The sequence below is a fragment of the Candidatus Rickettsia mendelii genome, from assembly GCF_057543435.1.
The window spans coordinates 27,965-85,635 of sequence record NZ_BTGX01000023.1 but is presented as its reverse complement, the minus strand read 5'-3'; the positions used below and the strand labels follow the sequence as shown (position 1 = coordinate 85,635).

The window sequence follows — 57,671 nt, the reverse complement described above, 5'->3', positions numbered from 1 at the left end:
TTGGTGAAAAATTATTTGAGCGTATTGAAGTAAAACTTGAGGAGCTTGCTAAAATTGATCAGAAAGCTAAAATGGAAGGCAAGCAGATGATAATGGTAGTCAGCCCTGATAATAAAGTACATTAGTCATTTATCTTGATGTTGCTCTCATGGCCATTATTAGCAACGACTAGAACCCAGAGTAAATGGCCTTAATTTTAATATAAAAATACAAAAAGTTATTTTTTTATATTTTTTAGTTGGTCTTTCATTTTATGGGATAACAAGCTAATTTTCTGAAATAACAATAAAATATAAAACTTAAACCGATTATGCCAATTAAAATTTTAATGCCTGCTTTATCTCCAACCATGACAGAAGGAAATATAGCAAGGTGGTTAAAAAAAGAAGGGGATAAAGTAAATCCCGGAGAAGTGATTGCTGAAATTGAAACTGACAAAGCAACAATGGAAGTTGAAGCAATAGATGAGGGAATACTTACTAAAATAATTGTTTTGCAAGGCAGCAAAAACGTAGCTGTAAACTCTTTAATTGCTGTATTAAGTGAAGAAGGAGAATCAGAAGAAGATATTCAAGAGTTTATTAAAAAGAATAGTAATACATTAGCCAAAAATGATGTTGATTTCTCAAAACTTTCTGAAGCTTCCGCTATACAAAGTCTTAGTGAAGAGAAACAAATAGAGATTCCAAATCGAAATGATGGTAAGATCTTTATCTCACCTCTAGCAAAAAGGCTTGCAAAAATTCAAAATATTAGGTTTGAGGATGTAAAAGGTAGCGGGCCACACGGTAGAATCATCAAACAAGATATATTATCATACTTTTCGAATTCAAAAATAATTAATGATAAGATAGTGGATAGAAATCCTGAGGAATATTGTTTAGTACCAAATAATAATATCCGTAAAATTATAGCTAAACGTCTGCTTGAGTCGAAACAAACGGTACCACATTTCTATTTATCAATAGAGTGTAATGTTGATAAGTTACTAGATATAAGAGAGAGCATTAATAAATCTTTTTCTGAAGGTAAATCTACTTCTGGAGATCAATCTACAAGGATATCAGTTAATGATTTTATTATTTTAGCTGTCGCAAAAGCATTGCAAGAAGTACCGAATGCTAATGCAAGCTGGCAGGAAAATGCAATTAGATATTATAATAATATTGATATTTCAGTAGCAGTTGCAATTGAAGGTGGATTAATTACACCAGTGGTTAAAAATGCTAATCAAAAAAATATTGTTCAATTATCAAATAAAATGAAAGAGTTGATAAAAAGAGCAAGAACTAATAAGTTGACTCCTGAAGAATTTCAAGGTGGAGGATTTACTATTTCTAATCTTGGTATGTATGGTATTAAAAATTTTAATGCTATAATCAATCCACCGCAAAGTTGTATAATGGGTGTCGGTAGCAGTTCAAAACGTGTAATAGTCAAAAATGATCAGATAACAATAGCAACAATTATGGATGTAACTCTTTCTGCCGATCATAGAGTAGTGGATGGTGCTATCGGGGCTGAATTTTTAGCATCATTTAAGAAGTTTATAGAAAGTCCTGCTTTGATGTTATTGTAGTATTTTAATAATTCCTATGCGAATCACAAAAGTGATTAAATTGATATAATACCGTAAATTGATCACGGTATCTGCAAAAATATAAAAATACTTCTTGAGATACTGCGATCAAGTCGTGGTGTGACAAAAGAGTGTAAATTATTAATCTCGTCATAGATAAATCACAAATAATATGAGTTTATCAGATAATTTAACAAAGATTTTAGATAAATATAAAGATCTAAGTAATAAGCTGTCTTCTGGTCTAATCGGAGATGAATTTGTCAAAGCATCTAAAGAATATGCTGAACTTGAAGATGTTGTAGAAAAGATCAAAAAATATAATAAAGCTAAAATAGAGCTAGAAGAAGTAAATAATTTAAAACACGAAATAAGATTAGATATTGCAACTTTAGCAATGATCAATGATGAAATACATCGCTTAGAAAATTTATTACCTGAACTTGAAAAAGCTGTAAAAATTTCTCTGCTACCAAAAGATGCGGCTGATAGCAAAAGTGCAATTATTGAAGTTAGAGCAGGAAGTGGTGGTGAAGAAGCTGCACTTTTTAGTGCTATACTTTTTAATATGTATCAAAGATATGCTGAGTTAAAAGGTTGGCGTTTTGAGATACTTTCTATTTCTAATACCGGTATAGGAGGTTATAAAGAGGCATCAGCATTAATAAAAGGTACAAATGTATTCTCTAAGCTTAAATTTGAGTCTGGAGTTCATAGAGTACAACGTGTACCAGAAACTGAATCAAATGGACGTATCCATACTTCTGCTGCTACTGTTGCAGTACTTCCTGAAGTAGAGGATGTTGACATTAAGATTGAAGAAAAAGATTTAAGAATTGATACTTATAGAGCATCTGGTGCAGGTGGACAACATGTTAATACTACCGATTCTGCTGTACGAATAACTCACATACCAACAGGTATTACCGTTGCATTACAAGATGAGAAATCACAACATAAAAATAAAGCTAAAGCATTAAAGATTTTACGTGCTAGAATATATGAAGAAAAACATCGAAAAAAAGAACAAGAAAGAGCTGATAGTAGACGTGGACAGGTAGGTTCAGGAGATCGTTCCGAGCGTATTCGTACTTATAATTTCCCGCAAGGACGGGTATCAGACCATCGTATAAACATGACACTTTATAAAATAGATGAAGTAGTTAAAGATGGACAATTAGATGAATTTGTTGAAGCTTTAATTGCAGATGACGAAGCTAAGAAACTTTCAAGAATGTAACAAAATAATAATGGAACAAAGAATATCAATAAATGGTAAAATATGGAAGCAAAAGCTGATTAATGAAGATATAGTTACAGAATTATGTCGAAATTTTAAAATTAGTGATTTGCTTGCTAGAATAATAGCATCAAGAATAAATAATCTAGAAGAAGTAGAAAATTTTCTGGTACCGAAAATCAAAAATTTACTACCTGATCCTTTTCATTTACTTGATATGAAAGCCGCAGTAGATAGAACTGTTAAGACTATTTTAAATAAACAAAAAATATGTATATTTGCTGATTATGATGTAGATGGTGCCACTTCAGCTGCTTTACTTAAAAATATCTTTAGAGATTTGAATATAATATGTGATATTTATATTCCAGATCGTATAGCTGAAGGGTACGGTCCTACCACTTTTGCAATACAAAAAATTAAAGACAATGGCAGTAAGTTGTTGATCACAGTTGATTGCGGTGCTATGGCACATGAAGCTTTAACATATGCAAAAGCTCTCCAGCTTGATGTTATAGTTATCGATCATCATATAGCTACAGATGTATTAACCGATGCAGTAGCTATAGTAAACCCAAATCGCATTGATGAAAAGAGTGAGTATAAATATCTAGCAGCAGTAGGGGTCGCTTTTTTATTTGCCACTGCCGTATTATTAAGTTTAAAAAAGCAAAATTATTTTGCAAAAAATCTTCAGCCTAACCTAATGAAATATCTAGATTTAGTAGCTCTTGGCACTGTTTGTGATATGGTAAAATTAATAGGACTAAATCGTGCGTTTGTAGCTAGCGGCTTAAGAGTAATGCAACAAAGGCAAAATATTGGTATTAAAGCATTATATGACATAGTAGGACTTGATGAAGCACCCAAATGTTATCATTTAGGTTTTGTTTTAGGTCCACGTATCAATGCAGGCGGTAGAGTAGGGAAGTCAAGTTTAGGTGCGAATTTATTGTCTACCAACTGCTCTATCCATGCAAAAAAACTAGCTGAAGAACTTGAAAAACATAATAATGAGCGTAAAGTACTTGAGCTATTAATGATAGAAGAAGCAATAGAAATTGCTATGACGCAACAAGATTATAGCTTATTATTTATTGTTAAAGAAGGATGGCATCCTGGGGTTATAGGGATTGTTGCAGGAAGACTAAAAGAAAAATTTGATAAACCAGTAGCAGTTATAGCTCTAAGTAACGGAATTGGTAAAGCATCATGTCGATCTATTTCTGGTATTGATTTTGGTGCTGAAATTATTAATGCTAAAAGTAAAAATTTACTAATAGCTGGTGGTGGTCATCCTATGGCAGCAGGTTTTACTGTAACTGCTGAAAAATTACAAGAATTACAACAGTTTTTAAATAATGCTTTTAAAATTAGTATAAAAAAACTAAAAAATTATAAGCATACAGAATATGATTTTGATCTAACAGCAAATAGCGTGAATTTACCTTTAATGGAAGAATTAAGTGCTTTAGAACCTTTTGGACAAGGTAATCATGAACCAATATTTAAATTTGATAATTTATTTGTATTAAAAGCAGATGTTGTAGGAAGTAAACATATTAGATGTTTGCTTTCTCCAAATAAACAGGCATTTGGTAATAAAGCCTTATCTGCTATTGCTTTTAATTCAGTAGGTACTTCATTTGAGGATGTCTTATTGAACCCTAAGGCAAAAAATATTTCAGCAATAGGAACATTAAAAACAAATAATTGGCAAGATAATTATACTATTCAGTTAATTATAAAAGATATAATAATAACTTAAAAATAATGTTTATGAGTAATTAAAAAAAATTTCTACAGATTTAACTGAAATACAAGAACATTATTAATGTTATTCTTATCAGGATAGAGGCCCTGAACAAGAAAAGGAACGCTTACTTGCTACTTTCTCAAATGAAGTACCTACCAAATTAAAAGCAATAGCGGATAAGGCTTTATTGCCAAGTGCCTGTTTATTTGGAGAAAGCAACTAATAAACTTAAGGTAATTAAAGTTTTGATAACTCACTCATTTCAATTATAATCTATTAATAATAAAATAATGAACACAACTAATAAAGAATCCACAGAAGAACTAAATAATTTTAAATTTAATAAAAATTATAATAATTTTGTAGAGAATGGTAACATTATTAATTTAAAGCAATTAAAGCGTAAATTACCCGAAGAACTACAAGCCCAAGCAGAGGAGTTGAAAATTGAAAATGTTAATTCGTTACTTAAACAAGAATTAGTTTTTGCAATTTTAAAGAAATCTGTAGAGCAGGGAGGTTTAATAGTTGGGGAAGGAGTACTTGAGGTATTACCTGACGGGTTTGGTTTTTTACGTTCGCCAGAGGTAAATTATTTAGCAGGTCCTGATGACATTTATATTTCACCTAGTCAAATTCGTCGCTTTGGTTTGCGTACTGGTGATACAGTGGAAGGCCAAATTAGAGCACCAAAAACTGGAGAGCGTTATTTTGCTTTACTGAAAGTAAATAAGGTAAATTTTGAAGATCCTTCTAAAGCTTATCATCGTGTTCATTTTGATAATTTAACGCCATTATATCCTGATGAGAAATTAGGATTAGAACTTGAAGATAATAGTAAAGACTTCAGTACACGTGTTATTGAACTAGTTTCCCCTATGGGTAAAGGGCAGCGTGCATTAATAGTAGCACCACCACGTACAGGTAAAACTGTATTATTACAAAATATAGCACACGCTATTACTACTAATAATCCAGAAGTATTTTTAATAGTGTTATTAATAGATGAAAGACCTGAAGAAGTAACAGATATGCAGCGTTCTGTACGTGGTGAGGTTGTTAGCTCAACTTTTGATGAACCAGCAATTAGACATGTACAACTCGCAGAAATGGTTATTGAAAAAGCTAAACGTCTAGTAGAACATAAGAAAGATGTAGTGATTTTAGTAGATGCGATAACACGTCTTGCTCGTGCTTATAATACTGTAGTACCATCATCCGGTAAAGTATTAACAGGCGGTGTTGATGCTAATGCATTACAAAGGCCAAAAAGATTTTTCGGAGCAGCAAGAAATATTGAAGGTGGTGGTTCTCTTACTATAATTGGTACAGCTTTAATTGAGACTGGTTCCCGTATGGATGAGGTAATTTTTGAAGAATTCAAAGGTACTGGTAACTCTGAAATAGTTTTAGATCGTAAAATTGCTGATAAGCGTATTTATCCTGCAATTGATATAACTAGATCAGGAACTAGAAAAGAAGAGCTATTGGTTGATAAAATAATATTAAATAAAATGTGGGTTCTACGGCGTATTATTAATCCAATGAATAGCGGTGAGGCAATAGAATTTTTACTAAAAAAACTTGAAAATACTAAAACTAATGGTGAGTTTTTTGAGATGATGAAAAGCACTGATAGATCAAAAAACGGTTCAAATTAAAATATTTAGATTTATGAATATACCATCTGATTATTTAATTGAAAGAAAGCAAACAAAATCTCAACTAATAATTTGGAAGCTTATTGCTATTTTTTTAGTCATGGTTTTACTTTTAGTTATCTTTAAAGATTTGATTCCAAAAGAAGTCTTACCTATTAATAATAATAAAGATTATATAGCTTCAATATTAATAGACGGAATAATTCTTGAAGATGAAAAAAGAGACATAAAACTAAAAAAAATAATTGATAATCCACATATTAAAGCATTAATAGTTAATGTAAATTCTGTTGGTGGTACGGTAGTAGGATCAGAAAAAATATATAATATTTTGCGTAAAATATCTAAAAAAAAACCGGTAGTAATAGTTATGGGAACAATAGCAGCAAGTGGTGGTTATTTAATTTCTCTTGCTGGTGACTATATTGTTAGCCATAATGGGACTATTACAGGTTCAATTGGTGTGATATTGCAAACAGCTGAAATAACGGAGTTAGCTCAGAAATTAGGCATTAAATTTAATAATTTTAAATCTGGAGAATTAAAAGCTGCTCCAAACCATACAGAAAAACTCACAGAAGCAGTACGAATAGCTATTATGGAAAATATTGAGGATACATATAATTTTTTCCTTGAACTTGTTTCTGAGAGGCGTAATCTTCCTATAGAAGATGTCAAAAAACTAGCAGATGGGAGAGTATATTCAGGTCGTCAAGCTTTGAAATTGAAGCTTGTAGATAGTGTAGGATCAGAAGACACAGCATTAAAATGGCTTCAGGAAGTTAAGAGAATTGATACTAATTTGACAGTTGAAGATTATCAGTTAAAACCAAAATCTAAATTAATGGAAGTGATATTTGAAGATTTTGATAGTATCACCTCTAATTTTTTTAAAAAAAGTGCTAATGGAATTAAAGCAATTTTTCAATAATGGTTACTAAGAATTATTTAATAAATAAAATACATAAGAAACTAAATTATCTTTCCAAAGAAGATATTATGGAGTCGGTAGATCTAATTTTAGATTATTTAAGCGAATCTCTTAAAAAACAGAATCGTATTGAAATTAGAAATTTTGGCAACTTTTCTATTAGAAAACGTAAATTTCCTAACAATGAAAAGTTCTATAATACTATTTATTATAGAATGCCCAAAAAGTTGTTTAAAGAGTAATTAATTATAGAATAGTCTAAGTATAGCACTATAGAAATAATGAAAAGATATCTTATATTAAAGAATCTAAATATAGTTACGAAGAAACTTTAGAATATTGTTTAAAGCCTAAAATAGTTAAAGAAATTATTAGATACGATTAATTGATAATATAGATTGTAGTGACCAAACACATCTGCAATAGAAAAAAAGATGATCCTAATAGGATATTTTATAATTTTATTTGTTTTTATAACTTTAATGAATTGTGCTAACAAAAAACTACAAAATCAAGTGGATCTATACTATTCAATTATGAAAACAATTGATACTATTAATAGAAATGTTGGTAATATTGCTTCATATATTCCAAGTACTCAGGTTAAATAGAAATGCTTGTTATTATTTCCTCTGCTAAAACTCTTAATTTTGAATTTTCAATTTATTCAAACGGCATGGTAAACCCTTTATTTCCAAAACTAACAAATAAGCTACTTGCTATACTTAAAAATTACTCTGAAGATCAATTATCAGAAATAATGAATATAAGCGCAAAACTTGCGCGTATAAATAAAGAAAGATTTACAGATTTTGATAATCAAGACAGTAAAGCAGCTATTTTTGCTTATGCAGGAGATGTCTTTAATAATATACATGCAGAAAAACTAACTAGTCATGAGCTAAATTTCTTACAATCACATTTGCTTATTATATCAGGACTTTATGGAGTTATAAAGCCGTTAGATGCTATTAAGCCATATAGATTAGATATGGCAACAAAATTAGATGAAATAAATGATTTAACTAGCTTTTGGCAAGAAGAAATCACCAATTATATTAATAATACTCTTGCTAAACAAAACAATAAGTATTTACTCAATCTAGCATCTTTAGAATATTCATCTGTAGTAAATCTAAATAAACTTAAATATCCGTTAGTTAATATTCATTTTAAAGAAAATAAAAATGGTAAATTATCAACGATTGGAATAAATGCTAAAAAGGCTCGTGGGAATATGGTTAATGTTATAGCCAATAATTTAATTGATTCTCCTGAACTACTTAAAAATTTCTCATATTTAGGGTATGAATTTAGTACTCAATATTCTTCAGATAGTGAATTAACTTTTATTAAGCATTAATAAATTTACTAAAAAATCTGCAATAGTGAGCTGGTAGTAACTCAGATTATCAACCTTTAAAATGATGCCTTTTTCAATAAAACACTACTGATTTGTAAAAAATATGACTACATTTAGGTAGGAAAAAATTACTAATAAAATTATAGAGAAGCATATATTGGCAATATTTTTTCTTCTCTTATGAGACAGGAGCTTATTACTTACTAAACAGCAGATATAGAAGAGGTTTTAAAGCAAATATAGCTCTTACAATTTAATCTGAAAGGATACACACACATGGGGATATAGTATATAAATTTTTGACAATAATGTTGGCTTTTGTAGCACTAAAATTAATATGGTGAGCGGTAGTGGACTTGAACCACCGGCCTTTACGATGTCAACGTAATGCTCTAACCACACTGAGCTAACCGCCCTTTCTAGAACCTAAATTTATTATATAATGTTCTAGATTTCAAGTTTTATTTACATTATTTATAATATTTATTTATAATATTTTAATTTAATTAATAATTAGGAATGGTTAATTTAAAAATTAAAGCCTTTGATTTTTCTAAAGATTTTATAATTTCTCTTGATGGTCCTGCTGCTTCAGGCAAAAGTACTATAGGTTTAATGCTAGCGAAAAAACTGTCTCTTAAATATTTTCAGTCAAGCATTATTTATAGACAACTTGCTTTTAACTGCATTAATCAAAAAATAGATATCACTAACATAAATGCGGTAATTGCTTTATCTAAGCGATTAAAAATTGAAGATAATCTTGATCTAGAAAATGAGCAAATAGGAGATATTGCCTCACAAATTGCTACAATAAGTAAAGTTAGAGATAATTTAAATAAATACCTAATTAATCTAATTAAAATAATACCAAGAATTATTATGGAAGGAAGAGATATAGGAACAGTAGTTGCACCTAAGGCCGACTTAAAGATTTTTATAACTGCAAATCCTGAAGTAAGAGCTGAAAGGCGATATAAGCAGTTGCAAGCAAAAGGAAAACCATGTATACTTAGCGAGATTTTACAGCAAATAATTTTGCGAGATAAAAGAGATACAGAGAGAAAAGCTGCACCGTTATTACCGGCTTCAGATGCTCTAATTATTGATACTTCAAAGCTTTCTGCTATAAAAGTTGTAGGGGAAGTGATACAATTTATATTAGGCTCTGCTTCAGATTCAGATGTAGAATCTCAAAGAATAAAATAGCTTGAAAATACAACTTTCAAAGTGCTAGGTTATTTTATTTAATTTTATTAACCTTTTTAAAAATTTTTTATTAGTTTAGCACCTTACTAATATTACGAGAAAAATATGCCAATAAAACTAAAACAACGATTCGTCCCACAACTTGCAGCAATTAATCGCGATTTTGAAGAAGATTTTTCTAAAATGCTTAAAACTGTTGATACAAGTCATATAAAAGAAAAAACAGTAGTTAAAGGTCAAGTAATCGAAATAAAGGATGATATGGTTATTGTTGACGTTGGATTAAAAAATGAAGGTAGAATACCTAAGTCTGAATTTTTATTCTCACCTAAAATTGGTGACGTAGTCGAAGTTTACATCGAAAAGATTGAGGGACGTAACGGTAGAACAATATTAAGCCGTGAGAAAGCAATTAAAGAAGAATTATGGGGACAACTAGAAATTATGTGTTCTAAGGGTGAATTTGTCGATGGTATAATTTTTGGTCGTGTTAAAGGAGGATTTACCGTAGATTTATCAGGTGTAGTAGCATTTTTACCTGGAAGCCAAGTTGATGTTAGACCAATTAAAGATCCTACTTCCTTAATGAATATCAAACAACCATTTAAAATTTTAAGCATGGATAAAAAGCTTGGTAATATAGTAGTTTCAAGAAGAGCTATCTTAGAAGAATCACGTTCTGAAGCTAGAGATGAAATGTTATCTAAAATTAAAGAAGGAATGATTTTAGAAGGGATTGTCAAAAATATTACTGATTATGGTGCATTTATTGATCTTGGAAGTGTTGACGGCTTATTACATTTAACTGACATTTCCTGGGGAAGAGTTAATCACCCTTCAGAAGTGCTAGAATTTAACCAAAAAGTTAGAGTAATGGTTATTAAGTTTGATGAAAAGACTAAAAGAATATCTCTCGGTATAAAACAACTTGACTCTAACCCATGGGAAGCAATTAAAGAAGAATTTCCTGTCGGTAAAAAAATGGTCGGTAAAGTTACAAATTTTGCTGATTATGGCGTATTTATAGAATTAAAAGATGGATTAGAGGGGCTTGTTCATTCAAGCGAAATTAGTTGGTTAAAATCTAATCAGAATTATAGAAAAACACTAACTATAGGTCAAGAAGTAGAATTCATAGTTTTAGAAGTTGATACTGAGAAGCATCGTGTTTCTTTAAGTATTAAACAATGCCAAGAAAATCCTTTAATAAAATTTATTGAAAATCATCCTGTCGGTACAGTAATTAAAGCACCAATTAGGAATATTACGGATTTTGGTATTTTTGTTGCGCTTGGTGATAATATGGATGGTATGATTCATGAAGGTGATATTAGCTGGGAAGATAAGGGTACTGAACTGCTAAAATCATATAAAAAAGGAGATAAAATAGAATGCAAAGTTTTAGCTATTAATATTGAAAAAGAACAAGTTAGCTTAGGGATAAAACAGTTGTTGCCAAATCCATATCAAGAAATTAATGAAGGATATAAGAAAGATACAATAGTTAAAGCCCTTATAACAGAAATTAAAGATGATGGGTTAGAAGTACTATTAAATAATAAAGTATCAGGTTTTATTAAAAGATCTGAGTTATCAGATGAAAAAGATGAACAAAAGCCTGAAATGTTTAAAGTAGATGAAGAAATAGAAGCAAAAGTTACTTCTATTGAAAAATCAACCGGTAGAGTTTTTTTATCGATAAAAGCTCATAAAATAGCAGAATGTAAAAAGGCTCTCAAAGAATATGGTTCCAGTGATAATACAACCAATATGGGAGATATACTTGCTAATGCTTTAGAAGATAAGAAATAAACCACAATAAAGTTATATCATTGCAAAAAAATTCATTGTTATTGCGTAGATATACTAAACTTTATCATGCTGTGCTATAGGTTATTTCTGAAATAGCACGCTCAAGCACATTGTTAAGGTTAATTGGTATCATTCCAGCAAAAGCAGAAATACAGCAAAAATAAACTTTTTATGTTTTTATTTTATTAAAATTTATAGTATTTTGCTACATTAAACTATGTACTACAAGTTCATACACTACTTGGTCAAGTCACAGTATGATGGTTTAGTCTTTTGTCAAGACATGTAATAATGTCTATAGTCACTGGCAATTACATTTTCTAAGGTAACAAAAGAATCAATTTTAGGAGAAAATATTAATGTCATATGTACCAATAGTAATTGAACAAACAGCACGCAGTGAGCGTGCTTATGATATATATTCAAGACTGTTAAAAGAGCGTATAATCTTTGTATGTAGTACTATTGAAGATCATATGGCAAACTTAATTGTTGCACAGTTGCTATTTCTTGAAGCAGAAAATCCAAAAAAAGATATATATATGTATATAAACTCTCCTGGAGGGATTGTAACATCAGGTCTTGCTATTTATGATACCATGCAATATATAAAACCTAAAGTAGCTACGCTTTGCATAGGTCAAGCTTGCTCTATGGGTTCACTTTTACTTTGCGGAGGAGAAAAAGAAATGCGTTATAGTTTACCTCATAGCCGCATTATGATACATCAACCGTCAGGAGGTTATCAAGGACAAGCTACTGATATAGAAATTCATGCTCAGGAAACACTAAAAATCAAAATGTTACTTAATAGGTTATACAGTAAACATACTGGACAAGATTTAAAATATATTGAAAAAAGCATGGAACGTGATAATTTTATGTCACCAGAAGAAGCAAAAAAATTTGGAATAATAGATAATATAATTTCTTCTAGGGATATTATATTAAAAGATAAAGATTAAGTTTATAAAAAAACTTATATATTTAGTTTTTTATTGTAAGGAAAAATTTATTTTGGGGTCATAGCTCAGTTGGTAGAGTGTTTGAATGGCATTCAAAAGGTCGAGGGTTCGATTCCCTCTGGCTCCACCAAACTACTATAAGGTTATTTTAGCATATTTATAAGTTTTTTATATATAGTAATATCTAAATCTAGCATATGTTATGTGCGTTTTTGGCAAGTTTCAAAAAGCTGGTAAAACACTCACTTTTTACCTAGTACAAATTAATAAAATAATATCTATACTTCATTTATTTTATAGCCAATAACTCCTTTAGAATTATTACTAGCCACTGCCTACTATTTTGTAATATATTTTTATGATACAAATAGCTTGGCAATAAAATCTAAGATTCAGGATTTTAAAAGAGCGGATCTATAAAGCTCTTTCTTTCTGCTTTAGAAAGCTAATCTAGAGCATAAAGAAATTATTTTAATGTCTTAAAAAAGCTTATAAGAGCTTTGGAATAATAGTGGGCAGAATTATTTTTTACTTAATTCTGATATAATTTATAGTTTTTTAAAGAAAGTATATGTCTAAATTATGGTATATTATAACGCTTAATTTTTATATAGTAATAAAAAACTTTTAGGTAAAGGATTGCTGCAACCAATATGCAAAAGATGATAATTTACTCCATATATTTGTCATTCTTGTAATACTAAATATTTAAGTGCTATTAAACTTTGATCTACTAACTCTATATTATTAACTATTAGTATGTTAGTTATGTATTAATAAGTAATAATAAAACTATAGAAATATATTTTGCAAAGCTAGAAATATTGATATAGATTATCCATAAAGAAAAATTAGTAGCTAAAATGCCTAAGTATAATATTATAGTAAGTTTAGATGAATTAGTTTCAAAGAATCATCAATATCGTAAGTTTAAGTCACTATTTGATTTTAACGCTATTAAAGCTGAATTAGTTGATATAGAAGATGATAATAATTACAAAAGTTATGGGATTTTACGTCTACTGAAGTGTTTATTACTGCAATTTATAGAGGATCTATCAGATCATGAGCTAGAGTACTATATTACCGACAGCAATGCAGCGAAGTGGTTCTGTGGTTTTAATTTATATGAGAATCTACCTGATTATACAGTATTTTCAAAGCTAAGACAGACGATAGGAGCTGATTTGCTTTCAAAGATATTCTCAGTTTTTAGGAACCAGTTACACTCTAAGGGTTATATAGAAGAAGTGTTTACTTTTATCGATGCACCTTACTTAATCTCTAGAGCAAGTCTTTGGGAAGAAAGAGATAAAGCACACAAGAAAAAATATGGGGACTTCAATAATAAAGTTCTACCTAAAGCTAAAATTAGCACTCAAGAATCGCATATAAATTTAGACATAGAGAGAAAAAAAGATCATATTGAAATTAATCTTACAAAAAATGTTGAATCAGATATTGAAAGTGGTTTTAAATCTATTCAATTTATTCATAACGCATTACCAGAAATTAATTACTATAATATAGATATCACTACTAATTTCTTAGGAAAATCTTTGCAAGCACCTATTCTAATTTCTAGCATGACAGGAGGTACAAACCGGGCTAAGGATATTAACTATAGACTGGCAAGAGCTGCTCAAAAAGCAGGGATTGCTATGGGGCTTGGCTCTATGCGTGTTCTATTAACAGAACCAGATACGATAAAAACATTTACAGTAAGGCATATCGCTCCTGACATAGTATTATTAGCTAATATTGGTGCAGTACAGCTTAACTATGGACTAACTCCAAAAAAATGTCAGTATTTAGTAGATGCTGTTAAAGCTGATGCCTTAATTTTACATCTGAATGTGTTGCAAGAGCTAACTCAGCCAGAAGGTAATAAAAATTGGGAAAATCTTCTACCTAAGATAAGAGAGGTAGTTAATTATCTATCTGTTCCTGTAATTGTTAAAGAAGTAGGATATGGTTTATCTAAAAAAGTTGCTATGGACCTTATCAATACAGGAGTTAAGGTTCTTGATATTGCAGGGAGTGGAGGAACATCTTGGAGTCAGGTGGAAGCATACCGTGCCACAAATTCATTACAGAATCTTATAGCTAGTAGCTTTATTAACTGGGGAATCCCAACTTTAGATTCTCTCAAAATGGTACGAGAAGTTTCATCAGATATTCCAGTTATTGCTAGTGGTGGTTTAAAATCTGGCATTGACGGTGCAAAAACAATTCGTATGGGGGCTAACATTTTTGGTGTGGCTCGTCAATTTTTAAGAGCAGCAGACACTTCAGAAAGCTTAGTATCTAATAAGATAAAATTAATAATAGAACAGCTTAAGATTACCATGCTATGTACAGGATCACGTACTCTAAAAGATCTAACAGCAGCAGAAATAAAATTTAATCTATTTTAAAAATGTTTATAAAACTTAACATGTTCTAAAATTTTCTCAGCTGCAACAATAGTAGATAAATTACTTACATATAATTTCTAATAAACAATGATTTATAATGTAAAGCTTTTTCCAGATTCGCTGTGATGGATTTATTATTTTCTTTAGTATAACACTTATTTAGCATCCATTTTTTCTACAACGCTAATATAAGTAAAATGCCAAAAATAAAAAACCTAAATGCATTGCTACCATAAATTGGCGGAGAGAAGGGGATTTGAACCCCTGACACGTTACCGTGAACACGCTTTCCAGGTGTGCGCCTTAAACCGCTCGGCCACCTCTCCAATAGACTTTAACAATATACTTTAGAAAAAACATTATTAGCTTCTACAAGCTCTTCCTTATTATTAATACCAACAATTAAATCATAATCATGAGATAATAAATATGAAACTTTTTCACCATGGTCTTTACATATTTTTACTATTTCAGTTAAATAAACCTCCTTATTACCGTGAGTATTAGTAGCAAATAAAGGTAAGTATTTATTTAAAATTCTAGGATTAAAAATCATAATACCTGAATTACAAAGTTTTATCTTTTTCTCTTCATCGTTTGCATTTTTATATTCTATTATTTCTAAAAATTCCCCTTGTTGATTAGTTACTATTCTACCATATTGAGTAGGATTATCTCTTTTAAAACTTAAAGTCACTAATGCAGCATTAGTAATACTTAAATAATCTATTAATTCATACATAAGTTTTGGAGTGATAAGAGGATGATCAGCGTATAAAACTAATATTGTTTTGTTTTCATCAATTAAATTTATTGCTGCATAAGTAGCATGAGCTGTACCTTTAGGTTCTTTTTGTAATGCAAAGCGACACTTATTTTTATAAGGTATTAAGTGTTTTTTGAGTTCTTCTGAATAAACTATAACTACATCTTTTGTTACTTTAAGAGAGTTCTTTAATACTGTTTCAAGCATTGGGACCCCGCCAACTTTATGCATTACTTTTGGTAAATCAGATTGCATCCTGCTACCTTTACCAGCTGCTAAAATAATTATTTGATAACTTGTTAAGTCTGAAGTCATAATTCACTTTGCAATAGCTCATAAACATTATCTGATAATTCATAGTTACCAAAGACTCTCTGAATATCATCACTTTCTTCTAAAACTTCAACAAGCTTTAGTAATTTTTCGGCTTTTTCCTTATCATCTATAACGATCGTATTTAACGGGACCCAACCTATATAAGAATCTTCAGGCATACTGTATTTGTCAATTAAAAATTCTAGAACTTTAGAAAAGCTTTCAATATCAGTATATATAGTATGGGATATTTCATCAGATACAACATCATCTACACCTACTTCTATAGCTGTTTCTAAAATATTTTCAGCAGAAGTAATACTGCTAGGATATTGAATAACTCCACAATGCTTAAATAAATAATTAACACTACCAGTTTCTCCTAAGTTGCCACCATATTTAGTAAAAGTAGAGCGTACTTCAGCAGCAGTACGATTTTTATTATCAGTTAAAGCTTCAATTATTATGGCAATACCACCAGGTGCATAACCTTCATATCTAATTTCTGTATAACTTCCAATATTAGCAGAGCCATCTGCACTATTAATAGCTTTATCTATTTTTTCCTTAGGAAGATTTTGACTGCGTGCGGCGGTTAAAGCGTTTCTAAGACGTGGATTATTTTCAGGATTGTTAGAAGAACCAGTTTTGATAGCATTAACTATCTCTAGAATTAACTTAGTGAAAATTTTTGCCCTTTTTTTATCTTGAGCACCTTTACGATGCTGAATATTTTTAAATTTTGAGTGACCTGCCATTTTACTTTAAATTATTACTAGAAATAACTAACCTTGTTTTGCTTTAAATCTTTTATTTTTTTTATTTATTACAAAAATTTTGCCTCTCCTTTTAACGATTTGACAATCTTTATCACGTTTTTTTAACGATTTTAATGAACTAACGACTTTCATAAGAGTGATTATATTTTTATACTTAAGCTTTAATAATAATAAACATTTTTATTTAATCAGTCAATTACCAATTTAATTACAAAATACTATATTTAGTGCTCTTTGAGTTTAAACTTAAGTAATCTTAAAGAAGGAGATAATTATAACAAAATATTCATTTCAATATTTTTATCAAACATATTTATTCTATCTAATACCTACGGGTGAATTTTCAATTACCACCATTAGTTAAGATAAAGTAAAACATAATAATTCAACCATATTTAACTTAAATGCACCATAAATGGACTGAAAATGCTATTAAAATGAGGAATAGCCAAGGTAAAAGAGAGGTTCACTAGTATAAAATGCAACACAAGGTGATTAGATATTAAAACTACTTGTACAGAAAACAAAAAATCATAAATATCGTATTAGAAGACATAAACATTAAATTAGAGAGTGGTTTATATGCTATTCCTAATGATTACAAAAATAATTAAGAATAATAAAATGGGGTTACAAAGCATCAGGAATTTATAAGTGATGAGCTGCTGATATTAAGTGTGCGATAAAGTCTGAAGAAAAAAAGATAAACAATTATCAGAGAGATGTTTTGATAGTAATCTAAATCTAGATTACTTCCACAGAGTTATATCATAACTTCCATTGCCTCCTAAGGAAAGTTATGATATGTTAGTTTATTCAAGTTGTAACTAAAAACGTGTTTAGGACAAATGCTTATTAGGATAGTTTTCGTTACATTTTCCTTGATTTTCTTTTCCAACAGCACTATTGCTGATCATGAAATTGCTGAATCTTTCAAATGCTCAAAGCTTTTCCCTCACTTTGAAAAAAAATTTAATATCCCGTCTAATACACTGCATTCAATAGCTTTAAAAGAATCAGGTAAAAAACATAAAATTCGTAATATTATGATAGTGTGGCCTTGGACTGTAAATGTCAAAGGTAAAGGCTATTATTTTAATAATAAAATAGAAGCAATGAATTTTGTCAAAGAGCAAATTGTCAAAGGACATGAGAATATTGATGTTGGATGCATGCAGATTAATTTAAGACATCATTTAGAAGCTTTTAACTCTCTTGAACAGGCATTCGATCCAAAGGATAATATTCGTTATGGTGCAGAATTTTTACGTTCAAAATATGATCAGCTTGGAAGTTGGCACAAAGCTATAGCACATTATCATTCAGCTACACATTCATTAGGATATAAATATAAGCATGATGTAGCGAAAATAGCAAGCAATATGGTGCTTTATAAGGCATTATTACATAGCTATCTAAGTAATAGTAGAAAAATTTTAGAAGATACAGTTACAGTAAATAGCAAAAATATTCAAAAAAAATTACTTTTTAGTAGCAATAAAAGATACAAAAGTAATATTATGGTACCAGTCCCTATTAAAATTAATTAAATTTATGATTATTAAATTAATAATATGTTTTTTAATATTAGTACATATAGTAACAAGCAGTGCTGCTTCTAGAAGTACTAAAGATGAACAAAAAATTTTATAAAGAGCAGGTAGTAATAAAATCACCATGTCGCGACTGTAATGATAAGTTATCGTCTTCAGAAAAACAAATAAAAAAAGAAAGGAAAATTTATGAGAAACATAAACAGTTTTATTTAAAACATAATAACTCTATTAATTTTTCTATGTATCAAGCACAAAGTGAACTTACTAGAACTAGCATGTTGATTCCGAGTTACTTTACTTTATACGGAAATAATCCCAAAATTACTTCCTAGATTATTCATTTTAAAAGACAACAACAATTATTTAATAAAATGAAGGATTTAGATTATAATATATATTATAGAATGAAGGGTTTAAATTATAATAGTGGTATACATTATAGGAAGAAATATGAAAATGATATTTTACTACCTGCATCTATAAAGTAGTTAGCTTTGTTAATGCTTGAATTTCATATTATTTAATTTACATTGACACCATAATAATATAAAGTTTACATGTTGTTTAAAACTTATATTATTATTGCTAATCTACAAAATCTAATAAGATAGAAAGAAAAATAATATATTAAAGGTTCTCAAAGTAGGTTAGTAGTTTAATTTATAGGTAATTCATCTGCAGAAAAACAAAAAATTCTTATTAAGGAGAAACAATTAAAATATGTTTATTCAAGGCATAAAACCTTAGCTTGTTTTTATCCTTTGGAGAAATGCTGCTAGCGTTTAGAAGCTTTTATTATGCAATAACCAAAATTAAGGTAGTTGCTTTGACTAGAGAGTGAAAAATAAATTGAGAGAGTTATATATTTAACAAATTAAAACTACAAACTAATCGCAATAATGCAGTAGCTGGAATAAGTAAAAGTATCTTTATCAAGCAAGCAGCTGATGATATAATCAGTCGGTTAGAATTAATTAATAAAGATTTTTCTGCAATTCTAGAGGTATCTGCTAAATGTGGGTATCTTACCGAATTACTAAAAAGTACCTACAAAAATGCTGAAATTACTGCAACAGATATGTCACATTTGTTACTTAATTCGTTTAAGCATGATCACAAATTATTAATTGATGAAGAAGAGTTAGAATTTCCAGAAAATTCTTTTGATTTAATTATTTATTCATTAGGATTACACTGGATAAACGACATACAGCGTTTTTTATTTAATATTAGAAAATTTTTAAAAGCTGATGGTATTTTTATCGGCAATTTTATTGGTGGCGATAGTCTAAAGAATTTACGTAAATGTTTAGTAGAAACAGAAATAGCAAGCAATTTTAAACATTCTCCTCATATTTCACCTTTTATTCATTTTGATCATGTCCCAGTTTTATTTTCTCAGGTAGGATTTGCTGAAATAATTGTTGATTATGAAAATATTAGCCTTAAGTTTGATAATCCCTTATCTTTAATGCAAGAAATAAAAAAGATTGGTGAATCAAACTCGTTAATTCTTCATCACAATTACACTATTTCAAAGAAAATGTTTTCTTTGTTACAAAATTATAAAGATAGGTTTGAAGATAAAATTACCTTAATTAGTTTTATTGCAGCACCAAGTAAGAATAGTATAAAATTAAAGTTGTTATAGAGTTTATAATATTGTATTTTCTTGATTAAAGTAACTTAAAATATAAGGTTAGAGGATTGTATGCAGGAATTTGATTTAATAGTAATAGGTAGCGGTCCCGCTGGTTATACAGGTAGTATTAGAGCTGCACAACTTGGTATGAAGGTAGCATGTATTGAAAAGAATAGCACACTTGGCGGCACTTGTTTAAATATTGGCTGCATTCCATCTAAGACACTCTTACATTCTTCTGAGAAATACGAAGAAGCATTAAAACATTTTGAAAATATAGGTATTACTGCAGAAGTAAAATTAGATTTACAAAAAATGCTAGCAAATAAAGATAAAGTAGTTTTAGATCTTACAAAAGGTATAGAAAGTTTATTTGTTAAGAATAAGATTACTAAAATACAAGGAGAAGCTAAAATTATTGCTACTAACATTGTTGAAGTAAATAATGAACAAATTAAAGCTAAAAATATTTTAATTGCTACAGGTTCTAGCATAATAGAAATACCTAATATCAAGATTGATGAAGAGTTTATAGTTTCATCTACCGGTGCTTTAAAGCTTTCTAAAGTGCCTGAAAATTTAATAGTAGTTGGTGGCGGGTATATAGGTTTAGAGCTTGGTTCAGTTTGGAGACGTTTAGGATCTAAAGTAGTAGTTATTGAATATGCACCAAGTATTATGCCGATACTCGATAAAGAAATCGCTGCACAGTTTATGAAGCTGCAACAAAAGCAAGGTATAGAGTTTAAGCTAAGTACTAAGGTAATATCTGCTGAGGTTAAGTCTAATAAAGTGAATCTAACAATTGAAGAAGGATGTAAAACTTCAGTAGTAACTAGTGACATTGTGTTAATAGCTGTAGGTAGAAAAGCATATACACAAAATTTAGGGCTTGAGACAGTAGGAATTATTACTGATAAGCAAGGTAGAATTGAAATTAATGAGCATTTTCAAACTACTATTCCAAGTATTTATGCTGTTGGTGATACTGTAAAAGGCGCAATGCTTGCACATAAGGCAGAGGAAGAAGCAATAGCTGCTGTTGAAATTATGGTAGGGCAGGCTGGGCATGTGAACTATAATTTGATTCCAAGCGTGATGTATACTTATCCTGAAGTGGCAAGTGTTGGTGAAACAGAAGAACAACTAAAAGAAAAAGGTGTTAGTTATAAAATAGGTAAATTTCCATTTTTAGCAAATAGTAGAGCTAGAGCAATTGGTAGTACAGAAGGGATGGTTAAGATTCTTGCTGATAGTAAAACAGATGAAGTTTTAGGAGCACATATTATAGGAGCTGATGCAGGTACGTTAATTGCTGAGCTTACAGCTTATATGGCATTTAGAGCAGCTGCTGAAGATATAGCAAGAACTTGTCATGCTCACCCAACATTAAGTGAGATTATAAAGGAAGCAGCACTTGCCGTGGATAAAAGAACTATTAACATTTAGATCTATAATTTTCATTACAAGCGACTAGGAAGGGTCTAGCAAAAAATTCTAATTTATAGAATTTTCTACTTGATTACCTTGTTAAAACTTGTAGTTTTCCTCGCATGATAATTAAATCCCAAATAAGAGCTATAAATGGATAAGCAGGATTTAAGTGTCTATTAACAAAAAATTAATTTTGATTTAGTAAGAACTTCTTTTATAAGTAAAAGAAATAAATTAATAGTATTAAGTAATTTTAAAAATTTTTAGCCTATAAATAATGGTTTTTATATTCCTAAATTATAATTATTATATTGTGATTAGTTTATAAGGTTGGATACAGCGAATGGAATTTTAGTTGATTATATAAATGTTAATGTGTGTTTAAAAGAGCAATTAATCTGCAAATTCATGATGCAAGGCTTAATTTTATGATCTCAATATGAGATAGTTTTATAGTATCATTAGATAGTCTCTATAGTCTTACTTATAAGTTTTATAGAAAAAAATATGAGGGGCTTTTTTATTTTTTATCGTTTTCTATTGGATTCTCTCCTGTATACGAAGTCGTTGTTGTATGAAAATGGCGTGAAAGCCTGCAGTAATAATACTAGTAGATATTATTTTTCATATAAATACCCATTAAATAAATTTATTATTGCATCTTTATATTTTTGTTTATGTAAATATTTACTTTTTAAATTTAGATTTTTAAAATCTCTATCTGTTAATGGTAGATATTTACAAATTTTTATTAAGTCTTCATTGAGAATAAAATGTTTTCGAGGAATATTTAGAGCTTGTGCATTTTTTTCACGGTAAGCTGCAAGCATTTGGATTTTACTAACTAAATCTCTACTTTTGCTCCTAAACTTTATTTTTTTCCAAGCATCTTCTGGTCTTACTGTATAATTTTTAGCGTCAAGTAAATGTTGAAGAGCAGCCTCATATTTACCAGTTAAATTATTTTTTAGAATTATATTAGTTAGTTCTTTATATATTTTTTCTAGATACTCAACATCTAACATTGCGTAATTTAACATATCACGTGTAATAGGACGTTTTAACCAATTAGCTTTTTGGTAAGTTTTATCAATTGTAACGCCAAAGATTTTGTAACAAATATCATCATAGCTTAGCTGTTTACCAAAGCCACAAATATTAGCAGCAATTTGTACATCAAAAATATTAGAAGGGAGTGCTTTAAATAAATTGTAGAAAATTTCTAAGTCTTCACGAGGAGCATGAAATAGTTTAATGATATTGTTATTTATAAGTAGTCGGTTAAAAACTCTTAAATCAAGATTACTTAGTACATCAATTATTCTACACTCACTTTCTGCTTTAATCTGAATTATGCTAAGTTTGGCGTGGTAAGTATAACGACGTTCAAATTCCGTATCTATACTTAAGCATGTCTTATTAGACAACTGCTCACAAAATTCTTCTAATGTTCTTTGATTATCAATAATTTGCATAGAGAAGCTATTTATAAAGCTCCGATAATTTTTAAAAAAAGATTAGTATGAGATAAAGATAAAACTACTTCAAGACCAATTAAAATAATAATAATCCATTCAAGTTTAGTAGAATGTTTATAGTTAAGATCATTTGAAAGAATATTGAGTAACTCATGAATCATATTAAGACGATTATTCATTATATTTTGTCGTATTTCAATATCTTGAAACTCTGCAGTCATAAGATATAGAGGCTCATAACTTGGACGACGCCAAAAAAATTCTGGAGTATCAAATATATCGCTATGCAAGCTAATTGAATAACGTTCGTTAAATAATATACCTATTTGCTGTAATATTTCTTTTTTAGAAAGTGATACACTACCAGTTCTAGCAAGTTCCTGTTGTATAGGAGTTGTTTGCACTATCAAGTTACTAACAGATTGCTCAAGAACGCTCAGTTTAATTGATTGTGCAAGTGCATGAGAAATAGAGAGTTTAACAAAAACTGATTTATCAGCTAAGACTATCTTATTTTTTTCTTCATCGATGAAAGTTTTAGGAGATTTCATATTATATTCAAAGTAAATATAATCAGATACTGGTGTATTAAGTTTATTGCTAGACACTAAATCAGTATCGTTTAAGACTATCTTTTCTTGAATTGCATCACCACCCCAAATAGTTACACAACCAAAAGGGAAGAAAAATACATCTATAAAATCTGAATCTTTATTTATTTCTTTCCGAATATATAAAACATCGTCAAAATGCTGAGGTTCAAGACCAATCTTTTTTAAATTAGTAATTAGATCACTCATCTTATATTCAGAGGAAGTACAGTAAGATGAACATCTCATGATTATTAGGTTTAATTTATATTAATTTAAATTATAGTAGTGAAAAGAGTATAAAGTCAATAGTATTATAGTTATGTACGAAATATTAAGTAATAGAAATGTTATTAAAATAATAGGTTTAGATTCAATAAAATTCTTACAAAATTTTCTAACTAACGATATTCAGAAGAATAGTTACTGCTATACCTACTTACTTAATAATCAAGGAAGATATTTATTTGATTTTTTTGTATATGTTTATCTCCCTGAAGAAATTTATATTGATCTTGATAAAAATCATAAATCTGCTTTAATAGAGCACCTTAGTTTTTACAAACTACGTTCTAAAATAGAAATAATAGATTGTAGTAAGCAATATAAAGTTGTTTATTCACATCAAAAATTAAATATTAACACATTAATTACGGTTCGTGATCCTAGATGGTTCTCACTTGGTTTTCGTTCGATAGTAAATGAACCGATAAAAGATAGTAAATATAACAAAAAATTATATTTAGAAGATAAATATAATTTTTCAATAATAGATGGCACTGAAGATTTAATTAGCAATAAATCAATCCCAAGTTTATATGGTGCTGAAGAGCTTAATGCAGTTAGTTATGATAAAGGTTGTTATGTAGGACAAGAAGTTATTTCAAGAACTAAATATCAAGGTGTTATAAGAAAAAAGATATACAAAGTTATAGCAGAAGAAAATTTACCATTATTAGCTAAGAATGAAGAGATATTTGGAGATGGCGATAAAATTGGCCTAATATGCTCAAGCTATCAAAGTAAAGCTATTGCTTTAATTAGAGAAGAAAAATATCTTGCTAATAAAGAAGCAAATATTACCGTTAAAGGGATTAAAGTAAAGTTATTGCGAGCACCATGGTATTCATATCATTCTCATGTATAGGAAGCATTGTTGTATAGCTCTTTAAAAGCAATAGATATTAAAGCAAAAATCCAGTAAAAAGTTATAAAAAACTTGTGTTTTATATTTTTATTCTATAAAATTTATAAATTTTGTATTACATCAAGCCTATTTTTTCTAGATTCTTGCTTTTGTGACAAGGTATTGTTTGTTGTATGGTTTTAGTAAAACATATTAAAACTGTAGCTATACTGCAGCGAGCATAGTATCAAAAAAATAACTAATATTACTAGGTTATTTTATATTTTAATGGATTCAGTGATTTAATCACAAAATGATAGAGATACATTACTAATCCATGCAACTACATCCAGTAGAGATAATATCATAGGTGTTTATGCAGAAACGCTTTAAATAACTAAAAACCTAAAGCTATATGTTTTTATATTCAAATTATGTTTTTATATTCAAATATAGATATTATCATTTTTGCTAGCTTTTTAGTCATAAATTTGATAATTGGGTTTGTAAATATTAAGGGTATAAAGAATGTTCATGAATATGCGATAGGGAAAAGAAATTTTTCTACAGGTACGATAGTTGCAACTCTTATCTCTACTTGGTTTGTTACTAGTACTTTTTTAATTGATAATTCAAGAATATATACGGACTGGTTATTTTACTTATTACCTAGTATATTTGGTAGTATTATTAGTTGGCTGCTTATTAGTTACCTTATAGCTCCACGTCTTGAAAAATTTTTAGGATCTTTATCGGTAGCAGAGATAATAGGCAGTGCATACGGCAATAAAGTTTGCATTCTTACATCTATAGTCAGCATATTAATGGCTATAGGTAGAATTGCTATGCACTTTCATGTAATTAACCTAATACTTCAATTATTTTTTAACATTTCAAATTTTTACATAGACATATTTATAGCTACCGTAATAATAAGCTATTCAGCTTTTAGCGGTATAAAATCAGTTACTTTTGCAGAAGCCATACAGTTTTTTGCTTATAATACTATTATTCTAGTAATAGGGATTATTATATGGAATGCTTTTAGTGATTCACATATAGCTATCAATTTAAACGTGCAAACTCATTTTAATGATATAAAAGAGTTGTTTAACTATACTAGTACTAAATTTTGGATTTCTTTAAATATTTTTATATATTTTGCTATTACATCGATTTGTCCTTCAGTTTTTCAAAGAATATTAATAGCACAAGATACAAAGCAAATATCAAAAATATTTTTTATTGCAGCAATTATTTGTCTTTGTTTGTCTATATTATTCACTTGGATTACAATATTATTATCACAAAATCCTAATGTAGATACTAATAAATTACTTTTACAAATAATTAAAAGCTATCTAGGATTCAAGGGATTAATTGTTGGTATTATTATGGCAACGATAATCTCAAGTATTAATTCTTACATTAATGTTGCAGCAGTAACTTTTACTAATGATATAACTAAGAAAAATTTTCTAAATTATAATTACATAATAGCAATGACTATAGGTTTAGTAGGGTTTATCATATCGCTCTATACTAAAAATCTAATAAATTTATTCTTATTATTAACTAGCATTTATTTGCCGCTTATCACCTTACCATTAATTTTATTAATATACGGCTTTAAATCAACTGCTAAAACTTTTTTTATCAGTACAATTGCTACAATATTAGCCATTATATTATGGCAGTTATTTTCTTTAAGACAAATTCTAGGAATTTATCCTATACTACCTGCAACTATCATAAATTTGATCTTTTTCCTTGGAAGTCATTATGTTTTAAAGCAGCCTGGAGGCTTTGGTTCTTTAAAGGAACCGCTAACAGTTAGAATAATTCATCAAAAAAGAAGAGAGAGTCTTAGAGCATTCTTCCATTTAATTAAGAATTTTAATATTTTAAAATATTGGGAAAGTACTTTGCCACGTAAAGAAATTACCTATAGCTATGTTGGTATATTTATACTAATAAATATTTTCTTATCTTTATATACAATGCCTAATAGTAAAATAATGAACCATCTAAAGATATATAACATTATTTACCACTGTGTTCTTATCACTTCTGCAATATTAATCACCTATCCTTTATGGCTATTAAAATTCAAAAAAAAATATATTATTTCACTGTTTTGGTTTATCGCCACTTTCGTGATATTAATATTTATTGGTAGTTTGCTTGTTATATCAAGTAATTTCTATCAACTACAATTAATAAGTTCTATTATTAACTTGTTTATAATTGTAAACTTATTTAAATGGCATACCACTTTGTTTATGACTGTTAGCGGTTTGTTTGCCAGTATAGAATTTTATAAATATTTTATAGATGAGAAGCTGTTAGTGAATCTAGAAAGTTTTCAGTTAAAAGTAATATATTTCCTCACCTTATTTAGTAGCATTTTAATAGTGTTCTTAAAGCCAAGACAAGAACAAGAGCAATTAATTAAAATACAAAATGCTCATTTAAGGAATAGAGTTAAATATAGAGAACAAGAGTTAGAAAAATTACTTGATTTAAAATATGAGTTTTTGCGTAATATAAAACATGAAATAAACACACCACTAACCGGTATTATTAGCCTTGGTGAAACATTATGGAGTAATTACGATAAATTTAATGAAGATCAGCGCCGTAATGCTGTAGAAATAATAGCTAAAAGTTCTATTAGATTAAATAGTTTGATAAAAAATATTTTAGATTTTTCAAAATTATCTAGTCTTAATTATGAATTAAATAAAAAAGAGATAAATTTAAGCGAGTTATTACATGAAAGAATTAAAATATGTAAGAAATTATATCTAAACGGTAAAAAGCTAAATTTTATATCCTATATTGAAGAAAAGATAATATTTAACTGTGATACTCATCATATTAAGCATACATTTGATAATTTAATAATTAATGCTATTAGCTATAGTAATGATGGTATAATAACAATTCACTTACAAAAACAGAAAGATAATATTTTATTCAGTATCAAAGATGACGGAATAGGGGTGCCAAAAGAGGAATTACAAACTATATTTGGTGTATTTGTTGTAAGTACCAAAACACGTACTACATCAGGAGGAAGAGGAATAGGGCTTGCCTTATGTAAAAAAGTAATCGAGCTACATGACGGAAAAATTTGGGCAGAAAACGATAAACAGGGGAAAACTATATTTATTTTTACAATGCCTTATGATAAAAAATAGTCACAATGTTATACTATAGAGCAGTGTTATATGGCTCCAAAAATTCATTATCATCCTGCGACCTAACCAGTATTGTGGTTACACATGAATCCAGAGTAAAAATATTTAATGTAGTATAAAAAACTATAAATTTTATAGACTAAAAATATAAAAAACTTGTTTTTCATAACTTTCTACTAAATTACTGCCTACACAGGATAATAACTCTTAAAGAAATTATAAAATGAAGAAAATTACTTTTAATAAACAGAAAGATTTTATATCAATTATAGCACCAGCATCAGGTTGCCTTGATGCTAAAGAAAAATTAAATAAAGCAGTTGAGATGCTAACTTTACAAGGATTTAAAGTTTTAGTAGATGATAAAATCTTTACTGGTGATGAATTACCATTTTTTGCTGCCCCTAAGAATGAAAGATTCAGAATATTTAAAGAAACTATGGAAAATGAACAGGTTAAAATAATTTGGGTCTTTTGCGGAGGGTATGGTTGTAGTGAGTTTGTAGAAAATTGTTTTAATATAGCAAAAAAAGGTGATAAAATTTTAATAGGTTATAGCGATATTACAGTTTTACATTTACTACTAAATCGATATTATAATATATCAACTATTCATGGTCCTGTATTAACTTCTTTACTACCACCTCACAATCAAGGTATTAAATCTATACTAGATATTTTGAATGGTAATAACACTAAAATATCCCTTACACCTATAAATAAAATTAGAGATAGCATTATAGAAGGTAAAATACTAGGTGGAAATTTAACAGTTTTTACCAAATTAATCGGTACTTCTATTAATCTTAAAAATGGTAATATATTACTATTTGAGGATGTTAATGAAAAAGGCTATGATGTGCATCGTAATCTAGTGCAATTAAAAAATGCCAGTATATTTGATAATGTAGCAGCAATAATTTTCGGTGATTTTACTAATGGGGATGAATATATAGAACAGAGTATAAAAAATTTTTGTTTAAATTATATTCCAAACATCTACACTTATAAAGCAACAGGAATAGGACACGGTCAGATAAATCAGCCAGTTATTATGAATCATAAAGTAGTTATAAGCAGTAATAATTTAAGTTTTACTAGTCCTTTTGAAATTATAGAATGTTAAATTAGATGATTAAATCTATCAAGATAGGGACAAGAAAAAGCCAGCTTGCTTTAATTCAAACTAATTTAGTGATTAGCAAAATCAAGCAATACTTTCCTCATGTTAATTGTGAGATAGTACCTATTACTACTAGCGGTGACTTGATTCAAAATAAGCCACTATACGATATAGGTGGTAAAGCTTTATTTTTACAAGAAATAGAGCAAGCCCTACTTAATAAAAAAATTGATTTAGCAGTTCATTCTTTGAAAGATGTGCCGGGTAGAATACCTGAAAATTTAGTAATTGCTGCTGTTTTAGAACATGAAGATCCAAGAGATGTTTTTGTTTGCTTTAAATATAAATCTATAGACACACTACCACAAAATGCTGTAATAGGTAGTTCAGCCGTACGTAGAAAAGCATTTATACAGAAAATAAGGCCAGATTTACAAATAGTAGTTTTTAGAGGTAATGTTGATTCACGGATAAAAAAACTAATAAATGGTGAAGTTGATGCAATAATTTTAGCATATGCTGGGCTTAAAAGAATTGGTGCTTTTAATTCACAATTTTGTCACTTAATTGAGCTAAATCAAATGCTGCCTTGTATAGGGCAGGGTATTATTGCAGTAGAAGCTAGAAAAGACAATCATGATATGCTTAAAATATGCACGCAGATTAATCATCTTTCTACTTCTGAATTAATAAAAGCTGAAAGAACTTTCTTAGAGTATTTAGGTGCAAATTGCCGCACACCAATAGCTGCTTATTCTAGATATTTAGATAATGGGAATATAAAAACCGATTTTATGCTTGGTAAGCTTGATTGTAGTAAAATAATTTTCCATACTGAAATTACAAATACAAAAATTTCAAAAGAAACAGGAATAAAAGCTGCTAAGATAATGTTAGATCAAATAGACAAGTAGATATATTGTAATTAATTTATTTGGAGTTAGAGCTTCACGATATGTGTTTCTACCATTATGTTATCCTAAAATAGTGGGATAAAAGCTGTTAGAACATTAAAACTAAATAATAAAATCTTGATTTATTTAGTTTTTTTCAAGATATAATTTTATTTCTTCTAAAGCTATACATTCTATCTATTGAAGCCTAATAAAAGCTATACTAGCTTTATTGTTGATAATTTCTTTATTCATGAAACTCAAAATTAGCAAGCTTTCTAGGAGGTGGCGGATAGGGTGGGATTCGAACCCACGGTACGGATGACCCGCACGCTAGTTTTCAAGACTAGTGCCTTAAACCTCTCGGCCACCTATCCAAGAATGATTCATAACAAAAAATGTTGTGTAATTCAAGAAAAATTGAATAAAATATAAATTTATATTACAAATCCGAATTGCTTTTTCACTTCGTTTACTGTTTCAGATGCTCTAATTCTTGCTTTTTCTGCTCCTTTATACAGTATTTTCAATAAATATTCTCTATCATTCATTAATTTTAAATATTTATCACGTATAGGCTGTAAATTTATAATAATAATTTCTGCCAAATCTTTCTTAAACTTTGCAAAACCTTGATTTTGATAATTCTTAATTATATTTTCCAATTTATTTCCAGATAAACTTCTATAAATATCTAACAAATTACTAATTTCTGGTCTTGCTTCTTTATCATAACTTATTATACTTAAATAGTCTGTTTTAGCTTTTTTTATTTTTTGATAAATAAGATCATTGTCATCTTTTAAATTGATACGAGCAAAATCAGATAGATCAGATTTACTCATTTTTTTGCTTCCATCCCGTAAACTCATGATTCTTGTACCGGAATCACTAACTAAAATATTTGGAACCTTTAGAATTTCTTTATTAAATTTTCTATTTATTACGCCTGCAATATTTCTTGTCAGCTCTAAATGTTGTGTTTGATCTTCACCAACAGGTACTATATCAGCTTTGTATATTAATATGTCTGCTGCCATAAGTACTGGATATGAAAATAACCCAAGGTAGGCTTTTTCCTGATCACTACCTGCTTTATCTTTAAATTGAGTCATGCGTTTAAGCCATCCAAGCGGTGTAATACAATTAAGTATCCAAGCAAATTCAGCATGCTCTTTTATCATACTTTGAGCAAACATTGTTACTTTATTAGGGTCAAGACCTGCTGCTAGGTAAAATGCAATAGTTTCTATAATTGAATTATTAAGATCTAAAGGTTTAATATCAATTGTTATAGCATGTAAGTCCGCTAAGAAGAAAAAACAATTATATTCTTCTTGCATTTTAATCCAGTTTTTAATTGAACCAAGGTAATTACCAAGGTGTAAAGAACCAGTTGCTTGCACACCTGAAAGAACGGTCTTTTTCATTTAGTACCTTTTTATTTTACTCATTGCAAAATTATGTTATAAATACCACTTTATCAATATAATTATATTTAGTAATTATGCTTTGGCGTTTAAGAATTTTATCATTTTATGGTTTATTATCATTATTTACTTTTATTTTCTTTCTTATATGTTACATACCTGTAACATTTTTCAATGTCAACTATCAAATAAGATATAAAATCGCTGTTATCTTTTCTTATGCTTTTGTTTTGCTTGCAAAAATTTGTTGTGGTTTAAAATATCAAGTAGAAGGGCTAGAAAAGCTACCAAAAACAATTTCAATAGTCGTATCTAATCATCAATCCTTTTGGGATCAAATGTTTATGCAATTAATTATCCCTAAACATTCTTGGGTATTAAAACGTGAATTATTTAATATACCACTACTTGGATGGGGACTTAGAATCGTTAAACCGATCGCTGTAGATCGTGGAAGCAATAGCTCAGTTGCTCAAATTTTAAGAGAAGGTGCAGAAAAAATAAAAGAAGGATTATGGTTAATAATATTTCCTGAATCCACTAAAGTTCCGCCTGATAAAACAGTAAAATTTAAACCGAGTGCTGTAAAACTGGCTTCAATTACTAAAGTTCCAATTGTAATGATGGTTCATAATGCTGGTTTATTTTGGCCTAGAGGTTTTTGGTTTAGGAGATCAGGAACAATAAAAGTAAAAATTATTGGAGTCATAGAAAAAGAAGAGGTGGAGCAAAGCGAAGTACGCTTACTTAATGACAAGATTGAACAAATAATTAATAGCGAAAAACAAAAATTATTAAATTAATGTTGGTTTAAGTAATAATTAGTATTATCATAAAATAACCAATTATTCTTATGGAGGTATTATGAAAAGTACAGCACCATTAAAATTAATTGCAGTTATTGATAGCAAACAAATGATGCTTTACGATGCACAAGGGTTTAAGATTACTAGTACTAAGCCATTAAAATTATCTTTAGATTTAGAGGCACATCACGAAAAAGGACAAAGCTTTCATCAAAATAAGTCTAACCCTAGATCATTATTTGAATCACATACTTCTCTAAGAGAAATAGAGCATAAGGACGCTGCAAAAAGTGTTATTAAGTACTTAGAAAAAATATCAGGGGCAGCTGATCGAGCTAAATATAAAGAGTTGATTATTGTAGCAGAACCACAAATGCTTGGGTACATCAGGCAAGAACTTAAAAACAGTCTTAAAAAAATGATTACTAAAGAAATTGCTAAAGACTTAGTACAACATAGTGTAAATGCTATAGAGCGAGCAGTATTTTCATAAAATAGTTAACATAACAGGTGAAAATTTATATAATGCAGAAAGGGTATAGAGATATAATATCGAGAAATTACACTAAAACCAATATATATTCTTAACAAATGTAAGTAATAAGTAATTATGCCGCAAATTTATTTTAACGGTCCGGAAGGACGAATTGAAGGAAGATATGCAAAAGCCACATCACTTAATGCTCCTATTGCATTAGTTCTTCATCCTCATCCTTTATATGAAGGTAATATGAATAATAAAGTAGTTTATAACGCCTATAAGATTTTAGCAGATAACGGTTATACCGTATTACGTATTAATTTTAGGGGAGTAGGTGGATCACAAGGTAAATTTGACAATGGGATCGGTGAAGTTGTAGATGCTGGTGCAGCTTTGGATTGGTTACAGCAGAATAATCCAAATGCTCATTCTAATCTAATATTAGGATTTTCATTTGGTGCATGGATAGCTATGCAGCTTGTAATGCGACGTCCTGAAATAAACCATTTTATTGCTATTTCACCACCAGTTAACACAGTTCATAAATATGATTTTTCATTTCTTTCACCTTGTCCTATTCCAGGATTTATATTACAAGGAGATAATGACAGTATAGTATCAGCAGATGACGTAAAAGATCTAGCAAATATGTTATCTAAACAACAATCACATATTAAAGTTGATTGTAAAATTATTAATGGTGCTGATCATTTCTTTCGTTATAAAACTGAAGAGTTTGCTAAAGCAATAAATGATTATTTAACAACAATACAATCTAGTGGTCATCAGAATAATAATTTGAATAAAGAAGCTAGTAGGAGTCAAAAGAGGCTATTTTTATATTAGTTTATTACCTTAGCGTAAAAAAAAAAGTTATTTTTCTAGAATATTGTAAGTCGTAGCTGTAGTATGGTAGTATGATATAGTTTTAGCATATTGTAACACAATAATACCGCTACAAAATATAGGGGATGATATAAGAATCACAAAACACAAAGCTTACTTAGCAGAAATAACATAGGATATGAAGTTTATAACTCTAAATATGCTCCTATTGCTAAAATCAATATCTCATCTTTTTTAATATCTAACTCTTTTGTTAGTTCTTCATAAATTTGTTGATTTGATAAAGATGTGAATTTTTTAAATAGCTGTACTAACTCTAAAGATGGTACAATACGAAAAGCATTCTTTAATATTGTGATCTTCTTATTAATATTAAGCTTATCATTTAAATTAAAGTAAAATTCTAGTAGTTCTATACTGAGAAAATTTAAATCTAAGGCTGTTTCTAAATAAAGATTAGCATTAACAACATTATTATTTTCTACTTCTTGCTTTGCTACTAGTAAATAATACTCAGCAATTTCTTGAGCTTGCAGCAGCACAGAACCATGTTTATGAAGTTTTGCAAGTTTATTTGTTATAAAAGTAAATTTTGTCCACAAAGAAAGTTTTTTATAACAACGTATTAAGGTAATTAAATTATCGCTGTCAAATTCATTTAAATTGTAAGCCTTTATTGCATAATTTTCTGCTTCATTATACAAAGATTTATCATAATAAAGCTTTGCTAAGTTCTTAGCACTATAAAACGCAAATGCTTTAGATTTAGTAAGTTTTTGAAAATAGGAAATTTTTGTATCTACATCTTCTTCTGTTTCAGCTAAAATTAAATTATAGAATTCTTGTGACCCTTTTAGATCTTCAGTAAATAAGTTTTTGCGTGCAATAGAAGCAGCTTTAATTTTATTACTCATAATATATTCTGCAAAAGCTAAAATTAAAGCATGTCTTGCATGATTAATTTTTCGTTTATTAAGAATATTATGTATTTTAAGTGGTAAATCGATAATTAAGATTAAAAATTTAATTATAATGAAACAAGAAGTTAGTAATAAAAGTCCTAAAATAAGACTAAAGAAAAAAGATGTTTCAATATTATAATTGTATAAACTAACAAAAACTTTTGAATCAAAACTTTGAGTTAAAGTAAATCCAAAATAAAGTAGTAAAAAAGCAGCACATATTAACAATAATCTAAACATCCTTATTTATAAACTCCTGCATAAATTTTTCTGAATAAAGAAACTTAATGAGATAATTTAACTTTTCTAAAAGTAGAATCTTATCTTGTTCTTTTTTTCTTATATCAGAAGGTTTTTTTTCAATTTTGATAAATTTCTTAAGCCATTTATGATTTGTAGGAAAGATTATTTCCATACCTCTGGATTTAGAGATAAGATAATTATTATTATATGCTTCTAAATTAATTAAAATATTCCTTATATCTTGAGGCAGCTGATAAAAATTTACTATTCTTAGCTCTTTACTATAATCCTCGTCTTGTAAAAAATTATATACTAATAAATTTACGTTTAATAAATAATGAATATAATCTACTAAACACGATTTAGGAATAGTGTCTAGTTTTGGTTCTACTAAATTAGTTGATGCTTCAAGGAATTTTAAGGAATTTACATAGTTTAAAAGTGATTTAGTAGATAATAATGGATATTCATTTTTTCTATCACTAATACTTAGCTTACTTTTTTCTACTGTATTAATAGTTTGATTTAGATCTTTGTTTTCATTCTTAAACAATTTTAAAAAATCGTCTTTATTAAGATAAAGAGTAAAAGAAGACAAGATAAATATTACTATCACTATAAAGAAAATATTTTTACTTTTAAATAAAGTGTCAAATTTTTGCATTCTCAGATAATAACTTAATTATATCAGTATGATTTTGATCATCGCAGTAAATCACATTTTTAATAAAAGATCTAACTATATTTGCAACTTCCAAACTTATAGCTACAACTAAACTATCTTGTAAATACTCAAGTAAATTATTTTGATGTAATAATTTTATTAAAGTCTTAGCACTATTTTGAGAATAAAGTAAAATGAAGTCAATAGACTTCTTTCGAAACTCTACATCTATAGGTAATTTATACGTTGATCCGGTACTCAAATCCTCACTTACATCTATGGACACTGTAGTTCTGCATTCCATATCTCCTGCACATTCTTCTCCATAAGCGAGTTTTGTAATAGATAAAGGCATCTCATCCAAATATTCTACATTATAAATGATATGTCGTTTTATTTTAGCAGGTAAATCTCTAGTAATTTCGTTTGAAGATAAATATATAGTCTGCTCATATAAGTAAGCAGGAAAATTCTTAATTAAATCCTGAACATTATTAGCAGTATAAGCTACTTTCAAGTTTTTATTATTTAGCAATTGTTTTGATTTGCTACCTACTACCCAAATATCATGTTTTAAGTTATAATTAGCTAGGATATTTGCTACATATTTACTAGTTATTATTATATTGGAATAATTTTTTAAAATATCAGTATTAAAATCTAGCATTTTATACTTAATTAAAGGACAATGAATATAATTAAAATTTAAATTAAATTTACTTATTTCCTCTATAGTTTCCCTATTTCCTTCAAGACTTCTAGTTAATAAAATCGATTTCATACAATATTTGTATTCCTATATAAAAAGCCATACACCAAGTTATAATAGCAGCTATTTTATTAATCACATTCAAAATTATAGTACTTTTATTTAATCTTCTGATATTATAGCCAACCATTGCTAAAGAAAAAAACCATACCCAAGAGATAACTACACAGGTTAACGTAAATACAATTTTTGAGATGCCATTATATTTTAAAGCACTAGTACCTATTACTATAACCGTATCAATAATAGCATGTGGATTTAATATTGATACAGATATAGCAAATAAGATTTGTTTTTTAGCAGAAAAAGCTTGGGCATGAGTTTTAAGATTGACATGTGGTTGATTCCAAGTATTATATCCCATATAGATTAGAAAAATAAATCCAACAATAAATATTGATAATTTTAGCCAAGTAATTTCAAGAATTAGCAAAGATACTCCAAGAACAGCTATACATATAAGAATAGTATCACATATTGAAGCAGCAATGACACTAGGTAAAGCATTGCTAAGGCTGTATTGTTCTGCTCCTTGACTAAGTATAAAAATATTTTGTACACCTAAAGGTACAATGAGACCAAGTGCTAAAATTATTGCATGCACAAAAGCACTTAATATATTATCCATTATTGTAATTTAGCTTTTATTTTTAATAAAATTAATAAAGAAGGGATAGTAATAATTATAGTAAATAAAAAGAAATTTTGCCAACTAAAATTTACTACAATATAGCCTGAAACTATAGGAAAAATTGAGCGTGAAATTCCCATCATTGATGAAAGAAAAGAATATTGAGTAGCTCGAAACTTACCTTGACAAAGTGAAGAAATAAAAGCAATATAAGCAGTCATTGCCATACCACCAGTAATACTTTCTACTCCTATTGTAATAAATAATAATAAAGAATTTTTACCTTTTATTTCAAGTATTATAAATAATATATGAGCTAAGGCGTGAATAATACCGAATAATAATATACTATTTAGAACATTTTTTTTCTTCATAATAAAACCGCCAAGCAATCCGCCAACTATAGCTCCTACAACTCCCCAAAACTTTCCAACACTTGCTATTTCAAAAGGACTATATCCTAAATTAAGCAAAAATGGATTAATCATAACATTAATAAAATTATCAGGTAATCTATATAATACTAAAAAGATTATTGTAAAAATAATAAAAGAAGTAGATCCTATGGGTTTTAACGTACTATATATAAAACGATAAATATGATTTATATTATCATGATTATTCATTATCAATTGTATGTTTCTGTTTTTGGTTGAGTAACAATATTTAACACTTACAATTAGTAAAATAAGATAAATAAATATCAAACTAGAAAAGATTTTATATATTTTATTGAATGTTAAATAAATAGATAAATATATAGCACCTGAACCTGCAAGCAACATACCAACTCGATAACCAAATATATATATTCCTGAAGTAAAGCCAAGTGACTCTTTTGGTACTATTTCAGTTCTAAAAGCACTTAATATAGTATCTTGTGCAGCACTAAAAAAAGAGATAATTAAAGCCATAAAGGCAAATAATAATAGATTATTATGAGGGTCTAAAAAGCTAAAAATATATATAAGCAGTACTAATGCACTACTAGTTAAACAAATCCAGGATAACCTATGACCAAATATTTTATTTAAATACTTTATTTTCAGAGTATCAAAAATTGGTGCTAATAAAAAATTAATAGAATAGGGGAGTGTTATAAATGATAATATACCAATGGTTTGCAACGCTATATTTTCCTTAGCAAGCCAATAATTTAGAGTATTACCGGTAATCATTAGATTAAAACCGCTAATAAGTCCAAATAACCAAATAATACATAAACTAGAACCACTTAACATAACATTTTTTCTATTCTTTTAGTAGTCGAGTAACCAGAATGACACTTTTAGGTATAACACTTAATGCAAGTTTATGATAACCGAAAATATGTAAATAATCTAATTATTTATACTAATTCTTTAATTTTCTTTAATTAAAATTCCTACAAAGTTATTTAAATGCCGCTATCAATTTAGCAAATATGAAGAAAATTGGATGTAATAATAACATATTTTTCTGATCAAAATTTATTATATCGTCTTTTGAAGCAAAGCCATAAGAACTTAAATATTATTGGTGATATGGAGAAATAATACTTTTAAAAAATTAATTATTTTAATTGACTTTAGTGCTTAAGAGATTTAAAAATTAAATTTTATTTTTATACAAGGTTATAATATAAAATGTTACCGCCTAAAGTTTTTTTTGAGAAAGTTAAAGAAATAATTTGGCCTATAGAAAAAAAAGAATTAAAGCTTTTTATACCTATGGCACTGATGATGCTATGTATACTTTTTAATTTTGGTGCTTTGAGATCTATTAAAGATAGTTTAGTAGTCCCTTCTATGGGTGCTGAAATTATTAGCTTTCTAAAATTATGGTTAGTATTACCATCATGTGTCATTTTTACTTTGCTTTACGTTAAGCTTAGTAATAAATTTAATTATGAATATATTTTCTACATTATAGTCGGCAGTTTTTTATTATTTTTCTTATTATTTGCCTATATCATTTATCCAAACCAAGAGATTTATCATCCTAATAAGGAAGTAATAAATAATTTAATTGCTTCATATCCTAATTTTAAATGGTTCATTAAGATAGCAAGCAAATGGAGCTATGCACTGATGTATATTTTTTCAGAACTATGGAGTGCAGTAGTAATAAACTTAATGTTTTGGCAATTTGCTAATCACATTTTTGATACGGCTAAAGCAAAAAGGTTTTATCCAGTTCTTGGAATGGTCGGTAACATAGGCCTGATAATAGCAGGTACAGTGCTTGTCTTTTTCTCAAACAGCTCGAGCATCATTGATTCTGAATTATTACCAGATTCTTTTAGTTTATCATCTAAGGCAACTATAATGCTTCAGCCAGTTATGTCAATAATTGTTGCTGCAGGAATAATTTCTATGCTCTTATTTAAGATAATAAACAAATTTATTTTAACTGATTCCATAGCTGTTTTAGATTTAAAAAAAGTAACTGCTAAAACTAAAACTTCACTTTCAGTAATTGAAAGTATTAAAATGGTAATTCACTCAAAATATGTAGGGCATATTGCTTTATTAATAGTTTGTTATGGATTACTCATTAATATAGTTGAAGGACCTTGGAAAGCAAAAATAAAAGAATTATATCCAAATACAATAGATTATGTCCGCTTTATGGGAAGATTTAATATTTGGATGGGAATATCATGTGTTACTTTCATGATAATAGGTAGTAATATTCTTCGAAGACTTGGTTGGCTTATTTCTGCATTATTAACTCCTATTATGCTGTCTATTACCGGTTTAATATTTTTTATTTTCATAATTTTCATTGAAGAAATAGGATCATGTTTTAGTGATTTTGATCTTCTTTATGCAGCAATCATTGTTGGAGCAATTCAAAATATATTAAGTAAGTCCTCCAAATATTCATTATTTGATTCAACAAAAGAAATGACATATATTCCTTTATCGTTAGAACTTAGAACTAAAGGAAAAGCTGCTGTAGAGGTTATAGGCACTAAATTTGGCAAATCTCTTGGAGCATTTATTCAATCTTTGATATTTATCATTATTCCGAATGCTACTTTCGATTCTATCATAATATATTTATTAGTAATTTTTATAGTTATGATGAGTTTATGGATTTGGGATATTGTAAAATTAAATAAGGAATATACAAAGCTGTGTAAATGATTGTCTATATGACTAAAAGCAATTGATGTCATTCCTGCCTACGCAGTGTGGCATATAGAGTAATGCAACAATATCAAACTAAAATGAAAAAAACTCTTAAAATACTATTATTTATAGTCATCTTTATTATATTAGTATATAGCGGGCTGTGGTTTGCTTTTATGTTCTCTTTATCAAACTCTATAAATCAAAAATATGCTGGTACTTATCTTAATATAGAAGAGCTTAATAATAATGATAATCAGTATCTTATTAAATTTTCTAAAGTTAAACCCTATGGTTTCCCTTTTAAATTTGGTATTTCAATAATTAATTGGCAAGAAGAGAGCGTGAATAGAGTAATTGAATTTACCTCAGTGATAAATATCGGCTATGATTTACTTAAACAGAATTTATTTTTAAGTTTTTCAGGAGAAGCATTTGGAAGATTCAAGCCTATTCAAAGAGGATTTGGAGTAAAATTTTATAATGAGAATTGCATATTATCAGCAAAAATACCATTAAATTTTAAATTATTTAAAATAATTAGCACTAGGAAAAACTTATTTGAAATAATAAATCTAATAGAAAATATTAAATTTATCTCTGGTAAAGCAGAAATTTATGATTTAGTCGATAAGCAAAAATTATATGAAGAAGATCATACTACATTTACTATGTTATTTAATAAAAGTAAGTATTACAAAAGCAAACAGGATTTTCTTGATAATATACCGCAAAAATTAGAAATTAACTATGAAACCGAAATAATACAAAGTAATCTTAAAGATAGAACAATCCCTGCTGGGTTATTATTATATAGATTAGCTTGGAATAATAATTTCAAATTTTCTGGTAATTTTTTAATTACTACAAGTAGTTCACATTTTAAAGATATTAATAAAGATTTAACAATTAAAGTTATTAATGCAAAAATAAATAGTAATAGTTTTGAAAATAATATTAATTTACTATATAAAGGTAATTTAGACGATTTTGGAAATAATAATATTGATCTTCTAGTAGATTCACAATTCAAGCCAAAGCAGGGTTTTACAGCAGGTTTATTAGAGGTTATAAAAAAAATATATTATGATAAGCAGATATATCTGCTTAAGCATTCTGATGATGAGCTATATAAAAATTTTAACAATGAGCTAAGCTATATTTTAAATAATAATAAACAATACAATTTTAGTATTTTTGAAGATAGACAATATAATTTTAATTTAAATGTTAATTTAGTTACTGAATTAAATAAATTAACTAGAACACAGATAAATAATTTAAGCCTATATTCAAACTCATTAGGATTTAATATAACAAATGAAACTATAGTAAATCCTCTTAAAAGTTCTTATAGTAAAGGTATAATAATAGTTAATAACTACTCTAAAATAATAGATGTCTTAAGTCCATACTTATATGAAGTAGGGGAGTTTAAAAGATTTTCGAAAGAGAGTAAAGAAATATATAGTGATGCTTTAAAAGCATTTTTCAAAACTATTTCTGATCATCCGAATTCATCTAATTTAATTGATATTAGCGTTGAGTATAATTTTAATTTATCAGATTTAAATAAAGCTAAAATAGGTACTATAGATGATATAAACAAAATTATGCCTCTATATTATTTATCTTTATATCAAGCAGCAATAAAAAAAGTTAAAATAGGAGAAAATATAAAAGAAAAAGTTATGGAATTAATTCCCAATAAATATCAAAAAATATTAGAGCAATGTATGTTGCCTGAATAATGTATGTTGCCTGAATAAAGAAAATGGATATTATAGTCAAAATACAGCAAGATTTAAAAGATGAAGTAACTAAGTTAAATAATCTGATTATTAGCTGTTTAAAAAGTGATGAAGAATTAATAGAAATAGTAGGTAAATACTTACTAGAAGCAGGTGGTAAAAGAATTCGTCCGCTTTTAACTATAATAACCGCTAAAATGTTTGATTATAGAGGCGATAGTCATATAAAACTTGCAAGTGCTGTTGAATTCATTCATAATGCAACATTGCTTCATGATGATGTAGTAGATGATAGTACCTTAAGAAGATTTAAACCTACAGCTAATGTCATTTGGGGAAGTAAAACAAGTATTTTAGTAGGTGATTTTCTTTTTAGCCAATCATTCAAATTAATGGTAGCTTCTGGCTCTCTTAAAGCTATGGATATTCTTGCCCAAGCTTCAGCAATTATCTCAGAGGGAGAAATAGCACAGCTGGTTAAATTAAATGAGCGACGCATTATATCTATAGAAGAATATCAGCAAATAGTTAAATCTAAAACTGCTGAACTATTTGGTGCTTCTTGTGCTGTTGGGGCAATCATAGCAGAGCAAGTCGATCATATTTCTAAAGATATGCAAAATTTTGGCAGATTACTTGGTATGATATTTCAAGTTATAGATGATCTACTCGATTATTTGGGTCATGATAAACATATAGGTAAAAACATTGGTGATGATTTTTTAGAAGGAAAAGTTACTTTGCCACTAATTTTCTTATATGATAAATTAGAAAGAGATCAGCAGCTTCAATTAAAAAACATGATTAAATGCAATAATCGTACTAGGGATGAATTTATAAAAGTACATGATTTAATGGTAAAATATGAAATTCACAATGAAATAGTTCATTATTTAAGCAACTTAAAAAATGAAATAAACAAATTACTAAATAAAATTCCTGTACAAAATATTTATAAAGATTATTTATTTTCGATTATTAGATTTATTTTAGATCGTTCATATTAACTGTATTCGTAGCTCAACAGGATAGAGCGTTGCCCTCCGGAGGCAAAGGTTATTGGTTCGAATCCAATCGAATGCACCATTGCCCTCTCATTTTCCATAATATATATTATGGAACTTTTTACAGTAAACAGCAAAAGAATGGCTGGGACGGGAGGATTCGAACCTCCGGAATGACGATACCAAAAACCGTTGCCTTACCACTTGGCTACGTCCCAATAAGTGAATTTATACCAATAAATAACGAAAGCGTCAATTACAATAATGCTATAAAAATAAATTTATTTGATTATTAAGCCAATTTTGAGCATGTGAAGACAATAAATTATAAATTTTACTTTTAATTTTATTATAATATTCTTTTATATAATGTATTTCATCACTATTAAGTAGCTTAATATCGATCAGTTCTTTAGCATAAGGTACCAAGCTTAAAGGTTCAAATTCAAGCCATGCTCCTTTTTCTTTTACATATATTAAATTCTCGATTCTAATACCATATTTTCCTGAAATATAAAACCCAGGTTCATTAGATAAAATCATACCTGACTGTAACACAATTTTATTACGAAGATTTATACTTTGTGGACCTTCATGAACACTTAAGAAGCTGCCGACACCATGACCTGTACTATGTGGATAATCTTGCGCTTCTTGCCATAAATATTGCCGTGCTAATACATCAAGATTCGCACCAGTAACTACATTTTTAGGAAATTTTACTCTCGATAAAGCAATATGCCCTTTCAGTACTTGGGTATAATGCTTCTTTTGTTCATAAGTTGCTGCACCTATTACAATAGTCCTAGTTATATCGGTAGTAGCACCTTGATATTGAGCGCCTGAATCAATCAGCAATATCCCCTGCCCTATAATTTCTTTAGCAGATTTAGTGTCAGCCCTATAATGAATAATCGCACTATTTTCTTTAAAACCACAAATAACTGGAAAACTATCTGAAACATAACCTTCTTGCTGTGCTCTATATCTTGCGAGTTTTACTCCAAGCGAGTATTCAGTTATTATGTCACTGCAATGACGTATAGAATGTTCTAAATCTGCTAAAAACTCGCATAAAGCTACTGCATCTTTAATATGAAAATCAATTGCATGCTTAATTTCCACCTCATTTTTACAGGCTTTCAACATTAAACAAGGATTAACAATTTTTTGTACTTTTTTATTTGTTATCAAATCCATTATATGAACAGGTATTGTACTATCATCAACGAGGATATTATCATAACCTTTTAAGATATTTTCAAACTCTGCTTCCGGCAAAATAGTTATTTCAGAACGCACTTTAACAATCTCACTGTTAATTCTTAAAGGATCTATAAATAGATATAATTTTATAGGAGTAATTATTACTTTAGCAAACATTAAAGGTGTGTAAGTAACGTCATTAGCACGTAGATTTAGCAACCAGCATATAGAAGCACTATCAAGAATAATTAATGCATAATTAGGTTTATTATGATGCATTAACAACTCACGGCATTTATTTATTTTTTTTGTATAACTAACACCTGCAAACTTAGTATCATGTAAATAAACCTTAGAATTTGGCTCTAGTGGTTGGTTATGCCAAATCTTGTCAACTAAATTACTGTTAATTTTTTGTAGATTAAATCTTAAATTTGATATAGTAGAATAAGTAAATAACTCAGGGTCATAACCTATTTTTGCTTCTTTATCTATGTAATGATCCCAAGTAAAATCATATATATCTTTTAGGTCAAAAATATTAAAAAACCTAAAATCAAGCTCTTTATTTGCTTGTTCTAAATAACGACCATCAGTAAAAAATAATGCTGTACCCTTCTTGTATAGGATAACCATTCCATTCGAACCTGTAAATCCCGTTATATATTCAAGCCTTTTAGCATATGGCGGTACATATTCACTCATATATTTATCGTTAGATGGAATGATGTAACCATCTACACCATATTCTAGAAATAAACTTTTTAGTGAATTAATACGCTCTTTTATCATATTTTGCTTTTAAGATACCACATATAATATAAAGGGATACCTAGCACAGTAAATGAGCTAGCTATAATTAATGTTTTAATAGGTGTCTCATAGATAACCCAACTACAAAAGATAATTGATATTATAGCTATTAGTAAGTAATAATAAGAAAAAATTTTTTTTGAGCTAAAAATCATTTTTAAGAATGCTAAGCTACAAATTAAGTAAACAAATAAAAATGCTATTACTGAGAAATCTATTATTTGTGTAATTTGCTCAGCAAAATTACCATTTGCTGTAAAAACTAATAACGGTACAATACCAAAGCAACTTACAATAATTCCCCATACTGGTGCATTATTACTATTTTTTTTAGCAAAAAACCTTGGTAATAAACCGTCTTCAGCAAGACCAAGAGCAATCTGTCCACTAGTTAATACCCATGCATTTAACGTACCAATGCAAATTATAGAAGCTATAATAGCAATTACGCTTGACCATTTACCGCCAAATAATAATTGTGCTGCATCAGCATATGGAGCCTTAGAGTTAATAAGTTCAGAAGCAGGAATTAATCCCATTATACCAATGCTGTTAATAAGATATAAAGTTGCTACACAAAAAGTTCCAAATATTATTGCTTTTGGAATAGTTTTTGTCGGATTCTTTACAGATCCTGCTGTAGTAGTTGCACATTCAACACCGATAAATCCCCAAAAGGTAAGAAGCGCTACTCTTCCTATAATAGCTGTGATATCTAAATTACTTACTTCTTTAGATTCAATCAAATTATTAATATTAAAGTTAGACAATGCACATAAGCCTACTATAAGTAGCGGCACAAATTTTAATAAAGTTAAGTAAAACTCTGCTCTTCCGGCTACTTCAGGACCTTTTAAATTTAAAACTGCGACAGTGCAAAGTAATATTATTTGTAATATCAAATCTAAAATTGATTGTGATTTGAAAAAAGGCGTCAAGTAACCTACTGCCGAGATAACAACTATACTAGTGCTGATAAAAGAAATAACCCAATAAGTCCAACCAGTAAAGAAAGCTACCTTTTCCCCAAAACTTTCTCGTACATATACATGAGGACCGCCTGTTTTAGGAAATTTTGCGCATAAAGCAGAAAATACTAATGCAATACTTATAGCACCGAATAATGAAAACACCCAGCCCCAGATACTATATATACCAAATGGCGCTAAACTTAAAGGTAATATAAAAACACTAGTACCGATTTGACTACCGGTGACCAAAGCAAAAACTGCCCAGAAACCTAATTTTTGTGACATAACCTTGTTAATGAAATTAAACGTTTTTTAAGAATCATATTTAAACTCTAAAAGATTTGCCGCAGCCGCAATGTGCCTTCTCATTTGGGTTTGTAAAAGTAAATTGTGATTTAAATTTGCTATCTGAATAATCCATTTCAGAATTTATAAGATACATTAATGCTTTAGGATCAATTAAAATTCTTACTCCTTTTTCTTCAACGATTTCATCAAATTGATTTTTGCTATCAGCATATTCTATGTAATAAGAATAACCCGCACAACCACCTGATTTAACTCCTACTCTAATTCCGAATGTTGGCTTACCTCGTTTTTCCATCAATAACTTTACTTGTGTGGCTGCAGCATTGGTTAATGAAATAACATTTTTCATATTTTAACCATCTTTTATTTATTTTCCTTGCTTAAGTTTATAATCAGCTATAGCTGCTTTTATTGCATCCTCAGCAAGCAGAGAACAATGTAATTTTACAGGTGGTAGTGATAATTCTTTTGCTATTTCTGTATTTTTAATAGTTTCAGCATCATGTACTGACCTTCCTTTAACCCATTCCGTTACTAAAGAGCTTGACGCAATGGCTGAACCACACCCAAATGTCTTAAATTTTGCATCTGTAATAATACCGTTATCATCAACTTCGATTTGTAATTTCATAACATCACCACAAGCTGGTGCACCGACTAATCCTGTACCGACATTTTTATTATCTTTATTAAGCGACCCAACATTACGAGGATTTTCATAATGATCTATCACTTTTGGGCTATAAGCCATGCTTTTTCTCCTTTTATATTTGATTGCAGCATAATTTTTTAGTGTACTGCCCATTTTATTTTTTTTAAATCAATACCTTCTTGCATCATTTCCCAAAGTGGACTTAATTGTCTTAATTTATTGATTTTTGAACATATTAACCCCACTGCATAATCAATCTCTTTCTCAGTAGTAAATCTACCTATACCAAATCTAATGGAAGTATGAGCAAGTTCTTCATCAATTCCCATAGAACGCAAAACATATGAAGGTTCAAGCGAAGCAGAAGTACAAGCAGAACCAGAAGAAACCGCTAAATCTTTAATAGCAAGAATCATTGACTCTCCTTCAACTCCAGCAAAACTTAGGTTTAGATTTCCTTTATACCTTTGATCTTTATCACCGTTTAGATAAACTTCAGGAATGTGCTTGCTTATGTTACTTAAAAATTTATCAAATAAGTAATTTACATGCTTAGTGTCCTTTTCCATTTCATTATAAGCTATTTTGGCAGCCATGCCAAGCCCTATGATTAATGGAGTTGGTAATGTACCGGAGCGCATTCCCCTTTCTTGTCCGCCACCATTTATCAATGGAGTAATACGTACACGAGGTTTTTTTCTAACATATAATGCTCCTATACCTTTTGGGCCATAAATTTTATGGCCTGAAATGCTAGCAAGATCAATATTAAACGCATTGACATCAATTGGAATTTTACCAAATCCTTGGGCAATATCAGAATGGAAAAAAACATTTTTTTCACGGCAAATTTTACCTATTTCTTTCAAAGGCTGAACTACACCTATTTCATTATTAACAGCCATAACCGATACCAACATAGTCTGATCGGTAATAGCGTTTTTAAGTAATTCTAAATCAATAATTCCACTTACTTTAATTGGTAAGTATGTGATTTTTACACCTTCTTGCTCTAGATGCCTACAAGTATCAAGGATACATTTATGCTCACTTACAACAGTAATAATATGATTCTTCCTACTACCGTAAAATTTTGCTACACCTTTTATTGCAAGATTATTAGATTCAGTTGCACCAGAAGTAAAAATAATTTCTTTAGTTTCCGCTCCTATTAATCGTGCTATCTCGCTTCTTGCTTCTTCTATAGCATTCTCTGCTTCCCAACCGAAAGAATGGTTGCGTGAATGAGGATTACCAAACTTAGTGATAAAATATGGTAACATTGCGTCCATTACCCGCGGGTCTATAGGAGTTGTTGCTTGATAATCCATATATATTGGTAATACTAAATTGTTTAATTGTGCATTCATACTGTGATTTCCTGTTTATATATTTTTTTATAACTACTTTATAGTTCCAATCCTTTATTATTAGAAATATATTTCTTCAAAAGCTTTTATAAAATCTTCTATATCCTTAATAGTATTATTAAGGCTCCAAGATACTCTAATAGAAGATTTAGCCTCTTCTTCATTTATACCCATATTAGCTAACACATGTGATCTGGATATCTTGCCTGATGAGCAAGCAGAGCCAGAACTGATACAAATATTATGTATATCAAAAGCAATTAATTTTACCTGTGCATCTGTTTTTGGTACTGTAAATAATGTAGTATTAGGTAATTTTGGTGAATTCTTACTAATAATATTTACATTCGGATATTTTCTTAGTTTTTCCTCTAAAATTTCTTGTAATCCCTTGAGTTGTCTATATCTATCTGAGATATTTTGTGTTACCAATTTGCTTGCAAGCCCAAACCCTACAATTGCTAAAACATTTTCAGTACCTGATCTTACTCCTTTTTCTTGTCCTCCTCCAATGATCATTGGAGTAAGATGAAATTTAGAGCTAGAAATTAAAGCAGCACTACCCTGCCCTGCACCTATTTTATGTCCTGAAATCGTAGCAAAATCTAATCCTAATTCTTTGATATTTATAGATATTTTACCTAATGCTTGTACCAAATCGCTATGAAATCTTGCATCATATTTTTTAGCTATTTTACTTATCTCATATATATCTTGGATAATTCCACTCTCATTATTTGCCATCATTATGGAAACTAATTTTTTATCAGTACTACTTTTTGATAATAATGCTTCTAGATGATCAAGATTAATTAAACCTTGATTATCAACTTTTATAACTTTAATGTTTGGAGCACATTTTATATGATTATAAATAGATAAATGTTCAATAGCTGAAATAAAAATTTCTCCATCATAAAAATTTTTCATTATTAAGTTATTACTTTCAGTACCTGAAGAAGTAAAAGTAACATCATATTCTTTAGAAGATGAGTATATACCTGTTGCTTCTGCTATTTGCGCACGTGCTTCCTCTAAGAGTTTTCTAGCGAACCTACCATTTGCATGAATTGAAGAAGGATTAAGCTCCTTATTCATTAAATCTATAATTAATTCCTTAACCCTAAAATCAATAAAAGTAGTAGCATTATGATCCAGATATATCATATATTTAAATAATCATTTAATTTTAGAGCATCCTTAACTGATATACTTTCAAAATAATATCGAATATGCTTCCCGAGTCCTTTCCATAATTTATGTGAGTTGCATTGTACTGTATTTGGTACACAACTCTTAACCGATTTTTTATAACATGTGGTCATTGTAAAATTTTCATTGACAGCATCCATAATATCAGAAATTTTTATTTCTTGTAAGTTACCGACTAGAATATATCCTCCTTTTGATCCTCTAATAGCTTTAACTAAATTAGCTTTTTTGAGTTTAGCAAAAATTTGCTCCAAATAATTAAGAGATATATTTTGTTTTAAGGAAATTTCATTTAAAGTAATCGGCCTAGTGGTTGATTTTAAAGCCATTTCGAGTATTGCCATTACGGCATATACTCCTTTTGTTGTCAACATCATATAACATACCTATACAAACTTAAGACTGCTTTATGTTTACAATACCCAAGTAATTTAGTCAAGTATTTTTGAAGAATTCTTAATAAAAAATTAACTTATTAATGTAGATTACGTATATTAAGTAAGCGAGTTGCCACTATAAAATAATTTACAACTCGATATTACTTATTTTTGAAATCACAAGTCTAACGATACTGTAAATAATAAAATGTTCACTGCATTGCAGTAAACATTTTATTATTTACAACCTTTATTTATTTTTCTATTCTTAACTTGATCCTTTAAAGGATCAGTAATATTGACACTCTTAACTCTTCATGATAAGTTTTTCAACGCCTACCTAATGTATCAATATTTTTCTAGCACCTCCGACTAGGTAGAATTTATTATCTTTTAATATTATGCTAATAAGTTTAGGATTGTAAATTTTATACAATAAGATAGTTAAATATTGTCTTATATATAGCTAGAAATACTCTTATTAATTTGCCAAATAGCAACAAATACTAAGAGAGTAGTAAACATTTGTAGTAACTGCAATATTATGCTTAATTCTGGTATTAATATAATAATAGCAGGTTGTAATATTACCGGTACCCCACTTGAAAACATTACTAATCTTGTAGCAGTTTGTATTGAAGTTTTATTAGGAAGCAAATTAGCTAAAATATATACTAGTAAAATTATAATACTTCTCTCTAATAAGAGAGTTATGAACCAAAATAATATGATAGCCGGCATACCAAAATAAATAAATAAATTTGGTACATATAATAAATTATCAGCAAAATATTTTTTTATTATCTCAGGAGTTAAAATTACTTCATTTTGTTTGAATATCTCGGAATAATTAACAGTGCTTGGAAAGTTTTTCTTAGTATTAGCTACAATTAAATTTATCATAAGCTTATTTTCTTCAAGCACAAATGGTATTTTACTTTTTTCTTTATTAGAAACTTGATTTTTTGTATCGATAACTGCTATTTTATTGCTACTTTTAGTAAATAAGTATATAGGCTCTATTTCTTCAACGAAAATTTTTGAGTTGTTATATTTAATTTCTGGCAATTGATTAATAATATACTCAATATTGTCAGTAAATTTTGATGGCTGCGCTCCATTAAAGTAGTCTTTTAAAGATATTATATAATTTAATATAAAAATACAATAAATCATTGATAATATAAAAGATACAGTAAATAAATACCTTATTCCATACCCTTGATAGTTTCTATATACATCTTTATAAAAATCTATAGAGCTAATAGATAAACATAACTGACGGAGTAATGTATTTAATCCTCCTAATAAAAATGATAATAAATACATTGATCTGTTAAACTTTAAATTATAAACATAAGCAGCAATAATATAACCTATAATTATAGAAAATTGCAAATTTTTTAGTAGGTTATAATATATATTATGTATAAGTTTGTTGATAAAACATAATTTATTCACTAGTATCTATAATTTTCATGAACAATATTAATTTTATATGCTACTTCCTGAAATCACCTTAATTTTAATAGCACTTTTAGGCCAATTTTTTGCTGTAATGATACCAAGTAAAAATAAAATTATTGCTAACGTCATTATATTACTGTGTATATTGTCAATTTTTCTTACCTTTAAATATTCAAGCTATGAAAGAGTATGGTATTCACTTGATACTTCTACAGATATTAGTATTAGTAAAAGCATAGTGTTATTGTTCACTATTATATCCATGATAATTTACCTTGATTACTCTACTCTTGCTGGTGAAAAATTAAAGTATGAATTTATTACTTTAATTTTATTATCAGCTATAGGTACTTTTGTTGCAATTTTATCACAAAATTTTCTAACATTATTCTGTGGTATGGAACTTACTGCCCTAACTTGCTATGCTCTTGCAGGATTTAAATTAAATGATGTTAGATCATCTGAAGGTGCATTAAAATATTTTATCTTAGGTAGTTTAGTTAGTTGTTTATCGTTATTTGGTATTTCTTTTATATATGGATTTGGTGGCAGCTTACAATTTGAGGATATTTTATATAAGCTAAATAATAATTCTTCGATAAATCTTGGTTTAATAATTGGTATTGTATTATTTTTAAGCAATGTTTTCTTCAAACTCTCAAGTGTTCCACTGCATTTTTGGGCACCTGATGTATACGAAGGATCACCAATTAGTTCAGTTACTTATTTTACTGCTGCTTCAAAAATAGGTATGGTTGTCGTTTTATTAAATATTAATAAATTTATTATAGGCGATTATTATCCTATCAATTATAATTTAATAAAGATAATTGCTATATTATCTATGATATTTGGAGCTTTTGGAGCTATTCGTCAAACTTCTTTAAAAAGATTAATGGCGTACAGCACCATTTTAAATATTGGTTACGTACTAATTGGTGTTCTTCTGCATAATCAAGAAGGATACAAAGCAGCTCAGCTATATATTCTAATATATGCTGTAGGTAGTATAGGATTTTTCACTTGCTTAATTATGTTATTAGGTAAAGACGCAGATAAAGCTACCTTTAAGAGTATACAAGGAATTGCAAAGAATCACAAAACTATAGCTGCTGCAATTAGTATAGTTATGTTCTCAATGATAGGAATTCCACCTTTTGCAGGATTCTTCGGTAAATATTACCTTTTGTACCAAGCGATTAACCAAGGAGAATTTGCATTAGCTTACTGTGGTATTTTTACTAGTGTAGTTGGTGCTTTTTATTATCTTAAAATAGTAAAAACTATGTATTTTGCTAAAAGGCTTGAGACATTTAAATTGCCAATGCAATATGGTCTTTTATTAATCAACTACTCAGTTATAGGATTCTTGTTGTTTGGTTCTTTTATTATCTCGTTTTAACTTCGCTTTTTTTTAATTTAGTAAATCTTTTGTTAGCAATACTAGTTGAAGTAGGATGCGTTGGTTGCATAATTTTTTCTTTCAGATTTTTTATATGCTTTAGATCTTCTTCATTTAACTTTAATAAATCTTGCTCTTTATTTTTTATTCCTTTATACAACTCTAATTGGCTTGAAAAAATGATACCATTAGGTCTAATATTTTTCTTCTCTAATTTTTCTAGAGTATTTATATATTCTTTATCTACCTCTAATGATTCTTGTTTGAGTTCTTTGTTTATTTTTACTATTTTAGGAAAATCAGTTAAATTTCCTTTTTCTTCATTTAAATTTTCTATTATATTTATAAAACGTTTTTTTGCATTATCTCTAATTTTAAGTACTTCTAAAATCCTTGCAAAACTGCTAATAACGTTATCCCTTAATTTAAGTTTTTTCTCTCCTTTCCCTCCTTCTCCATAATTAAGAATTTTCTTAAAATAATCAGGATATTCTTTCATTAATGTTTTTAATTCTTGATCTTTCACTTCATAATAAGGAAAACTATATTTTTTAGAAATTAAAGTATTTATTTTAATTTCTAAACCATATTCCTTTAAAGACTCCTGTCTTTTTTTCATTATATCTATTAAGCTATTCTTAATTTCTTCAGGTGTTATTTCTTTAGATTTTTTACTACTAAATTTTCCTGGTATTGCTTGTTTTGCAAAAGCTTCTAATGCTTCATTACTATAATACTTTGTTAATTCCTCAAAACTTTTATCAATAGTTTCTTTTAAATCAATTTTGGAAGCAGCAAGTAAACTATCAGCAAATTTAGGATTTTTTGTTCTTAAATTAGAAGGAAATTCTCTAAAATGATTAGTAGGACCAAATCCAGGTAAATGTTTAGCCCTTGAATGAGGATAAATATTATTTGTTAAATTATCAAAACTACCAGCAAAATCAATTCTTACTAATTTAGGTAAAACGTGCGAATTTTCTGGTTCTCTAATAACTCCTATATTCCCAACATGTACATCAAAATCACCGATCAATAGACTTGCAGGCATAATATTTTCAAAATTTTGATATTTAACTTCTCTAAAAGCATTTTCTAAAGTTCTAAATAACTTATTTCGAGATCCTATAAAAAGTGGTCTTCCACCATCTTTTCTAAACCAAGAACTTGGCCTAGTTTTAACAGACATATATTTATCCATATCTACATACATATCACTACTATAATTTTTAAAAAATTCAGATTTAACATATATTTGCGAATCAATAGTTTGAGATTTATTATAGTCATCAGGAGCGATTAAATTAACCTTTGCTCCATTTCCAGGACTTATTGCTGCAAAAATCTGAGATCCTAAGAATTCAGCTATATTTTTTGAACTTAACTTCTCTTTTTTTATCATTGCTGTAATTTTACCATCTAAGCTTTGATATATACCGCCATATTCTCCAGCTTCATTAGATCCACCTCCTTTAGTCTTTAAAAAATTCCATCCTTTAAATACTGATTTCTTATCTTTATTAATCATTTCCTCTCTATTTTCTATTTAATATTTCAGCTACTTCAAGAGCCGCATAAGTAAATATAGCAGTTGCTCCGGCACGTTTAAAGCTAATTAATGATTCAATTAAACATCTTTCCCAGTCCAGTGCCTCTGCTTCTGCAGCAAATTTTAACATTGCGTATTCTCCGCTCACCTGATATGCAAAGATTTTAGCATTAAAATTGGTTACTGCTTCACGAATAACATCTAAAAAAGGCATGCCAGGTTTAACAATAACCATATCAGCTCCTTCAGCAATATCATGCTTAATTTCAAGCATTGCTTCCTTAATATTACGTACATCCATCTGATAACTAGATTTATCTAAGTAATTTTTTTTTTTACTACCAACTGCATCACGAAATGGACTGTAAAAGCTTGAAGCGTATTTAGCAGCATACGCAAGAATATTAACATTTATAAAACTCTCTGCATCGAGGTATTCTCTTATAGCCATAATTCTCCCATCCATCATATCAGAAGGCGCAACAATATCAGCCCCAGCTTTTGCAAGTACTAATGCTTGATTACACAAAGCTTTTACTGACCGATCATTATCTACTTCTCCATTATGGATTATACCATCATGAGCATGAGTAGTATAAAGATCAAGAGCTACATCACATATTATGGCAATATCAATATTAGCATTTTTAATACTTTTAATAGTTCTACATATTAAATTATCCAAATTATATGCTTCATCAGCATTCTCACTTTTAAGACTATTATCTATACTTGGAAATAAAGCTATTGCATTAATCCCAAATACAGCTGCCTTTCTTGCAGTTTCTACTATTTGATCAACCGATAAACGATATATACCAGGCATAGTCCTAATTTCTTGCCTTTCATTATGCCCTTCAATAACAAATAAAGGCAACACTAAATCATTGATTGACAAACTACTTTCAGCAATTAACTCTCTAAGGCAAAAGGCTTTTCTATTTCTTCTAAGTCTAACAATAGGGTACATAATATTTATAACTTATAACTTAAATTAATATATTTATAAACATAATATAGTAAAAATATAGTAAAACTATCACATTATAGAAATAAATTTTGATATTATTTGATCAAAAGTTTTAAAAGGTATTAATTATTATGAACAAGAATCAAGAGTTATTCAGTAGCACAGGAAGATATGATAAATGAAGACACGATAAATAATGTGTAACATTTACTGAAAGAATTAGATAAATAGTGTGAAGAAGCCACAAAAAGAGATAATTCCTTGTTTTAGAAAATAACATAGTCTATTAATAATCCATCTTTTTCCTTTAATATTCTACAACAGAACAAAAATGTAGACACAGCGATTAATAAAAATTTTTAGGATCTATATCTATTTTTATTTGACAGAAAGAAGGAATCTTAATTAAGCTTAGCCAAAGTTTTAAATATTTCTGTAGGTTAAATTTTTTACTAACTATAATAAGTATTCGGAAACGATATTTACCAGCAACTTTTGACATTAAGGAGCTTGCTGGCCCTAGAATTTTTACATTTGCTTTTGGCGCAATTCTTACCATAGTCCTAGCAATTTCTAAAATCTTATGCTCATTGAATCCTGATAAAATTACTGATGCCATTTTTGAGAATGGCGGCATATCTGCTGCTTTTCTTATTGCGAGTTCATTAGAAAAAAAACCTTCCTCATCTAAGTCCTTAATATAGCTAAAAATAATATTATCGGGATAATGGCTTTGTAGATATACTACACCTTTAGTATCTCCTCTCCCTGCTCTACCTCCTATTTGATGCAGTAGCTGGAATGTTCGCTCAGATGCTCTGAGATCAGGATTATTACTCCCAAGATCAGCATCTATTACACCGACCAAAGTAAGGTTTGGAAAATGATAACCTTTTGTTATTATTTGTGTACCTATTAAAATATCAATTTCTAAATTTTCCATTTGATGTAGAAGATGCGATATTTTTTCTAGATTTTTAGCATGATCTTTACTTATTATAGCAATTTTGTGATTAGGAAAGAGATATTTTACTTCTTCCTCTATTCTTTCTATCCCAGGACCACAAATAATTAATGATTCATCTTCTAAGCACTCTGGACAAGAATTATAAATTTTACTTTGATAGCCACAATGATGGCATTCAAGCTTTTTAGAAGCTTTATGCACTACCATCCAGCTAGAACAATATTTGCAGGTAAATCTATAACCACAGACTTTACAAAGCATTAGTGGAGCATAACCACGTCTATTAAGGAATAATAATGTTTGCTTTTTATTATCTAAATTATCTTTGATAGCTTTTATAAGAGGCCGAGACAAATAAAAATTTCTAGGTAGCTGTTCTTTCCTCATGTCAATCATTTCTATATTTGGCATACTTACATTTTTATATCTATTAACTAAAGTAATTAGACAATATTTCCCTATCTTCACATTATATATCGTTTCGATAGAAGGTGTTGCCGAACATAAAATAATTTGTGCTTTATTGAGAGCAGCTCTTGCTACTGCTGTATCTCTAGCATTATATAATATGCCATTATCTTGTTTATAAGAATCTTCATGTTCTTCATCAATCACTATTAAACCAAGATTCTTAAAAGGTAAAAATAAACTACTACGTGCTCCAATTACTACCTTAACCTTATCACTTAATATTCCTCTTAAAATCATTTTTTTCTGAGCATTTGTAACGCTTGAATTCCATATTATAGGCTTAAATCCAAAACGCTCTATGAAACGATTAATAATTTGTGTACTAAGAGCAATTTCAGGAAGCATAATAAGCACTTGTTTATCTTTAGCCAAATAATCTGCAATCTGATTAAAATATATTTCTGTTTTACCAGAACCTGTAACACCTTTAATAAGTACTGGTTTATTGCTGTCCTTTAACATTATTACTGCTTGTTTCTGCTCTTCTGATAGATCAGGCAATATAAAATCATTATTTATTTTTTGCTCTTTAATTTTGATCGGTTTTTCAGCAATATCTACAGGTAATACCAACTTAGCTATGCTACCAAACTCTGACATATAATAACTGCTCATCCATTTAACTAATTCTAAAACTTCTGAAGTAATGCTTAAATTTAGAGGTACTTTTGCTTGTATGATTTTTAATTTTTTTGCTTCAGAAACTGATGTCAATTCCCAAACTATTCCGGTTAATTTTTTATTTCTAAAAGGCACTATAACAAGATCACCAACATTTAAAACTAAATCTTCAGGAATGAAATAATCCAAAGGAAATAATTTTGCCACAGGTAATAATATCTTTGCTATTTGCATATATATGTTTTATAAATTTTTTTTATTTATATACTAAATTGAAAAATTATAGAAACTTAGATGAAAAAAATTATTATAGCTATTTCTGGAGCTTCAGGAGCAATATACGGCATTCGGCTACTTGAAATATTAAAACAGCAAAATAGTGAGACTCATTTAGTTATGTCAGAAGGAGCAGCTCTCACTATAAAAGCTGAGACTAAGTATTCTATAGAACAAGTGAAAAATTTAGCAAATTACAATTATAGCAATAAGGAAATAGGAGCTGCTATTTCAAGCGGTTCTTTTAAAACTTTAGGAATGATAATAGCTCCTTGCAGTATGAAAACACTCTCTTCTATTGCTTACTCAATGGAGGATAATTTAATTACTAGAGCTGCCGGTGTTGTACTAAAAGATAAGCGAAAACTTATCTTAATGATTAGAGAAACTCCACTTCATATAGGACATATAGAGAATATGCTAAGAGTAGCTAATTATGGTGGCATCATAGCACCGACAGTGCCTGCTTTTTATAATAAGCCTGCAAGCATAGAAGA

The 57,671-nt window shown here is 28.6% G+C and carries 50 protein-coding genes, 6 tRNA genes and 1 pseudogene (1 of these 57 cut by a window edge); 31 read left to right on the top strand and 26 right to left on the bottom strand.

Features of this window, described 5'->3' with window-relative positions:
• The 8 genes from infC to AC27F4_RS03895 form a co-directional block, all read left to right on the top strand.
• A protein-coding gene (infC, locus tag AC27F4_RS03930; RefSeq protein WP_487062328.1) for a translation initiation factor IF-3 crosses the window boundary here: on the top strand, positions 1-125 show its 3' end. 424 nt of this gene lie to the left of the window's left edge; only the last 125 of its 549 coding nucleotides appear in the window; its start codon lies beyond the left edge, outside the window; the stop codon is at positions 123-125.
• A 185-nt stretch (positions 126-310) separates the two neighbouring features.
• On the top strand, positions 311-1,579 hold the full coding sequence (locus tag AC27F4_RS03925; protein ID WP_487062266.1) for a pyruvate dehydrogenase complex dihydrolipoamide acetyltransferase: 1,269 nt from the start codon (positions 311-313) through the stop codon (positions 1,577-1,579).
• Positions 1,580-1,751: 172 nt separating this feature from the next.
• Positions 1,752-2,819: a peptide chain release factor 1 gene (gene prfA, locus AC27F4_RS03920; protein ID WP_487062264.1), complete on the top strand. Its 1,068-nt coding sequence runs from the start codon at positions 1,752-1,754 to the stop codon at positions 2,817-2,819.
• A 10-nt stretch (positions 2,820-2,829) separates the two neighbouring features.
• Positions 2,830-4,587, top strand: a complete 1,758-nt coding sequence (gene recJ, locus AC27F4_RS03915) for a single-stranded-DNA-specific exonuclease RecJ (RefSeq protein ID WP_487062262.1) — start codon at positions 2,830-2,832, stop codon at positions 4,585-4,587.
• A gap of 278 nt (positions 4,588-4,865) precedes the next feature.
• Complete coding sequence (gene rho, locus AC27F4_RS03910; protein WP_487062260.1) at positions 4,866-6,236, top strand: transcription termination factor Rho; 1,371 nt, start codon at positions 4,866-4,868, stop codon at positions 6,234-6,236.
• A gap of 13 nt (positions 6,237-6,249) precedes the next feature.
• Positions 6,250-7,167: a signal peptide peptidase SppA gene (gene sppA, locus AC27F4_RS03905; protein ID WP_487062258.1), complete on the top strand. Its 918-nt coding sequence runs from the start codon at positions 6,250-6,252 to the stop codon at positions 7,165-7,167.
• Positions 7,167-7,409 carry an HU family DNA-binding protein gene (locus AC27F4_RS03900; protein WP_487062256.1) on the top strand — a complete coding sequence of 81 codons (243 nt, stop codon included), beginning with the start codon at positions 7,167-7,169 and terminating at the stop codon, positions 7,407-7,409. Before sppA ends, AC27F4_RS03900 begins: the two co-directional genes overlap by 1 nt.
• Before the next feature lie 371 nt (positions 7,410-7,780).
• On the top strand, positions 7,781-8,530 hold the full coding sequence (locus AC27F4_RS03895) for a YaaA family protein (RefSeq protein ID WP_487062254.1): 750 nt from the start codon (positions 7,781-7,783) through the stop codon (positions 8,528-8,530).
• Between the two features lie 338 nt (positions 8,531-8,868).
• Here AC27F4_RS03895 and AC27F4_RS03890 read toward each other — a convergent pair.
• A tRNA-Val gene (locus AC27F4_RS03890) sits at positions 8,869-8,946 on the bottom strand.
• Between the two features lie 103 nt (positions 8,947-9,049).
• Here AC27F4_RS03890 and cmk point away from each other — a divergent pair.
• From cmk to fni, 6 genes and pseudogenes are all read left to right on the top strand, one after another.
• A complete protein-coding gene (cmk, locus tag AC27F4_RS03885; RefSeq protein ID WP_487062252.1) occupies positions 9,050-9,739 on the top strand; it encodes a (d)CMP kinase in 690 nt (229 codons plus the stop codon).
• 105 nt (positions 9,740-9,844) lie between these two features.
• Positions 9,845-11,551, top strand: coding sequence for a 30S ribosomal protein S1 (locus AC27F4_RS03880; RefSeq protein ID WP_487062250.1), 1,707 nt, complete (start codon positions 9,845-9,847; stop codon positions 11,549-11,551).
• A 359-nt stretch (positions 11,552-11,910) separates the two neighbouring features.
• Entirely contained in the window at positions 11,911-12,516 is a 606-nt protein-coding gene (gene clpP / locus AC27F4_RS03875; protein ID WP_487062248.1) for an ATP-dependent Clp endopeptidase proteolytic subunit ClpP, read from the top strand.
• A gap of 54 nt (positions 12,517-12,570) precedes the next feature.
• A tRNA-Ala gene (locus tag AC27F4_RS03870) sits at positions 12,571-12,646 on the top strand.
• Positions 12,647-13,379: 733 nt separating this feature from the next.
• Positions 13,380-13,676, top strand: a pseudogene (locus tag AC27F4_RS03865) (transposase); the annotation flags it as partial.
• Between the two features lie 231 nt (positions 13,677-13,907).
• Positions 13,908-14,933 (top strand): type 2 isopentenyl-diphosphate Delta-isomerase, encoded by a 1,026-nt coding sequence (fni, locus tag AC27F4_RS03860; RefSeq protein ID WP_487062326.1) that lies wholly within the window; start codon positions 13,908-13,910, stop codon positions 14,931-14,933.
• A 238-nt stretch (positions 14,934-15,171) separates the two neighbouring features.
• On the opposite strand, the gene AC27F4_RS03855 is transcribed toward fni, so the two are convergent.
• The 4 genes from AC27F4_RS03855 to ykgO all read right to left on the bottom strand — a co-directional run bounded on the left by AC27F4_RS03855 (position 15,172) and on the right by ykgO (position 16,925).
• Positions 15,172-15,259, bottom strand: a tRNA-Ser gene (locus AC27F4_RS03855).
• Between the two features lie 8 nt (positions 15,260-15,267).
• Positions 15,268-16,014: a sugar phosphate nucleotidyltransferase gene (locus AC27F4_RS03850; protein WP_487062246.1), complete on the bottom strand. Its 747-nt coding sequence runs from the start codon at positions 16,012-16,014 to the stop codon at positions 15,268-15,270.
• Positions 16,011-16,772, bottom strand: coding sequence for a YebC/PmpR family DNA-binding transcriptional regulator (locus tag AC27F4_RS03845; RefSeq protein WP_487062244.1), 762 nt, complete (start codon positions 16,770-16,772; stop codon positions 16,011-16,013). Before AC27F4_RS03845 ends, AC27F4_RS03850 begins: the two co-directional genes overlap by 4 nt.
• A 27-nt stretch (positions 16,773-16,799) precedes the next feature.
• Entirely contained in the window at positions 16,800-16,925 is a 126-nt protein-coding gene (gene ykgO / locus AC27F4_RS03840; RefSeq protein ID WP_004998227.1) for a type B 50S ribosomal protein L36, read from the bottom strand.
• Between the two features lie 716 nt (positions 16,926-17,641).
• Here ykgO and AC27F4_RS03835 point away from each other — a divergent pair.
• The 4 genes from AC27F4_RS03835 (at position 17,642) to lpdA (ending at position 21,440) form a co-directional block, all read left to right on the top strand.
• Positions 17,642-18,343 (top strand): lytic transglycosylase domain-containing protein, encoded by a 702-nt coding sequence (locus tag AC27F4_RS03835; RefSeq protein WP_487062239.1) that lies wholly within the window; start codon positions 17,642-17,644, stop codon positions 18,341-18,343.
• 83 nt (positions 18,344-18,426) lie between these two features.
• The gene (locus AC27F4_RS03830; protein ID WP_487062237.1) at positions 18,427-18,681 is read left to right on the top strand and encodes a DUF2532 domain-containing protein; all 255 of its coding nucleotides are present in this window, start codon (positions 18,427-18,429) and stop codon (positions 18,679-18,681) included.
• Between the two features lie 599 nt (positions 18,682-19,280).
• Positions 19,281-20,000: a methyltransferase domain-containing protein gene (locus AC27F4_RS03825; RefSeq protein ID WP_487062324.1), complete on the top strand. Its 720-nt coding sequence runs from the start codon at positions 19,281-19,283 to the stop codon at positions 19,998-20,000.
• Positions 20,001-20,060: 60 nt separating this feature from the next.
• A complete protein-coding gene (lpdA, locus tag AC27F4_RS03820) occupies positions 20,061-21,440 on the top strand; it encodes a dihydrolipoyl dehydrogenase (protein ID WP_487062235.1) in 1,380 nt (459 codons plus the stop codon).
• Between the two features lie 602 nt (positions 21,441-22,042).
• Here the strand turns inward: lpdA and AC27F4_RS03815 are convergent.
• Together AC27F4_RS03815 and AC27F4_RS03810 are read right to left on the bottom strand one after the other, a co-directional pair.
• Positions 22,043-22,900, bottom strand: coding sequence for a ribonuclease D (locus AC27F4_RS03815; RefSeq protein ID WP_487062233.1), 858 nt, complete (start codon positions 22,898-22,900; stop codon positions 22,043-22,045).
• Positions 22,901-22,911: 11 nt separating this feature from the next.
• Complete coding sequence (locus AC27F4_RS03810; RefSeq protein ID WP_487062231.1) at positions 22,912-23,703, bottom strand: RMD1 family protein; 792 nt, start codon at positions 23,701-23,703, stop codon at positions 22,912-22,914.
• Between the two features lie 112 nt (positions 23,704-23,815).
• Here AC27F4_RS03810 and ygfZ point away from each other — a divergent pair, with 112 nt between their 5' ends.
• The 4 genes from ygfZ (at position 23,816) to hemC (ending at position 29,859) form a co-directional block, all read left to right on the top strand.
• Positions 23,816-24,640, top strand: a complete 825-nt coding sequence (gene ygfZ, locus AC27F4_RS03805) for a CAF17-like 4Fe-4S cluster assembly/insertion protein YgfZ (protein WP_487062229.1) — start codon at positions 23,816-23,818, stop codon at positions 24,638-24,640.
• A 413-nt stretch (positions 24,641-25,053) separates the two neighbouring features.
• Positions 25,054-27,822, top strand: a complete 2,769-nt coding sequence (locus tag AC27F4_RS03800) for a sodium:solute symporter family transporter (protein WP_487062227.1) — start codon at positions 25,054-25,056, stop codon at positions 27,820-27,822.
• 223 nt (positions 27,823-28,045) lie between these two features.
• Positions 28,046-28,948 carry an LD-carboxypeptidase gene (locus AC27F4_RS03795; RefSeq protein ID WP_487062225.1) on the top strand — a complete coding sequence of 301 codons (903 nt, stop codon included), beginning with the start codon at positions 28,046-28,048 and terminating at the stop codon, positions 28,946-28,948.
• A 5-nt stretch (positions 28,949-28,953) separates the two neighbouring features.
• Positions 28,954-29,859, top strand: coding sequence for a hydroxymethylbilane synthase (hemC, locus tag AC27F4_RS03790; RefSeq protein ID WP_487062223.1), 906 nt, complete (start codon positions 28,954-28,956; stop codon positions 29,857-29,859).
• Positions 29,860-30,124: 265 nt separating this feature from the next.
• On the opposite strand, the gene AC27F4_RS03785 is transcribed toward hemC, so the two are convergent.
• Both AC27F4_RS03785 and trpS read right to left on the bottom strand, forming a co-directional pair.
• Positions 30,125-30,215: transfer RNA gene (locus AC27F4_RS03785), tRNA-Ser, on the bottom strand.
• A gap of 60 nt (positions 30,216-30,275) precedes the next feature.
• The gene (gene trpS, locus AC27F4_RS03780; protein WP_487062221.1) at positions 30,276-31,268 is read right to left on the bottom strand and encodes a tryptophan--tRNA ligase; all 993 of its coding nucleotides are present in this window, start codon (positions 31,266-31,268) and stop codon (positions 30,276-30,278) included.
• A gap of 77 nt (positions 31,269-31,345) precedes the next feature.
• Here trpS and AC27F4_RS03775 point away from each other — a divergent pair, with 77 nt between their 5' ends.
• The 3 genes from AC27F4_RS03775 to AC27F4_RS03765 all read left to right on the top strand — a co-directional run bounded on the left by AC27F4_RS03775 (position 31,346) and on the right by AC27F4_RS03765 (position 33,401).
• On the top strand, positions 31,346-32,071 hold the full coding sequence (locus AC27F4_RS03775) for a lysophospholipid acyltransferase family protein (protein WP_487062219.1): 726 nt from the start codon (positions 31,346-31,348) through the stop codon (positions 32,069-32,071).
• A gap of 61 nt (positions 32,072-32,132) precedes the next feature.
• Positions 32,133-32,567 carry a host attachment protein gene (locus tag AC27F4_RS03770; protein ID WP_487062217.1) on the top strand — a complete coding sequence of 145 codons (435 nt, stop codon included), beginning with the start codon at positions 32,133-32,135 and terminating at the stop codon, positions 32,565-32,567.
• A gap of 117 nt (positions 32,568-32,684) precedes the next feature.
• Entirely contained in the window at positions 32,685-33,401 is a 717-nt protein-coding gene (locus tag AC27F4_RS03765) for an alpha/beta hydrolase (RefSeq protein WP_487062215.1), read from the top strand.
• A 185-nt stretch (positions 33,402-33,586) separates the two neighbouring features.
• Here the strand turns inward: AC27F4_RS03765 and AC27F4_RS03760 are convergent, their stop codons facing one another.
• Genes AC27F4_RS03760 through AC27F4_RS03740 form a run of 5 tightly spaced genes read right to left on the bottom strand, consistent with a single transcriptional unit; the run spans position 33,587 to position 37,911 of the window.
• The gene (locus AC27F4_RS03760; RefSeq protein ID WP_487062213.1) at positions 33,587-34,603 is read right to left on the bottom strand and encodes a tetratricopeptide repeat protein; all 1,017 of its coding nucleotides are present in this window, start codon (positions 34,601-34,603) and stop codon (positions 33,587-33,589) included.
• Entirely contained in the window at positions 34,596-35,270 is a 675-nt protein-coding gene (locus tag AC27F4_RS03755) for a hypothetical protein (RefSeq protein WP_487062211.1), read from the bottom strand. The genes AC27F4_RS03760 and AC27F4_RS03755 overlap by 8 nt, the downstream gene beginning before the upstream one ends.
• A complete protein-coding gene (locus AC27F4_RS03750; RefSeq protein ID WP_487062209.1) occupies positions 35,257-36,051 on the bottom strand; it encodes a palindromic element RPE1 domain-containing protein in 795 nt (264 codons plus the stop codon). The genes AC27F4_RS03755 and AC27F4_RS03750 overlap by 14 nt, the downstream gene beginning before the upstream one ends.
• Complete coding sequence (locus AC27F4_RS03745) at positions 36,029-36,670, bottom strand: LysE/ArgO family amino acid transporter (protein WP_487062322.1); 642 nt, start codon at positions 36,668-36,670, stop codon at positions 36,029-36,031. The genes AC27F4_RS03750 and AC27F4_RS03745 overlap by 23 nt, the downstream gene beginning before the upstream one ends.
• Entirely contained in the window at positions 36,667-37,911 is a 1,245-nt protein-coding gene (locus AC27F4_RS03740; protein WP_487062207.1) for an AmpG family muropeptide MFS transporter, read from the bottom strand. The genes AC27F4_RS03745 and AC27F4_RS03740 overlap by 4 nt, the downstream gene beginning before the upstream one ends.
• A gap of 384 nt (positions 37,912-38,295) precedes the next feature.
• Between AC27F4_RS03740 and tlc3 the strand changes: the two genes are divergently transcribed.
• The 4 genes from tlc3 to AC27F4_RS03720 all read left to right on the top strand — a co-directional run bounded on the left by tlc3 (position 38,296) and on the right by AC27F4_RS03720 (position 42,623).
• Positions 38,296-39,801: a nucleotide exchange transporter Tlc3 gene (gene tlc3 / locus AC27F4_RS03735; protein ID WP_487062205.1), complete on the top strand. Its 1,506-nt coding sequence runs from the start codon at positions 38,296-38,298 to the stop codon at positions 39,799-39,801.
• 83 nt (positions 39,802-39,884) lie between these two features.
• Positions 39,885-41,537, top strand: coding sequence for a hypothetical protein (locus tag AC27F4_RS03730; RefSeq protein ID WP_487062320.1), 1,653 nt, complete (start codon positions 39,885-39,887; stop codon positions 41,535-41,537).
• A gap of 23 nt (positions 41,538-41,560) precedes the next feature.
• Positions 41,561-42,544 (top strand): polyprenyl synthetase family protein, encoded by a 984-nt coding sequence (locus AC27F4_RS03725; protein ID WP_487062203.1) that lies wholly within the window; start codon positions 41,561-41,563, stop codon positions 42,542-42,544.
• A 2-nt stretch (positions 42,545-42,546) separates the two neighbouring features.
• Positions 42,547-42,623 (top strand) — tRNA-Arg (locus AC27F4_RS03720).
• 60 nt (positions 42,624-42,683) lie between these two features.
• Here the strand turns inward: AC27F4_RS03720 and AC27F4_RS03715 are convergent.
• From AC27F4_RS03715 to AC27F4_RS03675, 9 genes are all read right to left on the bottom strand, one after another.
• Positions 42,684-42,759 (bottom strand) — tRNA-Gln (locus AC27F4_RS03715).
• A 49-nt stretch (positions 42,760-42,808) separates the two neighbouring features.
• Positions 42,809-44,539: an aminopeptidase P family protein gene (locus tag AC27F4_RS03710; RefSeq protein WP_487062201.1), complete on the bottom strand. Its 1,731-nt coding sequence runs from the start codon at positions 44,537-44,539 to the stop codon at positions 42,809-42,811.
• Positions 44,536-45,816, bottom strand: coding sequence for an APC family permease (locus AC27F4_RS03705; protein WP_487062199.1), 1,281 nt, complete (start codon positions 45,814-45,816; stop codon positions 44,536-44,538). Before AC27F4_RS03705 ends, AC27F4_RS03710 begins: the two co-directional genes overlap by 4 nt.
• A 40-nt stretch (positions 45,817-45,856) precedes the next feature.
• Positions 45,857-46,189, bottom strand: coding sequence for a HesB/IscA family protein (locus tag AC27F4_RS03700; protein ID WP_487062197.1), 333 nt, complete (start codon positions 46,187-46,189; stop codon positions 45,857-45,859).
• Between the two features lie 18 nt (positions 46,190-46,207).
• Complete coding sequence (iscU, locus tag AC27F4_RS03695) at positions 46,208-46,591, bottom strand: Fe-S cluster assembly scaffold IscU (protein WP_487062195.1); 384 nt, start codon at positions 46,589-46,591, stop codon at positions 46,208-46,210.
• A 38-nt stretch (positions 46,592-46,629) separates the two neighbouring features.
• Positions 46,630-47,862, bottom strand: coding sequence for an IscS subfamily cysteine desulfurase (locus tag AC27F4_RS03690; RefSeq protein ID WP_487062193.1), 1,233 nt, complete (start codon positions 47,860-47,862; stop codon positions 46,630-46,632).
• A 60-nt stretch (positions 47,863-47,922) separates the two neighbouring features.
• The gene (locus AC27F4_RS03685; RefSeq protein WP_487062191.1) at positions 47,923-49,029 is read right to left on the bottom strand and encodes a cysteine desulfurase family protein; all 1,107 of its coding nucleotides are present in this window, start codon (positions 49,027-49,029) and stop codon (positions 47,923-47,925) included.
• Positions 49,026-49,451: an Rrf2 family transcriptional regulator gene (locus tag AC27F4_RS03680; RefSeq protein WP_487062189.1), complete on the bottom strand. Its 426-nt coding sequence runs from the start codon at positions 49,449-49,451 to the stop codon at positions 49,026-49,028. Before AC27F4_RS03680 ends, AC27F4_RS03685 begins: the two co-directional genes overlap by 4 nt.
• A gap of 456 nt (positions 49,452-49,907) precedes the next feature.
• A complete protein-coding gene (locus AC27F4_RS03675) occupies positions 49,908-50,780 on the bottom strand; it encodes a DUF1189 family protein (RefSeq protein WP_487062318.1) in 873 nt (290 codons plus the stop codon).
• Between the two features lie 169 nt (positions 50,781-50,949).
• Between AC27F4_RS03675 and nuoN the strand changes: the two genes are divergently transcribed.
• Positions 50,950-52,320, top strand: a complete 1,371-nt coding sequence (nuoN, locus tag AC27F4_RS03670) for an NADH-quinone oxidoreductase subunit NuoN (RefSeq protein WP_487062187.1) — start codon at positions 50,950-50,952, stop codon at positions 52,318-52,320.
• Here nuoN and AC27F4_RS03665 read toward each other — a convergent pair.
• The 3 genes from AC27F4_RS03665 to AC27F4_RS03655 all read right to left on the bottom strand — a co-directional run bounded on the left by AC27F4_RS03665 (position 52,307) and on the right by AC27F4_RS03655 (position 57,132).
• The gene (locus AC27F4_RS03665; protein ID WP_487062185.1) at positions 52,307-53,848 is read right to left on the bottom strand and encodes a hypothetical protein; all 1,542 of its coding nucleotides are present in this window, start codon (positions 53,846-53,848) and stop codon (positions 52,307-52,309) included. The two genes, nuoN and AC27F4_RS03665, sit on opposite strands and share 14 nt — an antisense overlap.
• A gap of 7 nt (positions 53,849-53,855) precedes the next feature.
• Entirely contained in the window at positions 53,856-54,839 is a 984-nt protein-coding gene (gene hemB, locus AC27F4_RS03660; protein ID WP_487062183.1) for a porphobilinogen synthase, read from the bottom strand.
• Between the two features lie 346 nt (positions 54,840-55,185).
• Positions 55,186-57,132 (bottom strand): primosomal protein N', encoded by a 1,947-nt coding sequence (locus AC27F4_RS03655; protein WP_487062181.1) that lies wholly within the window; start codon positions 57,130-57,132, stop codon positions 55,186-55,188.
• Positions 57,133-57,192: 60 nt separating this feature from the next.
• Between AC27F4_RS03655 and AC27F4_RS03650 the strand changes: the two genes are divergently transcribed.
• A partial coding sequence (locus tag AC27F4_RS03650; protein WP_487062179.1) for a UbiX family flavin prenyltransferase occupies positions 57,193-57,671 on the top strand: 479 nt, incomplete at its 3' end.

Bases quoted from the DNA above. Each gene is read 5' to 3' on its own strand.
- AC27F4_RS03925 (WP_487062266.1), top strand. From the start codon at position 311: ATGCCAATTAAAATTTTAATGCCTGCTTTATCTCCAACCATGACAGAA.
- prfA (WP_487062264.1), top strand. From the start codon at position 1,752: ATGAGTTTATCAGATAATTTAACAAAGATTTTAGATAAATATAAAGAT.
- recJ (WP_487062262.1), top strand. From the start codon at position 2,830: ATGGAACAAAGAATATCAATAAATGGTAAAATATGGAAGCAAAAGCTG.
- rho (WP_487062260.1), top strand. From the start codon at position 4,866: ATGAACACAACTAATAAAGAATCCACAGAAGAACTAAATAATTTTAAA.
- sppA (WP_487062258.1), top strand. From the start codon at position 6,250: ATGAATATACCATCTGATTATTTAATTGAAAGAAAGCAAACAAAATCT.
- AC27F4_RS03900 (WP_487062256.1), top strand. From the start codon at position 7,167: ATGGTTACTAAGAATTATTTAATAAATAAAATACATAAGAAACTAAAT.
- AC27F4_RS03895 (WP_487062254.1), top strand. From the start codon at position 7,781: ATGCTTGTTATTATTTCCTCTGCTAAAACTCTTAATTTTGAATTTTCA.
- cmk (WP_487062252.1), top strand. From the start codon at position 9,050: ATGGTTAATTTAAAAATTAAAGCCTTTGATTTTTCTAAAGATTTTATA.
- AC27F4_RS03880 (WP_487062250.1), top strand. From the start codon at position 9,845: ATGCCAATAAAACTAAAACAACGATTCGTCCCACAACTTGCAGCAATT.
- clpP (WP_487062248.1), top strand. From the start codon at position 11,911: ATGTCATATGTACCAATAGTAATTGAACAAACAGCACGCAGTGAGCGT.
- AC27F4_RS03850 (WP_487062246.1), bottom strand. From the start codon at position 16,014: ATGACTTCAGACTTAACAAGTTATCAAATAATTATTTTAGCAGCTGGT.
- AC27F4_RS03845 (WP_487062244.1), bottom strand. From the start codon at position 16,772: ATGGCAGGTCACTCAAAATTTAAAAATATTCAGCATCGTAAAGGTGCT.
- ykgO (WP_004998227.1), bottom strand. From the start codon at position 16,925: ATGAAAGTCGTTAGTTCATTAAAATCGTTAAAAAAACGTGATAAAGAT.
- AC27F4_RS03835 (WP_487062239.1), top strand. From the start codon at position 17,642: ATGCTTATTAGGATAGTTTTCGTTACATTTTCCTTGATTTTCTTTTCC.
- AC27F4_RS03830 (WP_487062237.1), top strand. From the start codon at position 18,427: ATGAACAAAAAATTTTATAAAGAGCAGGTAGTAATAAAATCACCATGT.
- lpdA (WP_487062235.1), top strand. From the start codon at position 20,061: ATGCAGGAATTTGATTTAATAGTAATAGGTAGCGGTCCCGCTGGTTAT.
- AC27F4_RS03815 (WP_487062233.1), bottom strand. From the start codon at position 22,900: ATGCAAATTATTGATAATCAAAGAACATTAGAAGAATTTTGTGAGCAG.
- AC27F4_RS03810 (WP_487062231.1), bottom strand. From the start codon at position 23,703: ATGAGTGATCTAATTACTAATTTAAAAAAGATTGGTCTTGAACCTCAG.
- ygfZ (WP_487062229.1), top strand. From the start codon at position 23,816: ATGTACGAAATATTAAGTAATAGAAATGTTATTAAAATAATAGGTTTA.
- AC27F4_RS03800 (WP_487062227.1), top strand. From the start codon at position 25,054: ATGTTTTTATATTCAAATATAGATATTATCATTTTTGCTAGCTTTTTA.
- AC27F4_RS03795 (WP_487062225.1), top strand. From the start codon at position 28,046: ATGAAGAAAATTACTTTTAATAAACAGAAAGATTTTATATCAATTATA.
- hemC (WP_487062223.1), top strand. From the start codon at position 28,954: ATGATTAAATCTATCAAGATAGGGACAAGAAAAAGCCAGCTTGCTTTA.
- trpS (WP_487062221.1), bottom strand. From the start codon at position 31,268: ATGAAAAAGACCGTTCTTTCAGGTGTGCAAGCAACTGGTTCTTTACAC.
- AC27F4_RS03775 (WP_487062219.1), top strand. From the start codon at position 31,346: ATGCTTTGGCGTTTAAGAATTTTATCATTTTATGGTTTATTATCATTA.
- AC27F4_RS03770 (WP_487062217.1), top strand. From the start codon at position 32,133: ATGAAAAGTACAGCACCATTAAAATTAATTGCAGTTATTGATAGCAAA.
- AC27F4_RS03765 (WP_487062215.1), top strand. From the start codon at position 32,685: ATGCCGCAAATTTATTTTAACGGTCCGGAAGGACGAATTGAAGGAAGA.
- AC27F4_RS03760 (WP_487062213.1), bottom strand. From the start codon at position 34,603: ATGTTTAGATTATTGTTAATATGTGCTGCTTTTTTACTACTTTATTTT.
- AC27F4_RS03755 (WP_487062211.1), bottom strand. From the start codon at position 35,270: ATGCAAAAATTTGACACTTTATTTAAAAGTAAAAATATTTTCTTTATA.
- AC27F4_RS03750 (WP_487062209.1), bottom strand. From the start codon at position 36,051: ATGAAATCGATTTTATTAACTAGAAGTCTTGAAGGAAATAGGGAAACT.
- AC27F4_RS03740 (WP_487062207.1), bottom strand. From the start codon at position 37,911: ATGTTAAGTGGTTCTAGTTTATGTATTATTTGGTTATTTGGACTTATT.
- tlc3 (WP_487062205.1), top strand. From the start codon at position 38,296: ATGTTACCGCCTAAAGTTTTTTTTGAGAAAGTTAAAGAAATAATTTGG.
- AC27F4_RS03730 (WP_487062320.1), top strand. From the start codon at position 39,885: ATGAAAAAAACTCTTAAAATACTATTATTTATAGTCATCTTTATTATA.
- AC27F4_RS03725 (WP_487062203.1), top strand. From the start codon at position 41,561: ATGGATATTATAGTCAAAATACAGCAAGATTTAAAAGATGAAGTAACT.
- AC27F4_RS03710 (WP_487062201.1), bottom strand. From the start codon at position 44,539: ATGATAAAAGAGCGTATTAATTCACTAAAAAGTTTATTTCTAGAATAT.
- AC27F4_RS03705 (WP_487062199.1), bottom strand. From the start codon at position 45,816: ATGTCACAAAAATTAGGTTTCTGGGCAGTTTTTGCTTTGGTCACCGGT.
- AC27F4_RS03700 (WP_487062197.1), bottom strand. From the start codon at position 46,189: ATGAAAAATGTTATTTCATTAACCAATGCTGCAGCCACACAAGTAAAG.
- iscU (WP_487062195.1), bottom strand. From the start codon at position 46,591: ATGGCTTATAGCCCAAAAGTGATAGATCATTATGAAAATCCTCGTAAT.
- AC27F4_RS03690 (WP_487062193.1), bottom strand. From the start codon at position 47,862: ATGAATGCACAATTAAACAATTTAGTATTACCAATATATATGGATTAT.
- AC27F4_RS03685 (WP_487062191.1), bottom strand. From the start codon at position 49,029: ATGATATATCTGGATCATAATGCTACTACTTTTATTGATTTTAGGGTT.
- AC27F4_RS03680 (WP_487062189.1), bottom strand. From the start codon at position 49,451: ATGATGTTGACAACAAAAGGAGTATATGCCGTAATGGCAATACTCGAA.
- AC27F4_RS03675 (WP_487062318.1), bottom strand. From the start codon at position 50,780: ATGTATTTATTATCATTTTTATTAGGAGGATTAAATACATTACTCCGT.
- nuoN (WP_487062187.1), top strand. From the start codon at position 50,950: ATGCTACTTCCTGAAATCACCTTAATTTTAATAGCACTTTTAGGCCAA.
- AC27F4_RS03665 (WP_487062185.1), bottom strand. From the start codon at position 53,848: ATGATTAATAAAGATAAGAAATCAGTATTTAAAGGATGGAATTTTTTA.
- hemB (WP_487062183.1), bottom strand. From the start codon at position 54,839: ATGTACCCTATTGTTAGACTTAGAAGAAATAGAAAAGCCTTTTGCCTT.
- AC27F4_RS03655 (WP_487062181.1), bottom strand. From the start codon at position 57,132: ATGCAAATAGCAAAGATATTATTACCTGTGGCAAAATTATTTCCTTTG.